Annotated in this window: 56 protein-coding genes (2 of these 56 running past the window's edge); 1 reads left to right on the top strand and 55 read right to left on the bottom strand. The window is 62.1% G+C overall.

Annotated features, from left to right (window positions below):
• A protein-coding gene (locus tag V7787_RS13925) for a dermonecrotic toxin domain-containing protein (RefSeq protein WP_064491799.1) crosses the window boundary here: on the top strand, positions 1–2,282 show its 3' portion. 430 nt of this gene lie to the left of the window's left edge; only the last 2,282 of its 2,712 coding nucleotides appear in the window; its start codon lies off the left edge, out of view; the stop codon is at positions 2,280–2,282.
• Between the two features lie 106 nt (positions 2,283–2,388).
• Here V7787_RS13925 and V7787_RS13920 read toward each other — a convergent pair whose 3' ends face one another.
• The 55 genes from V7787_RS13920 to V7787_RS13650 form a co-directional block, all read right to left on the bottom strand.
• Entirely contained in the window at positions 2,389–2,784 is a 396-nt protein-coding gene (locus V7787_RS13920; protein ID WP_010955062.1) for a DUF2802 domain-containing protein, read from the bottom strand.
• 1 nt (position 2,785) lies between these two features.
• Positions 2,786–3,265, bottom strand: a complete 480-nt coding sequence (locus V7787_RS13915) for a chemotaxis protein CheW (protein ID WP_003254393.1) — start codon at positions 3,263–3,265, stop codon at positions 2,786–2,788.
• Positions 3,266–3,306: 41 nt separating this feature from the next.
• On the bottom strand, positions 3,307–4,200 hold the full coding sequence (locus V7787_RS13910; protein WP_064491800.1) for a CheW domain-containing protein: 894 nt from the start codon (positions 4,198–4,200) through the stop codon (positions 3,307–3,309).
• Positions 4,200–4,988, bottom strand: coding sequence for a ParA family protein (locus V7787_RS13905; protein WP_010955064.1), 789 nt, complete (start codon positions 4,986–4,988; stop codon positions 4,200–4,202). The genes V7787_RS13910 and V7787_RS13905 overlap by 1 nt, the downstream gene beginning before the upstream one ends.
• Before the next feature lie 223 nt (positions 4,989–5,211).
• Positions 5,212–6,069, bottom strand: a complete 858-nt coding sequence (gene motD / locus V7787_RS13900) for a flagellar motor protein MotD (RefSeq protein WP_010955065.1) — start codon at positions 6,067–6,069, stop codon at positions 5,212–5,214.
• 3 nt (positions 6,070–6,072) lie between these two features.
• Entirely contained in the window at positions 6,073–6,813 is a 741-nt protein-coding gene (locus V7787_RS13895) for a flagellar motor protein (RefSeq protein ID WP_014590163.1), read from the bottom strand.
• A complete protein-coding gene (locus V7787_RS13890) occupies positions 6,813–7,925 on the bottom strand; it encodes a protein-glutamate methylesterase/protein-glutamine glutaminase (protein ID WP_010955067.1) in 1,113 nt (370 codons plus the stop codon). The genes V7787_RS13895 and V7787_RS13890 overlap by 1 nt, the downstream gene beginning before the upstream one ends.
• 46 nt (positions 7,926–7,971) lie before the next feature.
• Positions 7,972–10,215, bottom strand: a complete 2,244-nt coding sequence (locus V7787_RS13885; RefSeq protein WP_336088543.1) for a chemotaxis protein CheA — start codon at positions 10,213–10,215, stop codon at positions 7,972–7,974.
• A gap of 12 nt (positions 10,216–10,227) precedes the next feature.
• On the bottom strand, positions 10,228–11,016 hold the full coding sequence (locus V7787_RS13880) for a protein phosphatase CheZ (RefSeq protein ID WP_010955069.1): 789 nt from the start codon (positions 11,014–11,016) through the stop codon (positions 10,228–10,230).
• A gap of 21 nt (positions 11,017–11,037) precedes the next feature.
• The gene (locus tag V7787_RS13875) at positions 11,038–11,412 is read right to left on the bottom strand and encodes a chemotaxis response regulator CheY (protein ID WP_010955070.1); all 375 of its coding nucleotides are present in this window, start codon (positions 11,410–11,412) and stop codon (positions 11,038–11,040) included.
• 107 nt (positions 11,413–11,519) lie between these two features.
• The gene (gene fliA, locus V7787_RS13870) at positions 11,520–12,260 is read right to left on the bottom strand and encodes an RNA polymerase sigma factor FliA (RefSeq protein ID WP_003254406.1); all 741 of its coding nucleotides are present in this window, start codon (positions 12,258–12,260) and stop codon (positions 11,520–11,522) included.
• Positions 12,257–13,090: a flagellar synthesis regulator FleN gene (gene fleN / locus V7787_RS13865; RefSeq protein ID WP_003254408.1), complete on the bottom strand. Its 834-nt coding sequence runs from the start codon at positions 13,088–13,090 to the stop codon at positions 12,257–12,259. The genes fliA and fleN overlap by 4 nt, the downstream gene beginning before the upstream one ends.
• Positions 13,091–13,183: 93 nt before the next feature.
• Complete coding sequence (flhF, locus tag V7787_RS13860; RefSeq protein WP_014590160.1) at positions 13,184–14,491, bottom strand: flagellar biosynthesis protein FlhF; 1,308 nt, start codon at positions 14,489–14,491, stop codon at positions 13,184–13,186.
• Between the two features lie 11 nt (positions 14,492–14,502).
• Positions 14,503–16,632, bottom strand: a complete 2,130-nt coding sequence (flhA, locus tag V7787_RS13855) for a flagellar biosynthesis protein FlhA (protein WP_003254410.1) — start codon at positions 16,630–16,632, stop codon at positions 14,503–14,505.
• Positions 16,633–17,001: 369 nt separating this feature from the next.
• Complete coding sequence (gene flhB / locus V7787_RS13850; protein WP_104886512.1) at positions 17,002–18,144, bottom strand: flagellar biosynthesis protein FlhB; 1,143 nt, start codon at positions 18,142–18,144, stop codon at positions 17,002–17,004.
• 2 nt (positions 18,145–18,146) lie between these two features.
• Positions 18,147–18,923, bottom strand: coding sequence for a flagellar biosynthetic protein FliR (fliR, locus tag V7787_RS13845; RefSeq protein ID WP_104886513.1), 777 nt, complete (start codon positions 18,921–18,923; stop codon positions 18,147–18,149).
• A gap of 7 nt (positions 18,924–18,930) precedes the next feature.
• Entirely contained in the window at positions 18,931–19,200 is a 270-nt protein-coding gene (gene fliQ / locus V7787_RS13840) for a flagellar biosynthesis protein FliQ (RefSeq protein WP_014590156.1), read from the bottom strand.
• 21 nt (positions 19,201–19,221) lie between these two features.
• Positions 19,222–19,977, bottom strand: coding sequence for a flagellar type III secretion system pore protein FliP (gene fliP, locus V7787_RS13835; protein WP_104886514.1), 756 nt, complete (start codon positions 19,975–19,977; stop codon positions 19,222–19,224).
• A complete protein-coding gene (fliO, locus tag V7787_RS13830) occupies positions 19,977–20,411 on the bottom strand; it encodes a flagellar biosynthetic protein FliO (protein WP_050545952.1) in 435 nt (144 codons plus the stop codon). Before fliO ends, fliP begins: the two co-directional genes overlap by 1 nt.
• A 12-nt stretch (positions 20,412–20,423) precedes the next feature.
• Positions 20,424–20,891, bottom strand: a complete 468-nt coding sequence (gene fliN, locus V7787_RS13825) for a flagellar motor switch protein FliN (protein WP_104887843.1) — start codon at positions 20,889–20,891, stop codon at positions 20,424–20,426.
• Positions 20,892–20,938: 47 nt separating this feature from the next.
• Positions 20,939–21,907: a flagellar motor switch protein FliM gene (fliM, locus tag V7787_RS13820; protein ID WP_003254418.1), complete on the bottom strand. Its 969-nt coding sequence runs from the start codon at positions 21,905–21,907 to the stop codon at positions 20,939–20,941.
• Between the two features lie 9 nt (positions 21,908–21,916).
• Positions 21,917–22,414, bottom strand: a complete 498-nt coding sequence (gene fliL / locus V7787_RS13815; protein WP_064491804.1) for a flagellar basal body-associated protein FliL — start codon at positions 22,412–22,414, stop codon at positions 21,917–21,919.
• Between the two features lie 218 nt (positions 22,415–22,632).
• Positions 22,633–23,898, bottom strand: a complete 1,266-nt coding sequence (locus V7787_RS13810) for a flagellar hook-length control protein FliK (RefSeq protein WP_104886516.1) — start codon at positions 23,896–23,898, stop codon at positions 22,633–22,635.
• A gap of 71 nt (positions 23,899–23,969) precedes the next feature.
• Complete coding sequence (locus V7787_RS13805) at positions 23,970–24,317, bottom strand: Hpt domain-containing protein (RefSeq protein WP_004577674.1); 348 nt, start codon at positions 24,315–24,317, stop codon at positions 23,970–23,972.
• 48 nt (positions 24,318–24,365) lie between these two features.
• On the bottom strand, positions 24,366–26,057 hold the full coding sequence (locus tag V7787_RS13800) for a fused response regulator/phosphatase (RefSeq protein ID WP_010955086.1): 1,692 nt from the start codon (positions 26,055–26,057) through the stop codon (positions 24,366–24,368).
• A gap of 8 nt (positions 26,058–26,065) precedes the next feature.
• Positions 26,066–26,371, bottom strand: a complete 306-nt coding sequence (locus V7787_RS13795) for an STAS domain-containing protein (protein ID WP_003254426.1) — start codon at positions 26,369–26,371, stop codon at positions 26,066–26,068.
• A gap of 309 nt (positions 26,372–26,680) precedes the next feature.
• Positions 26,681–27,133 (bottom strand): flagellar export protein FliJ, encoded by a 453-nt coding sequence (gene fliJ, locus V7787_RS13790; protein ID WP_003254427.1) that lies wholly within the window; start codon positions 27,131–27,133, stop codon positions 26,681–26,683.
• Between the two features lie 6 nt (positions 27,134–27,139).
• Positions 27,140–28,495 carry a flagellar protein export ATPase FliI gene (gene fliI / locus V7787_RS13785; protein WP_010955088.1) on the bottom strand — a complete coding sequence of 452 codons (1,356 nt, stop codon included), beginning with the start codon at positions 28,493–28,495 and terminating at the stop codon, positions 27,140–27,142.
• Positions 28,485–29,282, bottom strand: coding sequence for a flagellar assembly protein FliH (fliH, locus tag V7787_RS13780; RefSeq protein WP_104886517.1), 798 nt, complete (start codon positions 29,280–29,282; stop codon positions 28,485–28,487). Before fliH ends, fliI begins: the two co-directional genes overlap by 11 nt.
• Before the next feature lie 162 nt (positions 29,283–29,444).
• Complete coding sequence (gene fliG / locus V7787_RS13775) at positions 29,445–30,464, bottom strand: flagellar motor switch protein FliG (protein ID WP_003254434.1); 1,020 nt, start codon at positions 30,462–30,464, stop codon at positions 29,445–29,447.
• Positions 30,457–32,235: a flagellar basal-body MS-ring/collar protein FliF gene (fliF, locus tag V7787_RS13770; protein WP_064491808.1), complete on the bottom strand. Its 1,779-nt coding sequence runs from the start codon at positions 32,233–32,235 to the stop codon at positions 30,457–30,459. Before fliF ends, fliG begins: the two co-directional genes overlap by 8 nt.
• A gap of 15 nt (positions 32,236–32,250) precedes the next feature.
• Positions 32,251–32,583 carry a flagellar hook-basal body complex protein FliE gene (gene fliE / locus V7787_RS13765; protein ID WP_003254438.1) on the bottom strand — a complete coding sequence of 111 codons (333 nt, stop codon included), beginning with the start codon at positions 32,581–32,583 and terminating at the stop codon, positions 32,251–32,253.
• Positions 32,584–32,846: 263 nt separating this feature from the next.
• Complete coding sequence (locus V7787_RS13760; RefSeq protein ID WP_104886518.1) at positions 32,847–34,202, bottom strand: sigma-54-dependent transcriptional regulator; 1,356 nt, start codon at positions 34,200–34,202, stop codon at positions 32,847–32,849.
• A complete protein-coding gene (locus V7787_RS13755; protein WP_104886519.1) occupies positions 34,202–35,419 on the bottom strand; it encodes a sensor histidine kinase in 1,218 nt (405 codons plus the stop codon). Before V7787_RS13755 ends, V7787_RS13760 begins: the two co-directional genes overlap by 1 nt.
• Before the next feature lie 202 nt (positions 35,420–35,621).
• Positions 35,622–37,097 (bottom strand): transcriptional regulator FleQ, encoded by a 1,476-nt coding sequence (fleQ, locus tag V7787_RS13750; RefSeq protein ID WP_020191674.1) that lies wholly within the window; start codon positions 37,095–37,097, stop codon positions 35,622–35,624.
• A 170-nt stretch (positions 37,098–37,267) separates the two neighbouring features.
• Positions 37,268–37,561, bottom strand: coding sequence for a flagellar protein FliT (locus V7787_RS13745; RefSeq protein ID WP_104886520.1), 294 nt, complete (start codon positions 37,559–37,561; stop codon positions 37,268–37,270).
• Between the two features lie 18 nt (positions 37,562–37,579).
• Positions 37,580–37,975 (bottom strand): flagellar export chaperone FliS, encoded by a 396-nt coding sequence (gene fliS, locus V7787_RS13740; RefSeq protein ID WP_104886521.1) that lies wholly within the window; start codon positions 37,973–37,975, stop codon positions 37,580–37,582.
• 79 nt (positions 37,976–38,054) lie between these two features.
• Complete coding sequence (gene fliD / locus V7787_RS13735) at positions 38,055–39,410, bottom strand: flagellar filament capping protein FliD (protein ID WP_104886522.1); 1,356 nt, start codon at positions 39,408–39,410, stop codon at positions 38,055–38,057.
• An 80-nt stretch (positions 39,411–39,490) separates the two neighbouring features.
• Positions 39,491–39,841 carry a flagellar protein FlaG gene (locus tag V7787_RS13730; protein ID WP_104886523.1) on the bottom strand — a complete coding sequence of 117 codons (351 nt, stop codon included), beginning with the start codon at positions 39,839–39,841 and terminating at the stop codon, positions 39,491–39,493.
• Positions 39,842–39,916: 75 nt separating this feature from the next.
• A complete protein-coding gene (locus tag V7787_RS13725; protein WP_104886524.1) occupies positions 39,917–41,620 on the bottom strand; it encodes a flagellin N-terminal helical domain-containing protein in 1,704 nt (567 codons plus the stop codon).
• 393 nt (positions 41,621–42,013) lie between these two features.
• The gene (locus V7787_RS13720) at positions 42,014–42,943 is read right to left on the bottom strand and encodes a ketoacyl-ACP synthase III (RefSeq protein WP_336088542.1); all 930 of its coding nucleotides are present in this window, start codon (positions 42,941–42,943) and stop codon (positions 42,014–42,016) included.
• A gap of 498 nt (positions 42,944–43,441) precedes the next feature.
• Positions 43,442–45,007: a flagellar hook-associated protein 3 gene (locus V7787_RS13715; protein WP_003254454.1), complete on the bottom strand. Its 1,566-nt coding sequence runs from the start codon at positions 45,005–45,007 to the stop codon at positions 43,442–43,444.
• A gap of 13 nt (positions 45,008–45,020) precedes the next feature.
• Positions 45,021–47,063, bottom strand: coding sequence for a flagellar hook-associated protein FlgK (gene flgK / locus V7787_RS13710; RefSeq protein ID WP_104886527.1), 2,043 nt, complete (start codon positions 47,061–47,063; stop codon positions 45,021–45,023).
• 12 nt (positions 47,064–47,075) lie between these two features.
• Positions 47,076–48,230 carry a flagellar assembly peptidoglycan hydrolase FlgJ gene (gene flgJ / locus V7787_RS13705; RefSeq protein ID WP_064491817.1) on the bottom strand — a complete coding sequence of 385 codons (1,155 nt, stop codon included), beginning with the start codon at positions 48,228–48,230 and terminating at the stop codon, positions 47,076–47,078.
• An 11-nt stretch (positions 48,231–48,241) separates the two neighbouring features.
• Positions 48,242–49,351 (bottom strand): flagellar basal body P-ring protein FlgI, encoded by a 1,110-nt coding sequence (locus tag V7787_RS13700; protein ID WP_004575771.1) that lies wholly within the window; start codon positions 49,349–49,351, stop codon positions 48,242–48,244.
• Between the two features lie 12 nt (positions 49,352–49,363).
• Positions 49,364–50,059, bottom strand: a complete 696-nt coding sequence (flgH, locus tag V7787_RS13695) for a flagellar basal body L-ring protein FlgH (protein WP_003254461.1) — start codon at positions 50,057–50,059, stop codon at positions 49,364–49,366.
• 36 nt (positions 50,060–50,095) lie between these two features.
• The gene (gene flgG, locus V7787_RS13690) at positions 50,096–50,881 is read right to left on the bottom strand and encodes a flagellar basal-body rod protein FlgG (protein ID WP_003254462.1); all 786 of its coding nucleotides are present in this window, start codon (positions 50,879–50,881) and stop codon (positions 50,096–50,098) included.
• Between the two features lie 47 nt (positions 50,882–50,928).
• Positions 50,929–51,669: a flagellar basal-body rod protein FlgF gene (gene flgF, locus V7787_RS13685; protein WP_010955101.1), complete on the bottom strand. Its 741-nt coding sequence runs from the start codon at positions 51,667–51,669 to the stop codon at positions 50,929–50,931.
• Between the two features lie 160 nt (positions 51,670–51,829).
• Positions 51,830–52,021: a hypothetical protein gene (locus V7787_RS13680; RefSeq protein ID WP_003254464.1), complete on the bottom strand. Its 192-nt coding sequence runs from the start codon at positions 52,019–52,021 to the stop codon at positions 51,830–51,832.
• A 70-nt stretch (positions 52,022–52,091) separates the two neighbouring features.
• Complete coding sequence (gene flgE, locus V7787_RS13675; protein WP_020189992.1) at positions 52,092–53,414, bottom strand: flagellar hook protein FlgE; 1,323 nt, start codon at positions 53,412–53,414, stop codon at positions 52,092–52,094.
• A 28-nt stretch (positions 53,415–53,442) separates the two neighbouring features.
• Positions 53,443–54,144, bottom strand: a complete 702-nt coding sequence (flgD, locus tag V7787_RS13670) for a flagellar hook assembly protein FlgD (protein WP_003254468.1) — start codon at positions 54,142–54,144, stop codon at positions 53,443–53,445.
• A gap of 12 nt (positions 54,145–54,156) precedes the next feature.
• Complete coding sequence (flgC, locus tag V7787_RS13665; RefSeq protein ID WP_003254469.1) at positions 54,157–54,600, bottom strand: flagellar basal body rod protein FlgC; 444 nt, start codon at positions 54,598–54,600, stop codon at positions 54,157–54,159.
• Positions 54,601–54,602: 2 nt separating this feature from the next.
• Positions 54,603–55,013 carry a flagellar basal body rod protein FlgB gene (gene flgB / locus V7787_RS13660; protein WP_010955103.1) on the bottom strand — a complete coding sequence of 137 codons (411 nt, stop codon included), beginning with the start codon at positions 55,011–55,013 and terminating at the stop codon, positions 54,603–54,605.
• Positions 55,014–55,482: 469 nt separating this feature from the next.
• The gene (gene cheR, locus V7787_RS13655) at positions 55,483–56,310 is read right to left on the bottom strand and encodes a protein-glutamate O-methyltransferase CheR (protein ID WP_004575768.1); all 828 of its coding nucleotides are present in this window, start codon (positions 56,308–56,310) and stop codon (positions 55,483–55,485) included.
• Between the two features lie 52 nt (positions 56,311–56,362).
• Positions 56,363–56,879 carry the 3' portion of a chemotaxis protein CheV gene (locus V7787_RS13650; protein WP_010955104.1) on the bottom strand. Its footprint extends 413 nt past the window's final position, so 517 of the gene's 930 nt are visible here — the last part of the coding sequence; its start codon lies off the right edge, out of view; it ends in the stop codon at positions 56,363–56,365.

Below are 56,879 nucleotides of genomic sequence, written 5' to 3'. Positions count from 1 at the left end.
ACATTCAGGTTCCGGCTGAAGCCTTCCAGCGGTTCATCGAAGCGCTGGACTTTCACCAGCCGTTCAAAGCCATGCTCGACGCTTACTGGCAGGAGCATCAGGACACTCACCGCCTGGCCAGCAAGCTCAATTTCATCGCCGCCTGCAACGCCCAGGTCAACCAGGGGCGCCTGAGCGATGCCGCCAGGGAACTGGCATGGCAAGCCGCCGGCATGATGCCGCAGCGCTTCAAGATACGGGTCAGCACGCTGAGCATCTATGGCTATGCGGCCACCGACCTGCTGTACATCAACGCCCCCCACAGCGATCTGACCCTGCTGTACATGCCAGGTAACAGCTCGCCCTTGCTCGAATTCGCCAGCGAGAACCAGCTCAAGGACTGGGTGGGCGATCAGTGCAAGGACCCCGCCCGACGCGAAGCGCTAACGCAACACTTCAGGCTCGCCGACCGCCCCCAGGGCCTGGATTTCAGTGGCCTGGACACCGCGCTCGAGGGCCTTGGCGACTATCCGGACCGGCACCGGCTGCCGCCTGAACACGGTTATTTCAACGATGATGGCGTCTGGCCCCCCCGAACCTACGTGAACTACAAACCTGGCAAATACAACCCCAAACTGACCGGGGATATGTTCGCAGCCCTGACCGAGCGCCAGCGCCAGCGCAGCTATGACGATGCCGATTTTGTCATCACCACCGATAGTCAGGTTACCAAAGCCAAATGGCGTGGCTACCTCACCAACACGCTCAACCTGCTGGCGCCACTGTGCCTGGTGGTGCCGGGGCTGGCGCCACTGCTGGCGGTCGGTGGCATTGCCCAGTTGGGCCTGGGCCTGGATCAGGTGATCAACGGCCACAGCCTGAAAGCCAAACAGGACGGGGTTGGCGACATCGCCTGGGGGTTGTTCAACGCCATACCGCTGGCAACGGAGGGCAGCGCAGGCATCAAGGCCCTGTTCGAGTTCAAAAGCGATGGTTTTGTCATGCCGCGCGAGGTCAACGAGCAGCTCGGCTATCCGTTGAGCCCGACCAGCCCACCGCGGCTTCCAGAGCCAGAAGGCGCGGAGTACTTCCACCACCACGAGCCGATTACACCGCTTGACGAAGGCGACCCGGCTGTTGCCGGCGCGGTGATACGCTTGCCACACTACGATGGCGAACTGGACGACCTGGAATGCAGCATCGAAACCTACAATGCACGCGTGGTCTATGACCTGGAGCACGACGCATTCATCATCAAGGAAACCGTCAACGAGGTCGAGCCGCAAGCCTACATCGCAGTGCCTGGCAGCCGTGACCTTGTGGCGCTCGACAGGCAGCGCCCAGTCACCGACGCCATGCGCACCCGCACCTTGCGCGCGCTGGGTGTCGACCTGCCACTGCCAGTCACCATTCCGACACCGGCCCCGGACAGCGCCCCCATCCCCAAACTCATCTCCAGCCTCTGGGTCGGCGACAAAGTCATAAGCGAGCCATTGCTGGCCAACCTTGCCGCCAACGCCGCGCGCCTGAGCGACAGTGAATACAGCATGCGCCTGTTTCTGTCGAAGGCTTCGCCTACCGCTTACGAACAGAACGCAAGGCTATTGGCAGCCCGGGCGCCAGGGCTGCAGGTATTGCCGCTTGAAGAGCAACGCTTCTTCCGGGCCTTCCGCCAGAGCCGCTATTACGCGCAGTACGAGGCAGCGCTGGATGGCAACGGTGGCATCGCCACCAATTACGCGTCTGCGACCGATGTGCTGCGCTACCGGATGCTGCACCATGAGGGTGGGCTGTACATGGACGTGGACGACTTCCTGCTGCCGGACGGCAAGGGCGAAACGATCGATCAGGTCGAGCTGCGCACCCCACCCGATGGGTTGCTGCTGCCACCGCCGATGTCCAACGAGAAAATGAGCATGAATTGCCTGTACAACACCAGCCTCATTGGTAGCCACCCAGGCAACCCACTGCTGGATGCGATCTCCGATGAAATGCTCGCACGTTTCCAGACCCATGCAGACTTCTACGAAAGCCGACCGAGCCTGGAACAGGACCCGAGCGGTTTCTACCGCTATGCCAACACGCTCAGCTACCTCACCGGGCCGGCACTGCTCACTGAAGTGGTCGATCGCCATCTACCCGGGTTGCGGACCCTGCGCCAGATCATCAACCTGCACACCATGCCACGCGTCAACACCTATCCATTCATCAACCCTTCGCAAGCCAATACAGCCCTGAAGCAACTGCTGCCCCTGAACCGGTTCGCCGGCGTGGGCGGCAATCACTCCTGGGTTCGCAATTGAAATGAACAGCGGGTACTGAACGAGCCAGGCGACAGCTTTCAGATCGAGCGGAGCATGGGCGCCGCTCGATTTCCCAGGCGGCGAACCTGCTGCCGAGGGTACCCCGTCAAGGAGCCCGGTACACCTTGCTCATCAACTCCGCCTCGGCCTGGGTCAAGCCGCAGCTCTGGGTCAACTCATCGATACTCGCCCCCATCCCCACCAGCTTGGCCGCCTGGCTGAAAGTAACGTTGCTGGGGTCGCGCTGCTCGAGGCGCTCCAGCCGGTCCGGCAGGGTGGCCACCGCCGCACGCAGCTCATGGATGGCCTCACCCATGCGCACCGTGCCGTTCTGGTAGTCATCCAGACGCTTGGCCAAGTCCTTGATGCGCTGGTCACGCAGCGCATCGCCCTCGGCCTGCTGCGCAGCCAGCTCGCGCTGGCGCTTGCTGTAGTTGAGGAAAAACCACAGGCTCAGCGCCCAGGCCAGCGCCAGGAAGATGACAGCAACCTCTAGGATCAACTCAGATGTTCTCCAGCTCGGACCACTCTTCCTCGGTCATCATCTTGTCCAGTTCGACCAGGATCAGCAGTTCGCCATTCTTGTTGCACACGCCCTGAATGAACTTGGCCGACTCTTCGTTACCCACGTTCGGCGCGGTTTCGATTTCGGACTGGCGCAGGTAAACCACTTCGGCCACGCTGTCGACCAGAATGCCGACCACTTGCTTGTCGGCTTCGATGATGACGATACGGGTGTTGTCGGTCACTTCGGTCGGCATCAGGCCAAAACGCTGACGCGTGTCGATCACCGTCACCACGTTGCCGCGCAAGTTGATGATGCCCAGCACGTAGCTCGGCGCACCCGGCACCGGGGCAATCTCGGTGTAGCGCAGGACTTCCTGCACCTGCATCACATTGATGCCGTAGGACTCGTTGTCCAGACGGAAGGTAACCCACTGCAGGATCGGATCTTCGGAACCTTGTGCAGACGACTTTTTCATTCCCCTACCCTCAAAATCCGCCGTTGGCGGTATGTTCTGTGTCATTTCTGTTTGGCGTGCATCTGCTTGACCGCACCGCTGGCGATCAGCTCGGCCAGTGCGGCGACGTCGAGCAGTGCGCACATGTGTTCGATTACGGTGCCGGCCAGCCACGGGCGCTGGCCACGCTGGCTGCGCCACTTGATCTCCGACGGGTCCAGGCGCAGCGAGCGGCTGACCTGATGCACCGCCAGCCCCCATTCATAGCCCTGCACCGAAATCACGTATTGCAGGCCCTGGCGAAAATCATCGCGGTAGCGGTCGGGCATTACCCAACGCGCAGTGTCCAGCACCTTCAGGTTGCCGGCCTGGCAGGTCAGGATGCCGAGGAACCAGTCGGGCTGGCCGAACAGTGGTGTCAGCTCCTGGCCAGCCAGGGTGTAGATCGAGCCCAGGCACACCAGCGGCACCGCCAGGGTCAGGCCGGCAACGTCGAACAGCAGGCATTCGAACGGCTCGGCCGCCCACACCGGACGACCGTCGACAGTGGCCGGGGGCACGGGCAGGTTGGGCGCCGGCAGATGCACATCGACCAGCGGCACAGCCGGTTCCACGGTTTGTTCTTCGATCAGTACCGGGATGCTGGCTTCGGCCACGATCTCCTGCTCGACCACCGTCACCACCGGGGCTTCCACCGGCATCACGCTGGGCAGTACCGCCAGCCGGGGTTCGGCGAATGGCCGCGGGGCAAAGCTGGCGGCGGCTTCGGCGGGCTCAGGCCGGGCTGGCTGTCGGGCATCGCGTGCCTGCTCCTCGCGCACCGCCTCGGCGAATTCATCCGCCACTGCCGGCTGCTCGCTCAGGTCTTCGGCCTCGGTGGCCTCCTGCAGCAAGCCGTCCAGGTACGATTGCAGGGCCATCTGGGGCCGGGTGCCGGTTTGCCGGGTTTGAGTCATCAGGCCACCTGCACTGCGTTCTTGTAGGTGAGCAGGTGCTTGAGCAGCGCCCTGTAGGCGATCAACCCACGGCTCTTGCTGTCGAACTGCGAAGGCGTGACGCCCTTGCGACTGGCATCGCGCAGGCGCGTATCCACCGGGATGTAGCCCTGCCACACATGCTGCCCGTAGGTGTCACGCAGCAACTTGAGGGTGCCCAGCGACGCCTGGGTACGACGGTCGAACAGGGTCGGCACGATCTGGTACGGCAGCGCCTGCTTGCGCGAACGGTTGACCATGGCCAGGGTGCCGACCATGCGTTCCAGGCCCTTCACGGCAAGGAATTCGGTTTGCACGGGGATCACCAGCTGCTGGCTGGCGGCCAGGGCATTGACCATCAGCACACCCAGCAAGGGTGGGCTGTCGATCAGGGCATAGTCGAAATCCTGCCACAGCTGCGCCAGACTCTTGGCGATTACCAGGCCCAGGCCATTCTGCCCTGGCGACTGGCGCTCCAGCACCGCCAGCGCGGTACTCGACGGCAACAGCGAAATGCGCTCATCGCTGGTGGGCAGCAGCAGTTGCCCGGGCAAGCCTTCGGGCACCGTGCCCTTGTGCAGGAACAGGTCGTAGCAGCTGTGCTCCAGGGCATCCGGGTTGTGCCCGAAGTAGCTGGTCATCGAGCCGTGCGGGTCGAGGTCGACGACGACCACGCGCTTGCCGGCCTCGGCCAGCAGGCCGGCCAGGGCAATGGTAGTGGTGGTCTTGCCGACGCCACCTTTTTGATTGGCTACTGCCCAGACTCTCATCAAGCAAACTCTATCTATTGATTTGGCAGGGACACTGTAGAAACAACCGTCATGCGCAAAACTTCAAAGCTCGCACGCCCCTCTGTGGGAGCGGGCAAGCCCGCGAACACCGGCGTAGCCGGTGCCATTCACCGAGTCGCTGGCTTCGCGGGCATGCCCGCTGCCACAGAGGACGGCGGCACATTCAAAATCGTGTTCGTATCAGCGACGGGGAATTGACGTATCACGGCCTCGCTACCGTTGCTTGTATTGCCGGTGCACTTTGTGTGCCAGCCCGGCGCAATGCGGCATCCGGTGTGGCATTGGCGCTGCCCGAGCCGGTCAGGCTGCGGCGCACTTCCAGGTTACGGGAAATCACCAGCACCACCCGGCGGTTGCGTGCGCGCCCTTCGGCGGTATCGTTGCTGGCCACCGGCTGGTACTCGCCATAGCCCACCGAAGCCATGCGTGCCGGGTTGACGCCCTCCATGGCCAGCAGCCGCACGATGCTGGCCGCGCGCGCCGAGGACAACTCCCAGTTGGTAGGGTACTGCGCGGTGCGGATCGGCAGGTTGTCGGTGAAGCCTTCGACGTGCACCGGGTTGGCGAACGGCTTGAGGATGCTGGCCACCTTCTCGATGATCGCAAACGCCTTGTCACTGGGCATCGCGTCACCACTGCCAAACAGCAGCGACGAGTTGAGCTCGATCTCGATCCATAGCTCGTTGCCGCGCACGGTCATCTGGTCGCTGTTGATCAGGTCGCCGAAGGCATCGCGCACGTCATCGCTGATGGTTTTCAACGGGTCGACATTGGTCGCCGCCAGGCCCGCTTCGGTCTGCTCGCTGTCTTTGACCAGCGGTTCGGCCGGGCGCACGCTCAGCGGCTGCTCATCGCCAATCGGGATCGGCTTCATGCTGCGCTCGGGGTCGTTGAATACCCCGAGCAAGGCCTGGGAAATAACCTTGTACTTGCCCTCGTTGATCGAGGAAATGGAATACATCACCACGAAGAAGGCGAACAGCAACGTGATGAAGTCGGCGTACGACACCAGCCAGCGCTCGTGGTTTTCGTGTTCCTCGGTATGACGACGGCGACGCATGGGTTACTCCATGAAGCCTTGCAGCTTCAGCTCGATCGAGCGCGGGTTCTCACCTTCGGCAATCGACAGCAGGCCTTCGAGCAGCATTTCGCGGTAGCGCGACTGGCGCATGACGATGGCCTTGAGCTTGCTGGCGACCGGCAATAGCACAAGGTTGGCACTGGCCACACCGTAAATGGTCGCGACAAAAGCCACGGCAATGCCATTGCCCAGTTGCGACGGGTCGGCCAGATTGCCCATCACATGGATAAGGCCCATGACCGCACCGATGATGCCGATGGTCGGCGCATAGCCGCCCATGCTTTCGAATACCTTGGCTGCCTGGATGTCACGGCCCTCCTGGGTAAGGAGGTCGACCTCGAGGATGCTGCGGATGGCTTCCGGCTCGGCGCCATCCACCAGCAGTTGCAGGCCCTTGCGCGCATAGGGGTCGGGCTCGCTGTCCGCTACCCCTTCCAGGCCCAGCAGGCCTTCTTTGCGAGCGGTCAGGCTCCAGTTCACCACGCGGTCGATACCGCCCGCCAGGTCGACCCGCGGAGGAAACAGGATCCAACGCAAAATCTGCAAGGCGCGCTTGAACGACGACAGCGGCGACTGCAACAACGCCGCCGCCAGGGTGCCTCCCAGCACGATCAGAGCCGCCGGGCCATTGACCAGTGCACCGACATGACCGCCTTCAAGGAAGTTGCCACCGACAATGGCAACGAAAGCCAGGATCAGACCGATCAGGCTGAGGACGTCCATCAGACGCACGCCTCCACCAGGTGCTTGCCGATTTCGTCCAGGCTGTACACGGCATCCGCCAGGTTGGCCTTGACGATGGCCATGGGCATGCCATAAATCACGCAGCTGGCTTCATCCTGGGCCCACACCGTGCTGCCCCCCTGCTTGAGCAGGCGCGCGCCTTCGCGGCCATCGGCGCCCATGCCGGTGAGCACCACCGACAACACCTTGTCACCGTACGACTTGGCCGCCGAACCGAAGGTGATGTCCACGCACGGTTTGTAGTTCAGGCGCTCGTCGCCGGGCAGGATCTTCACCGTGCCACGGCCATCGATCATCATCTGCTTGCCACCGGGGGCCAGCAGGGCCAGGCCCGGGCGCAGCATGTCGCCGTCTTCGGCTTCCTTGACGCTGATGCGGCACAGCTTGTCCAGGCGTTCGGCAAACGCTTTGGTGAAGGCCGCCGGCATGTGCTGGATCAACACGATCGGTGCCGGGAAATTGGCCGGCAGCTGGGTCAGTACCCGCTGCAGCGCCACCGGCCCCCCCGTGGAGGTACCGATAGCCACCAGTTTGTAGGGTTTGCGCTTGGGTGCCGGCGACTGCGAGGCCGCCGGCGTCGGGGCCGCTGCACGGGCAGGCGCTGCCGGGCGCGTCTGCGCCTGGCTGGTAAAGGTGCTGGCCGGCGCTGGCGCGGCGACCGGCGCCGTTCTGGCATAGCTGCCGATCCGGCGGTTGCTGCGCGAAATGGTGTGCACCTTCTCGCACAGCAACTGCTTGACCTTGTCAGGGTTGCGCGAGATGTCCTCGAAGTTTTTCGGCAGGTAGTCCACTGCGCCGGCATCCAGCGCGTCGAGGGTGACGCGGGCGCCTTCATGGGTCAGCGACGAGAACATCAACACGGGCGTCGGGCAGCGCTGCATGATGTGCCGCACGGCGGTAATGCCATCCATCATGGGCATTTCGTAGTCCATGGTGATCACATCGGGCTTGAGCGCCAGCGCCTGGTCGATTGCTTCCTTGCCGTTGGTCGCGGTACCCACTACCTGGATCGTTGGATCCGCCGAGAGGATTTCCGAGACACGGCGGCGGAAGAAACCAGAATCATCCACCACCAGGACCTTGACTGCCATAAACACTCCATTAGGCGGCGCAACCCGCCAGGGCGCGCCACCGAAATCAAATACGCCGCGCGGCGTAACGCTTGAGCATGCTCGGGACGTCGAGAATCAACGCGATGCGACCGTCGCCGGTAATGGTGGCCCCGGACATGCCCGGGGTGCCTTGCAGCATCTTGCCCAGCGGCTTGATGACCACTTCTTCCTGGCCCACCAGTTGGTCAACGACAAAACCGATGCGCTGGGTGCCGACCGACAGAATCACCACGTGGCCCTCGTGCTGCTCTTCGTGCACCTGGCCCTGGACCAGCCAGCGCTTGAGGTAGAACAGCGGCAGCGCCTTGTCACGTACGATCACCACTTCCTGGCCGTCGACCACGTTGGTGCGCGACAGGTCGAGGTGGAAGATCTCGTTGACGTTGACCAGCGGGAAGGCAAACGCCTGGTTGCCCAGCATCACCATCAGGGTGGGCATGATCGCCAGGGTCAGCGGCACCTTGATGACGATCTTGGAGCCTTGGCCCTTGGCCGAGAAAATGTTGATCGAGCCGTTGAGCTGGGAGATCTTGGTTTTCACCACGTCCATGCCCACGCCACGCCCGGACACATCGGAAATCTCGGTCTTGGTCGAGAAGCCAGGGGCGAAGATCAGGTTGTAGCAGTCCGACTCGCTCAGGCGCTCGGCGGCGTCTTTGTCCATCAGGCCCTTTTCTACGGCCTTGGCACGCAGGATGTTCGGGTCCATGCCCTTGCCGTCGTCCGAGATCGACAGCAGGATGTGGTCGCCTTCCTGTTCGGCCGACAGCACTACACGGCCAGTACGCGCCTTGCCAGACGTTTCACGCTCGTCGGGCATCTCGATACCGTGGTCGACCGCATTGCGCACCAAGTGCACCAGCGGGTCGGCCAAGGCTTCGACGAGGTTCTTGTCAAGGTCGGTCTCTTCGCCGACCAGCTCCAGATTGATCTCTTTCTTCAACTGGCGCGCCAGGTCGCGGACCAGGCGCGGGAAGCGGCCGAAGACCTTCTTGATCGGCTGCATACGGGTTTTCATCACCGCGGTCTGCAGGTCGGCGGTGACCACGTCAAGGTTGGACACGGCCTTGGACATGGCCTCGTCGCCGCTGTTCAGGCCCAGGCGCACCAGGCGGTTACGCACCAGCACCAGTTCGCCGACCATGTTCATGATCTCGTCCAGGCGCGCGGTGTCGACGCGCACGGTGGTTTCCGCTTCGCTGGCGGCGTGCTTCTCGGCGGCCGGGGCCGGCGCGCGAGGCGCCGCGGCAGGTTTGCTGGCCGGCGAAGGCGCTGGCGCGGCAGCGGGCTTGGCCACCGGCTGGCTTTCGGCCTTGGCGGCAGCCGGCGCTTGCGCCTGGACAGCAGCCGGGGCTTCTACAGCGGCAACATCGCCACCGAACTTGCCCTTGCCGTGCAACTGGTCCAGCAGGGCTTCGAACTCGTGCTCGCTGATTTCATCGCTGGCTGCGCTGTTGTCTGGCGCGGCAGGTGCTGGTGCCTGGGCGGCTGGCAAGGCGCCAGCCTGGAAGGTGCCCTTGCCATGCAACTGGTCGAGCAGCGATTCGAATTCGGCGTCGGTGATCTCATCACTGACCGCTTCGCTGCTGACGGCAACCGGCGGCGCGGCGACCTCGGCATTGAACTGACCCTTGCCGTGCAACTGGTCGAGCAGCGATTCGAACTCGGCGTCGGTGATTTCATCACCAGCACCGCTGACAGTCTCGCCCTGCATCTGCTCGTCGGCCGCCGCTTGCGCCTTGATCGCATCGAGCGAATCGAGCAACTGCTCGAACTCACTGTCAGTGATGTCCTGGTGTTGCTCCTCGGCCTCGCCCGGCGCTGCAGCCACCACGTCGGCAACCGGTGCCGGTGCGGGCGCTGCAACAGCTTCGGCTGCGCCAGGTTCGGCCAGGCGCGACAGCGCTGCCAGCAGTGCGGGGGTGGCCGGTGTCACTTCGGCACGCTCGCGCACCTGGCCGAACATGCTGTTGACCGTATCCAGTGCCTCGAGCACCACATCCATCAGTTCCGCATCGACCCGGCGCTCACCTTTGCGCAGGACGTCGAACACGTTCTCGGCGATATGGCAGCACTCCACCAGCTCGTTCAGCTGAAGGAAGCCGGCGCCCCCTTTTACAGTGTGGAAACCGCGAAAGATCGCATTGAGCAGGTCGGCATCGTCAGGTCGGCTTTCCAGCTCGACCAGTTGCTCGGACAATTGCTCAAGTATTTCGCCGGCCTCTACCAGGAAATCCTGGAGGATTTCTTCATCGGCGCCGAAGCTCATCAAACGTGCTCCTTAAAAACCAAGGCTGGACAGCAGATCATCGACATCGTCCTGACCGGACACGACGTCTTCACGCTTATCGGCATGAATCTGCGGACCTTCACCCCGAGTCGGATGTTTTTCTCGATCTTTTTCTGCACGCAATTGATCGTGGTCATGTTTTATACCGGCAAAGCGGTCGACCTGGCTGGCCATCAGCACCAGCTTGAGCAGGTTGCTTTCCACCTCGGTCACCAGTGTGGTGACGCGTTTGATCACCTGGCCGGTCAGGTCCTGATAGTCCTGGGCCAGCAAAATGTCGTTGAGGTGCCCGGAAACCTTGCGGTTGCCCTCGGCGCTGTGCGTCAGGAAACTGTCGACTCGCTTGACCAGATCACGAAATTCCGGCGCAGCCACTTCGCGGCGCATGAAGCGCTGCCAGTCGGTGCTCAGGGCCTTGGCCTCGTTGGCCAGCTCATTGAGCACCGGTGTGCTTTCCTCGACCAGGTCCATGGTGCGGTTGGCCGCGCCCTCGGTGAGCTTGACCACATACGACAGGCGCTCGGTGGCGTCGGTAATCTGCGACACCTCTTCTGCCTGCGGCATGGTGGGGTCGATCTGGAAACTGACGATGGCACTGTGCAGCTCGCGAGTCAGCTTGCCGACTTCCTGGTACAGGCCGCGGTCGCGGGTCTGGTTCAGTTCGTGAATCAACTGCACCGCCTCGCCGAAACGGCCCCGCTCCAGGCTTTCGACCAACTCCTGGGCATGCTTCTTCAGGGTCGACTCGAACTCGCCCAAAGACGTTTGTGATGAATCCATGACGCGCCCCCCTGACGTGACTCAGCCGTTGACGCGTTCGAAGATCTTCTCGATCTTCTCTTTGAGCACCTGAGCGGTGAACGGCTTGACCACGTAACCATTGACGCCGGCCTGGGCCGCTTCAATGATCTGGTCGCGCTTGGCTTCAGCGGTCACCATCAAGACCGGCATGCTTTTCAGCTTGTCGCTGGCACGCACTTTACGCAGCAGGTCGATGCCGGACATGCCCGGCATGTTCCAGTCGGTCACCAGGAAGTCGTAGTGACCGTTTTCCAGCATCGGCAACGCCGTGGTGCCGTCATCGGCTTCGTCGGTGTTGGTGAAACCCAGGTCACGCAACAGGTTCTTGATGATCCGCCGCATCGTCGAAAAGTCGTCAACGATGAGGATTTTCATGTTCTTGTCCAATTAGACCTCCAAGCAGTCTCAAACGCGCTCGGCCTACCGAGCACGCACTCATTCAATTCGGTACAACGTGGAAAACGACTGCAACGACAGTGGGCTCAACGCGCCCGCCATTCCCCCAGGCGGCTGCGCAGGCGCGCGGCACATTGGCTGTGCAACTGGCTGACCCGCGACTCGCTGACACCCAGCACCTCACCGATCTCCTTGAGGTTCAGCTCTTCGTCGTAGTACAGCGCCAGCACTAGGCGCTCACGCTCCGGCAGGTTGGCGATAGCCTCGGTCAGGGCAGCCTGGAAGCGCTCCTCCTCCAGGCCGCGCGCAGGTTCGACCTGGCCACTGGCGCCATCCTCATGCAGCCCTTCGTGCTCGCCGTCCTGCAACAGGTCGTCGAAGCTGAACAGGCGGCTGCCCAGGGTATCGTTCAAGATCCCGTAGTAATCATCGAGACTCAATTGGAGTTCGGCAGCAACTTCATGATCTTTAGCGTCACGGCCTGTTCTGGCTTCAACCGCACGCATGGCATCACTGACCATACGGGTGTTGCGGTGTACCGAACGCGGCGCCCAATCGCCTTTGCGCACTTCGTCCAGCATGGCCCCGCGGATGCGGATGCCGGCGTAGGTCTCAAAGCTGGCGCCCTTGCTGGCGTCGTATTTGTTGGCCACTTCCAGCAGGCCAATCATGCCGGCCTGGATCAGGTCCTCGACTTGCACATTGGCCGGCAAGCGCGCCAACAGGTGGTAGGCGATGCGCTTGACCAGCGGCGCGTAGCGTTCGATCAGCTCGTACTGGGCGTCCTTCGCCGCCCGGCTGTACATCTTGAAGCCGCTGGCGTTCATAGTACGGGTCCCGCGCTGGTGGGTTGCACCAAGCGCTCGACAAAGAACTCCAGATGGCCGCGCGGATTGGCCGGCAGCGGCCAGCTGTCGACCTTCTGGGCAATCGCCTTGAAGGCCAGCGCGCACTTGGAGCGAGGGAAGGCTTCGTAGACGGCACGCTGCTTCTGCACCGCCTTGCGCACGCACTCGTCGTACGGCACGGCACCCACGTACTGCAGGGCAACGTCAAGGAAGCGGTCGGTGACCTTGGTCAGCTTGGCAAACAGGTTGCGCCCTTCCTGCGGGCTCTGCGCCATGTTGGCCAACACACGGAAACGGTTCATGCCATAGTCGCGATTGAGCAGCTTGATCAACGCGTAGGCGTCGGTAATCGAGGTAGGTTCATCACACACCACCAGCAGCACTTCCTGGGCGGCGCGAACGAAGCTGACCACCGAGTCACCGATACCCGCAGCGGTATCGATCACCAACACATCGAGGTTGTCGCCGATCTCGCTGAACGCCTGGATCAACCCGGCATGCTGGGCCGGGGCCAGATGCACCATGCTCTGGGTGCCCGAGGCTGCCGGTACGATACGCACACCGCCGGGGCCCTGCAGCATCACGTCACGCAGCTCGCAACGCCCTTCAATCACATCGGCGAGGGTACGTTTGGGGGTAAGGCCCAGCAACACGTCGACATTGGCCAGGCCCAGGTCGGCGTCCAGCAGCATGACCCTGCGGCCAAGCTCGGCCAGCGCCAGGGACAAGTTCACTGAAACGTTAGTCTTGCCGACGCCACCTTTGCCACCGGTCACGGCGATCACCTGTACGGGATGCATGCTACCCATGTCTGTTCTTTACCTTGTCTCGCTGGGACTCAGGCCACACGTAGGGCAATTCTGCGTGCCCCTTGGCATAGCGACTTTGCACACGCTTCATGGTCAACCCGCTCGCCGTGGGTTGTGATAGAGATCAGCGAACATGTCGGCCATGGCCTCTTCGCTGGGCTCGTCCTGCTGCTGCACATTCACCGCCCGCGTGACCAACTGGTGGCCCCTTGGCAGGTGCAGGTCGTCAGGAATGCGTGGGCCATCGGTAAGATAGGCCACTGGCAGTTCATGACTGATGGCAAGGCTCAACACATCGCCAAGGCTTGCCGTTTCATCGAGTTTGGTCAGGATGCAGCCGGCCAGGCCACAGCGCTTGTAGCTGTGGTAGGCGGCGGTCAGCACCTGCTTCTGGCTGGTGGTGGCCAGCACCAGGTAGTTCTTCGCGGCAATGCCACGCCCGGCCAAGGTTTCCAGCTGCATGCGCAGCGCAGGGTCGCTGGCCTGCAGGCCGGCAGTATCGATCAGCACCACGCGCTTGCGCAGCAGTGGCTCCAGCGCTGCTGCCAGCGACTGGCCCGGGTCGACGTAAGTCACCGGCACGTTGAGGATGCGGCCCAGGGTCTTGAGCTGCTCCTGGGCGCCGATACGGAAGCTGTCCATGCTCACCAGCGCCAGGTTCTGCGCGCCGTACTTGAGCACGTAGCGCGCGGCCAGCTTGGCCAGGGTGGTGGTCTTGCCCATGCCCGCCGGGCCGACCATGGCGATCACCCCGCCCTCTTCGATCGGCTCGATTTCAGGTACTTCGATCATCCGCGCCAAGTGAGCCAGCAGCATGCGCCAGGCCTGGCGCGGTTCCTCGATCTCGGCGGTCAGGTCCAGCAGCTCGCGGGCGATCGGCCCGGACAGGCCAATACGCTGCAGGCGGCGCCAAAGGTTGGCCTGCTGCGGCTTGCTGCCCTGCAGCTGATTCCAGGCCAGCGAACCGAGTTGCACTTCCAGCAGCTCGCGCAGGCCCGACAGCTCGGAGCGCATGGCATCGAACAGGCGTGGGTCAACCGGCGCAGCAGCCGGTACGGCGGCGGCCTCCGGGGCCTCGACGTGCGGCTCGATCAACGGTTCGGCAGCGGTCAAAGATTGCCCGGCGAACAATTGGCGGTTGTTGTCGCTGCTGTCCTGACGCTGGTCCAGCTCGGCCTGGGCAGTGGCAATGCGCGTATGGGTCTTGCGCAGCTCTTCTTCCAGCTCGGCGTTGGGCACACGCGGGGCCAGGGCGGACAGCTTGTAGTCCAGCGCGGCCGTCAGCTCGACACCACCGGCAATGCGGCGGTTGCCAATGATCGCGGCATCGGCGCCCAGCTCGTCACGGACCAGTTTCATGGCCTGACGCATATCGGCGGCGAAAAATCGCTTAACTTGCATTATCCCCTACCTCAGCCGTTAGGGCCCACGGTGGCAACGATGGTGACTTGCTTGTTGTCAGGTATTTCCTGATACGCCAGAACATGCAAATTCGGTACAGCCAGGCGACCGAAACGCGACAACATGGCGCGGATCGGGCCGGCGACCAGCAGAATGGCCGGCTGACCCTGCATTTCCTGGCGCTGGGCCGCCTCGATCAGCGAACGTTGCAGCTTCTCGGCCATGCTAGGTTCCAGAAGAACACCGTCTTCCTGACCCTGCCCGGCCCTTTGCAGACTATTCAGCAAAATCTGTTCCAACCTTGGCTCCAGGGTAATCACTGGTAGCTCCGACTCAACGCCGACAATGCTTTGCACGATGGCGCGACACAATCCGACGCGCACCACCGCCACCAGCGCGGCGGTATCTTGACTCTTGCCCGCGTTGTTCGCGATGGCCTCGGCAATACTGCGAATATCGCGCACTGGCACCTGTTCCGACAACAGGGCTTGCAGCACCTTGAGCAGCCCCGACAAGGAAATGACGCCCGGGACCAGCTCTTCTGCAAGTTTAGGCGATGCCTTGGCCAGCACCTGCAGCAGCTGCTGAACCTCTTCGTGGCCGATCAGCTCGTGGCAGTGCTTCTGCAGGATCTGGTTGAGGTGGGTGGCCACCACGGTGCTGGCATCGACCACGGTGTAACCCAGCGACTGCGCCTGTGAGCGCTGGCCGACGTCGATCCACACCGCCTCCAGGCCAAACGCCGGGTCGCGCGCGGCAATACCGTTGAGGGTGCCAAACACCTGCCCAGGGTTGATCGCCAGTTCGCGGTCCGGATAGATCTCCGCCTCGGCCAGAATCACCCCCATCAGGGTCAGGCGGTACGCGCTGGGTTGCAGGTCGAGGTTGTCACGAATGTGCACGGTGGGCATCAGGAAGCCCAGGTCCTGCGACAGCTTCTTGCGCACGCCCTTGATCCGCGCCAGCAGCTGGCCGCCCTGGTTGCGATCGACCAGCGGGATCAGCCGATAGCCGACCTCCAGGCCGATCATGTCGATAGGGGTGACGTCGTCCCAACCCAGCTCCTTGGTTTCCAGCGCGCGCTGTGGCGAGGGCAGCAGGTCCTGCTGGCGCTGCGCCTCTTGCTGGGCTTTGACCTTGGCCTGCTGCTGCTTCTTCCACACCAGGTAGGCGCCGCCGGCCGCCATCAGGCCAAGGCTGAGGAAGGCAATGTGCGGCATGCCCGGCACCAGGCCCATGACGATCATCAGCCCCGCCGACACCGCCAGCGCCTTGGGCGAATCGAACATCTGCCGGTTGATCAGCTTGCCCATGTCTTCAGAGCCTGAAGCACGGGTGACCATGATCGCGGCGGCGGTGGACAGCAGCAGTGATGGCAATTGCGCCACCAAACCGTCACCGATGGTCAGCAGGGCATAGACCTTGCCGGCCTCGCTGAACGACATATTGTGCTGCAGCATGCCGATGAGCATGCCACCGATCAGGTTGATGAACAGGATCAGCAAGCCAGCGATGGCGTCGCCGCGCACGAACTTGCTGGCACCGTCCATCGAACCGTAGAACTCGGCCTCCTGCGCCACCTCGGCACGGCGGTGCTTAGCCTGGGCCTGGTCGATCAGCCCGGCATTGAGGTCGGCGTCGATGGCCATCTGCTTGCCAGGCATGGCGTCGAGGGTGAAACGCGCACTCACTTCCGAGATACGCCCGGCACCCTTGGTCACCACCACGAAGTTGATGATCATGAGGATGGCGAATACCACGGCACCGACCACGTAGTTACCGCCGATCACCACCTCACCGAAGGCCTGGATCACTTTACCGGCAGCGCCATGGCCCTCCTGGCCATGCAGCATGACCACACGGGTGGACGCGACGTTCAGGGCCAGGCGCAACAACGTGGCCACCAGCAGGATGGTCGGGAACGCGGCAAAGTCGAGCGGGCGCAGGGCGTATACACAGACCAGCAGCACCACGATCGACAGGGCGATGTTGAAGGTGAAGAACACGTCGAGCAGGAACGGCGGTATCGGCAACATCATCATTGCCAACATCACCAGCAGCAACAGCGGCACACCCAGGTTGCCCCGGCCGAGCCCGGCCAGGTTGTTGCGGGCGTTGCTGATTAACTGAGTGCGATCCACCGCGAGTCCTCTTGATGCAAAACTTTGACGCCCAGGGGGCGCCTGGGCGTGGCTTTGCAAGAAGCTTTCCAACTTTGCTCGAAGGGAGATTTATGTTGCCGGCGCCGGCCCTTTCGCGGGTGAACCCGCTCCTACACGACGGCCCGCGCCCAATCACCGATGTGTGTCCATCCCCGATCAGGTGTAGGAGCGGGTTTACCCGCGAATACGGTAGCGGCGGCAACGGTGAACGGCGGGTGGAGATTGGCCAGCAGGCCCGGCCCTTTCGCGGGTGAACCCGCTCCTACAGCGCGCCAACCGCCGACATGTGCCCACCACCGTGGTAGGAGCGGGTTTACCCGCGAAAGGGCCAGAAGCCGTGACACAAGATCAACTGTCGCGGCGCAGGTCCGGCGGGATCGGCAGGTCGTCCTTCAGCGGCTCTGGGCGCTTGCCCTTGCCGGCGCGGTATTGGCGAATCTGGAACACATACGCCAGCACCTGCGCCACCGCCAGGTACAGCCCCGCCGGGATCTCCTGCTCAAGTTCGGTGGAGTAATAAATCGCCCGCGCCAGCGCCGGCGATTCGAGGATCTGGATGTTGTGCTCCACGCCAATTTCACGAATCTTCAACGCCATGAAATCGCTACCCTTGGCCAGCAGCAACGGTGCCGCACCGCCTTTCTCCGGGTCGTACTGCAAAGCCACCGCATAATGCGTCGGGTTGGTGATGATCACGTCTGCATCCGGCACCGCCGCCATCATGCGCCGCTGCGACACCTCGCGCTGCAGTTGGCGAATACGTTGCTTGACTTCGGGCTTGCCCTCGCTGTCCTTGTACTCGTCGCGCACTTCCTGCTTGGTCATCTTCATTTTCTTGTGCGTCTGGTACAGCTGGAACGGCACATCTGCCGCGGCAATCAGCAACAGCCCGGCTGACATCCACAAGGCACTCCAGCCCACCACCTGCAAGCTATGGATGATCGCCTGCTCCAGCGGCTCATTGGCAATCGACAGCAAGGCCTGGCGATCACCGGAGAGCACCACCACCGCCACCACCAGAATCACGAAGAACTTGGCCAGCGCCTTGAGCAATTCAGTCAGGGCCTGCATCGAGAACATGCGCTTGATCCCCGCCAGCGGGTTCATGCGGCTGAATTTGGGCTGCAGCAAGCTGCCCGAGAACAGGAAGCCGCTAAGCGCGATGGGCGCCACGAAGGAAACCACGAACAGCAGGATCAGCACCGGCTGCACCGCCCATATGGCCATCTTGCCCGAGGCCAGCAGGAAGGCACCCATGGCCCGTTCATCGACGATGATGTCGCGGGTCAAACTGAAGTTCATGCGCATCAACGCAAGCAATGTCTCGGCCACGTGGCCGCCGAACGCCAGGAGGCCACCGGCACCCGCCAGGGTCACCGCCACCGTGTTCAGCTCCTTGGAGCGGGCGACCTCGCCCTTCTCGCGGGCGTCGCGCTTGCGCTTTTCGGTGGGGTCTTCTGTCTTGTCCTGACCGCTCTCGCTTTCTGCCATGCTCAGCGCACCCTCGCCAGCTCACGCAGCCATTGCAGCGTTTCGCTGGCCAATGCCTGATAGTGGGACAGGACATCGGCCAGGCCGACCCAGAAGATGAACATGCCCATGACCAAGGTCAGCGGGAAGCCGATGGAGAAAATGTTCAGCTGCGGCGCGGCGCGGGTCATTACGCCAAAGGCAATGTTCACCACCAGCAGCGCAGCGATCACCGGCAGAATCAACAGCAGGCCGGCACCGAACACCCAGCCCATGCGCCCGGCCAGCTCCCAGAAGTGGTTGACCACCAGCGCACTCCCCACCGGCAAGGTGGTAAAACTTTCGGTCAGTACCTCGAACACCACTAGGTGGCCGTTCATCAACAGGAACAACACACTCACCAGCATGGTCATGAACTGGCTGATTACCGTGACGTTGACACCGTTGGCGGGGTCGACCATCGAGGCGAACGCCATACCCATCTGTACCGCGACGATTTGCCCGGCAACCACGAAAGCCTGAAACAGCAACTGCAAGGCCAGGCCAAACAGCGCACCGACGATGATCTGCTCGGCGCACAGCAGCATACCGCGCAGGCTCAACGGGTCGAACTCGGGCAGCGGCGGCAATGCCGGCACGATCACCACGGTCACCGCCACCCCCACGTACAGGCGAATCCGCGCCGGCAACATGCGGGTACCGAAGATTGGCATGGTCATCAGCACCGCAGTCACCCTGAACAACGGCAGGATGAAGGTGGCGACCCAGGTGCCAATCTGCGTGTCGGTCAGCTCCAGCATCGCCGCGTCAACCAATGAGCTGCGGGATGTTGGTGTAAAGGGTGGTGAAGTACTCCATGAACTTCTGCACCAGCCACGGCCCGGCGATGATCAGCGTGATCAGCATCACCAGCAGGCGCGGCAAAAAGCTCAAGGTCTGTTCGTTGATCTGCGTGGCAGCCTGGAACATCGCCACCACCAGGCCCACCAACAGGCTCGGCACCACCAGCACGGCGACCATGAGGGTGGTCAGCCACAGGGCATCACGAAACAGGTCGACAGCGACTTCAGGTGTCATCGGCGGCTCTCCTTGACGGCGTCAGACGCCGCCGAAACTGCTGGCCAGGGTGCCCATGATCAACGCCCAACCATCGACCAGCACGAACAGCATGATCTTGAAAGGTAGCGAGATGATCAGCGGCGACAGCATCATCATACCCATCGCCATCAGCACACTGGCCACGACCATGTCGATGATCAGGAACGGGATGAAGATCATGAAACCGATCTGGAACGCCGTCTTCAACTCGGAAGTGACGAACGCCGGCACCAGGATCGTCAGCGGCACCTGGTCGGGGCCGGCGATGTCGGTACGCTTGGACAAGCGTATGAACAGGTCAAGGTCGCTTTGCCGGGTTTGCGCCAGCATGAAGTCCTTGAGCGGCCCCTGGGCCTTGTCGATCGCCTGCTGGGCAGTCATCTGCTCCTTCAGGTAAGGCTGCAGCGCGTCCTGGTTCACCCGATCGAACACCGGCGCCATGATGAACATGGTCAGGAACAGCGCCATGCCGGTCAGCAACTGGTTGGACGGCGTCTGCTGCAGGCCCAGGGCCTGGCGCAGGATCGAGAACACGATGATGATGCGGGTAAAGCTGGTCATCAGGATGACGAACGCCGGGATGAAGCTCAGCGCGGTCATGATCAGCAGGATTTGCAGACTGACCGAATATTCCTGTTGCCCGTCCGGGGTGCTGGACAGGGTGATGGCCGGGATCGACAGCGGGTCGGCGGCCAGGGCCAGCGGCGCAGCCAGCAGCAGCGCCAGAGTCAACAACGTACGCAGCGCGCCGCTCATCACTTGTTGTCCTTAGGGTCCTTGCCCATCAGCTCCATCAGCCGCTGGGCAAACTCCGGCGTCGCCTGACGGACGCTTGCCGGCACTTCCACGGGTTCGGCCAGTACGTGCAGCGCCTCGATACTGCCGGGGGTATGGCCGATCAGGATCTGCTCCTTGCCCACCTGCACCAGCAGCAGGCGGTCACGCGGGCCGATGGCACGGCTGCCGACAATCTCGATCACCTGCCCACCCTTCACTGCGGTGCTCTGCAGGCGCCGCAGCAGCCAGGCCAGAAAGAAGATCAGGCCCACCACCAGCAGCAGGCCCAAGACCATCTGCGCCAGCTGCCCGCCAAGACTGCCAGGTTGAGCCGCCGGGGTGGCTGCTGGCGTGGCCGCAGCCAGGCAGGCGTGGCTGGCGAACAGCACCGCTGCCGCAGCGATGGCGCGCATCGTGCCCTTCACTCAGCGCAGCTTCTTGATACGTTCGCTGGGGCTGATCACGTCGGTCAGGCGGATGCCGAACTTTTCGTTGACCACGACCACTTCGCCATGGGCGATCAGCGTGCCGTTGACCAGCACGTCGAGCGGCTCGCCGGCCAGGCGGTCGAGCTCGATCACCGACCCCTGGTTGAGCTGCAGCAGGTTGCGGATGTTGATCTCGGTGCTGCCCACTTCCATGGAAATGTTCACCGGGATATCCAGGATCACGTCCAGGTTCGGGCCTTCGAGGCTGACATTTTCGTTCGGCTTCGGCGAGCTGGCGAATTCTTCCATCGGCAGGCGGCCCGGGCCGCTGCTGCTGCCGGAGTCCCCGCCCAGCAGTGCATCGATGTCGGCCTGGCCGGCAGAACCGGTTTCTTCCAACGCTGCGGCCCACTCATCGGCCAGTGCCTGGTCCTCTGGGGAGGTGATCTCGTTTTCGTTAGCCATGATTTCCTCGACAGGCATTCAATTCGTTGTAAGCGACCGGCACACCGTCAGCGGCGTTCGATCGGGTCGATGATCTGCAGGGCCAGGTTGCCCTTGTGCGAGCCCAGCCGCGCCTTGAACGCTGGCACCCCGTTAGCGCGCAGCACCAGGTGCTCGGGCAGCTCCACCGGGATCACGTCACCCGGCTGCATGTGCAGGATATCGCGCAGCTTCAGCTGGCGTCGGGCGACCGTGGCGGTCATTGGCACGGCCACGTCCAGCACGTCCTCGCGCAGGGCCTTGACCCAGCGCTCGTCCTGGTCGTCCAGGTCCGACTGGAAACCGGCATCGAGCATTTCTCGCACCGGCTCGATCATCGAGTACGGCATGGTCACGTGCAGATCGCCGCCGCCACCGTCCAGTTCGATGTGGAAGGTGGACACCACCACCGCCTCGCTGGGGCCGACAATGTTGGCCATGGCCGGGTTGACCTCGGAGTTCATGTACTCGAAGCTGACCGGCATGATCGCCTGCCAGGCTTCCTTGAGGTCGACGAAACACTGGTCCAGCACCATGCGCACCACACGCAGTTCGGTCGGGGTGAACTCACGCCCTTCGATCTTGGCGTGGCGGCCATCGCCGCCAAAGAAGTTGTCCACCAGCTTGAACACCAGCTTGGCGTCGAGGATGAACAGCGAAGTGCCGCGCAGCGGCTTGATCTTGACCAGGTTGAGGCTGGTGGGCACGTACAGCGAGTGCACGTATTCGCCGAACTTCATTACCTGCACGCCACCCACGGCCACGTCTGCGGAGCGGCGCAGCAGGTTGAACATGCTGATACGGGTATAGCGGGCGAAGCGCTCGTTGATCATTTCCAGGGTCGGCATGCGACCCCGCACGATACGGTCCTGACTGGTCAGGTCGTAGCTTTTGATACTGCCAGGCTCGGATGCACTCTCGGTCTGCACCAGCCCGTCGTCGACACCGTGCAACAGGGCATCGATTTCATCCTGGGACAGCAGGTCCTGTACGGCCATTGCGGACTCCTACTGCAATACGAAATTGGTGAACAGCAACTGGTCGATGACCGGCTTGCCGACTTCCTTCTGCGCCACTTCCTGGACCACCGCGGTGGCCTTCTGGCGCAGCATCTCCTGCCCTACCGGGCTGCTGGCGAGGGTGTCGAACCCTTGCCCGGAGAACATCATCACCAGGTTGTTGCGGATCACCGGCATGTGCACCTTGAGGGCATCCAGGTCGGCCTGGTTACGCGCCTGCAGGGTGATGCTCAGCTGCATGTAGCGCTGGCGGCCGTTCTGGTTGAAGTTGACCACGAAGGCGGGGGTCAGCGCCTCGTATATCGCCGCTGGCTTGACGTTGCTGGCAGTGGCCTCGGCGGCCGGAGCCGGCTCGCTCTTGTGCATGATGAACCAGGTAGCGCCCACCGAAAGGCCGATCGCCAGCAACAGGCCGACGACAGCCAGCAGGATCAGCTTGAGTTTGCCTTTAGTGGCGGGGTCTTTGACTGCTTCGCTCTTCGCCATGCCAATAATCCGTCGTCCATCGGGGGTTCAAAGGAGAATGGCTTGGCTTGAGCAAGTGTTATGCCAGATTTTGCAGGGGATGGATTCCAGCAGGTTTTGCGGTGCTGGCTTCTTCGCGGGCACGCCCGCTCCCACAGGTACTGCACAGGGTTCGAAATCAACGAAATTCCTGTGGGAGCGGGCTCGCCCGCGAAGAAGCCAGCCCAGGCCAACAGTTATCAGGCGTAGTAATCGACCGCACTGTCGCCGACAACCACCTGCTGCTCCAAAGGCCGGGCGCTATCGACCGCTTCGGCCCCACCCTGCTCGGCCCGGCGCGCCGCCACCCCGGAAAGGTTGCTGCCCTGGGCCTGCCCCTGCTGTTGTTGCTGCCCGCGCGACTGGTCAGCCACGTTGACATCCGGCTGCGCCAACCCCTGCTGGGCAAACAGTTCGCGCAGGCGGTGCACCTGGCTGTCGAGGGCGTCACGTACGCCGGCGTGGCCGCTGATGAAGGTGACTTGGGTGGCCTGGTCCGCCGCAACATTGACGCGAATGTCGAGGCGACCGAGTTCTGCCGGCTCCAGCTGGATATCAGCCGACTTGAGGTTCTGGCTGGACAGGTACATGACCCGGTTGACCAGGCCCTCGGCCCAAGCGTTCTGGTTCATCGGCAATGGCTGATGCAGCGGGTTCGCAGTGGCCGGCACGGCGTTGGCGGTCTTGGCCGTGGCCGCCTGGGTCAGGCTGGCCAGGCGGTTGGCAAAATCATCGATGCGGGTGTCGCCGCTGGCGCTCTTGGTGTCTTTCAGGCCGTCTTCAAGCAAGGCGCCAAAGGCCTTGCCACCGGATTCGGCGCTTTCGCCATCGGTATTCTCGACCAGATTCGCCAAGGTATTGACGGCTGCCTGCCCTTCCTCGCCCTGAGCCTGGGCAGCATCAAGGGCATGTGCCGAGGTGCCCCCCTTGGCCTGGGCACTGTGCTCCAGCGCCAGGCGCAGGGTCGGCAGGTTGGCCAGGGGGTCAGCATCTGGATCGAAGGCCTCCTCGGCGGACGGCTCTTCAGGCAGTGCCGCGGCAGCCTGGGTTTGCGCCGTGGCCGCCTGCAGCACGGGCGCCACTGCCTCGGCCTGCGCCTGGATCAGCTGTGCGCCAGGCTGGGCATCAGTGACCTGACCGGCCACCAGGCTGGCATCACGCACACCCGTCTCGGCCTGGGCCGAATCCTCTTCTGGCAACTTGTTGCCGTCATCGGCAACTGCAGCTTTGCCAGCCGGGTCTTTCTTGCCGCCAGCTGCCGCATCAGGTTTGTCCTTGGGCTTGGCCTGAGCGACCTTGTCGTCCTGCCCGGCAACCTTGTCGCGGCCCTGCCTGGCCATCACCTGGCCAAAGGCATCGCCCTTGTCACCCAGCGCCTGCAGCGGTTTGTCCGCCTGCACGGTGGCCGAACGCGAGGTTTTGGCAATGGCACTGGCTTGCAGCAAAGGGTTGGGTGCGACAGGCATCGAGCGGTCTCCGCGCCAGAAACAAAAAATCATTCAGGCAGAGACAGGCAAGACTCGCGCCAACTCGCGTATCAGCCTGCGGAAATACGTTGCTGCTCACCACGGTAAAAGTGCTGCACTACGACGAATTCCATGTCGATGCGGCTGATCAAGTCTTCAATACCGTACAACGGGGGCCGCCGCGCGCGCTCTTCGAGCTGCTGACACAGGCTGGCCAAGGCCACCGCGCCCATATTGCTGCTGCTGCCCTTGAAACTGTGGGCTGCTGCGCCAAGCTCCTCGGCGCTTTTGGCCGCGTGCAACTGCCCAAGACGCCGCTCCGAGTCGTCCAGAAAAGTCTGCACCAACTGCAGGTAGCCATCTTCCATGACCTCACGCAGGTCACTGAGTACCTTGTGGTCAATATGCATGTCAGTCACTTGTTCACTCCTTGATCAAGCCAGATTATGCCCGAGCCAACCCGTGGCTCACCATACGAACTCCACATGCGCGCAACGCCCGCCCTCACTCCAGCGAGCGTCACTGGCCAACTGCCGCACCAGATTCAGACCGCGGCCGCTCAGCCCCTGGTCCGGCGAAGGCCGCGCAAGCACGCGCTGCACGTCGAAGCCGGCACCGCTGTCGCGCACTTCGATCATCAGACGCCCACCGCCGCCATGCGGTTCAACCTTGAAATCGATGCTTACAAAGCCTTCGGTCAGCGAGCCCAGGCGCCGGGCACGCTCCTGGTAATAGTCGGTAAAGCCTTGCACATCGCGTTTGAGCTGCGAGTCCAGGCCCAGCACACCATGCTCCAGCGCATTGGAATACAACTCGCTAAGCACACTGTGCAGGTTGCCGGTACGTGCGCGCAGGCCATGAATTTCCTGCAACAACTGCACCAGGTACGGCACAGGGTTGAAGCGTTTCAGGCTTTCGCCACGCACCTCGAAGCTCAGCGACCAGTCCAGCGGGCTGGAGCGGCCACTATCAGAGTAGATCATCGGGGCCGCCACCCGCTCCTCGGCAGTGAACATGCGAATATCGCACAAGCTGATGTCATCGCGTGGCTGCCCACCAAAACGCTCCAGGGCCAGCATCAGCTCATCGAACAACTTCACCGGGTCGCGGTTGTCGGCCAGCACCGCGCGCAGGCGCTGTACGCCAAACAGGCATTCCTGGTCGTCGGCGGTATCGATCACACCGTCTGACAGCAGCAACAGGCGCTCGCCCGGTGCCAGCGGCAACACCTCCGTGCTGTCATCGAAACGCTCAGCGGCCAGAATGCCCAGCGGCAGGTGCCGCGAACTCAGTGCCGACAGCACTTGGCCATCCACCGACAGGCGATAGCCATCAGGCATACCGCCATTCCACACCTCCACCGAGCCGCGCTGCATGCTGAGGTTGAGCAGCAGCGCACAGCAGAACATATCCACCGGCAGGATGCGCTTGAGCTTGGCATTCATCTCGCGCAGGATCTGCGCCATACCGTAGCCCTTGGCGGTCATGCCGTAGAACACCTCAGCCATCGGCATGGCGCCGACCGCCGCCGGCAGGCCGTGACCGGTGAAATCGCCAAGCAGCACACGCATGTCGCCGGCCGGGGTAAATGCCGCCAGCATCAGGTCGCCATTGAACAGCGCGTAAGGCGATTGCAGGTAGCGAATGTTGGGTGCAGAAAGGCAACCAGAGTGGGCTACCTTGTCGAACACCGCCTTGGCGACCCGCTGCTCGTTAAGCAGGTGATGGTGATGCCGGGTGATCTGGTCACGCTGTTCCAGTACCGTTGCCTGCAAGCGACGCAGGCGGTCCATGGCGCGAATCTTGGCAGCCAGGATCACCGCGCTGTAGGGCTTGGCCATGAAATCATCGCCCCCCGCCTCCAGGCAACGCACCAGGCCTTCTTCTTCATTCAGCGACGTCAGAAAAATGATCGGCACCAGCGCTTCGCCAGCCAATGCCTTGATCTGCCGCGCCGCCTCGAAGCCATCCATGACCGGCATCAGGGCGTCCAGCAGCACCAGTTGCGGGCGCCGCTCGAGGTACAGCGCTACCGCCTGCTCGCCGTTTTCAGCGGTGAATACCTGATGCCCCTGGCGGCGCACGATCTGCGCAAGCAGAAGGCGATCGACAGCACTGTCTTCGGCGACCAGCACGGTTAACGCCTGTTCGGCCGGCATGTCGGCGCTCAACTGATATCGAAGAGTTTTTCGAAATTGGAGATGGCGAGGATCTTGCGCACGTCGGAGCTGGCATGCACCACCCGCACATCCGACTCGTCGCCGCCCGCGTGGTCGCGCAGCAACAGCAGCATGCCGAGCGCGGAGCTGTCGAGGTAGGTGGTGTCCTTCAGGTCGACGACCACCGAATCCGGCCGCCTGGGCTGGCGTTCGTAGGCGTCGCGAAACTCCTGATGCTTGCCGAAATCGAAGCGCCCCTTGATCTTGATGGTCAGCTTTTTCCCGTCCTGCGAAAAATCAGTCTCGACTGCCATGCTAGCGATTCCTTCGATGATGGCGGATGCAACTGCTTTAAGGTTTAGCAGGCGATGGTGGGGGAGGCAAGCGGATGCAGGCTCACGGCTTTGATGGCCTGTACCGGCCTCTTCGCGGGTGAACCCGCTCCTACAATCAATCGGTGGTGTCGCCCCATACCGTGGTAGGAGCGGGTTCACCCGCTAAGAGGCCGGACCTGCCAGCCAACATACCCGGTCATACACCGTCGCAGCCGCCACCGCATTCGCGGGCAAGACCTCTCATTTGTTTCGGGCCAATTATTCCGCTGCAAGGCCTGCGGAGAACACCTATAGATGGTTTTGCCGCGGCAGGCGCTGCGACAGCTCATCCAGCAAGCGCTGCTCGCGCTTGTCTTCAGCGCGCCGGGCCTCGTCCTGGTAGCGCTGTACCAGCTTGCGCAAACCTTCCACCCGGGCATAGGCCTGCTGCCAGGTACCACGGGCGTTGTTGAGGTTGTTCTGGTGCCAGACCAGGCTCTGGCGCTGCTGGGTCATGGCCGTTTCCAGCTGCCCCAGAAAGCGCTGGTAATTGACCAGCCAGCTGCCATTGACCCCTTGCCCGCCGCGGTTGATCCACTGCAGCTGGTAATCCTCGCGAAAGCGCTCCAGCTCGGCCAGCTTGGCCTGGGCCGTGGCCACCTGCTGCTGGAAATGGCCAAGGCGCTGAGCCGCCTTGCGCTCGGCCTCTTCGGCCATGTCCACCACCGGCGCCAGGCGCGCGGCACGTCCGGGCAGCGCCATGGCTTATCAACCTGCCGGGGGCGTGAAAATCGCCCCCAGCTGTTCGCGGCTCTGCGCCATGCCCACGTTCTCGCGCAGGCCCTGGCGCAGAAACTCAACCAGCTTCGATTGCAAGGCAATGGCCAGGTCAGTCTCCGGATCACCGCCGGCTACATAGGCACCCACGCTGATCAGGTCGCGGCTTTGCGACAGGCGCGACCACAGTTGCTTGAACTTCTGCGCCTGGCGCAAGTGGTCGGCATCGACCACTTGGGGCATGACCCGGCTGATCGACGCTTCGATGTCGATGGCCGGGTAATGGCCTTCCTCAGCCAGCCGACGCGACAGTACAAAGTGGCCGTCAAGCACGCCCCGCGCCGAGTCGGCGATCGGGTCTTGCTGATCGTCGCCTTCAGACAGCACGGTATAGAACGCAGTGATCGAACCACCGCCTGGTTCGCCATTGCCTGCCCGCTCCACCAGCTTGGGCAGCTTGGCGAACACAGAGGGCGGGTAACCCCGGGTGGCTGGCGGCTCGCCGATGGCCAGGGCAATTTCCCGCTGGGCCTGGGCGAAACGGGTCAACGAGTCCATCAGCAACAGCACATTCTTGCCTTTGTCGCGGAAGTACTCGGCAATGCGCGTGCAATACATGGCGGCGCGCAGGCGCATCAGCGGCGCATCGTCGGCCGGCGAAGCCACCACCACCGAGCGCTTGAGGCCCTCTTCACCAAGGATGTGCTCGATGAATTCCTTCACCTCGCGCCCCCGCTCCCCGATCAGGCCGACCACGATGATTTCGGCTTCGGTGAAACGGGTCATCATGCCCAGCAATACCGATTTACCCACACCGGTACCGGCGAACAGGCCTAACCGCTGGCCACGGCCGACGGTAAGCAGGCCGTTGATACTGCGAATGCCCACATCCAACGGCTTGCTGATAGGGTCGCGGTTGAGCGGGTTGATCACCGGGCCGTCCATCGGCACCCAGTCCTCGGCCTTCATCCCGCCCTTGCCATCCAGCGCACGGCCGGCGCCGTCGAGCACCCGGCCCAGCATGCTCATGCCCATGGGCAGGCGGCCGCCGTCATCCAGCGGGACGACCCGGGCCCCCGGGGCAATCCCGACGATGCTGCCCACCGGCATCAGAAACACCTTCGGCCCGGCAAAGCCCATGACTTCGGCCTCGACCTGCACGGGGTGATAACTGTCATCGTTGATCACCAGACAGCGGCTGCCCACTGCAGCGCGCAGGCCTTCGGCTTCCAGGGTGAGGCCGACCATACGCAGCAAACGGCCTTCGACGATGGGCTGGGCCGGCAGCTCGATGGCCTCAGCGTAAGTGCCCAGGCGCTTGCCGAAGCTGGTGCGTTCAAGGCGCATCTGGGCTGTCCACGGTACGCTCGACCGGCGCGTCCAGGTCTATCGACATGTCTGGCGCCGCCGGGTGCAGGGAATGATCGTGCAACTGGTCGAACAGCTGCGCCACCGCTTTTTCGATACGCGTTTCCATGGTGGCATCGATACGGCTGTGGGCCGTCTCGATGCGGCAACCACCCGGTAGCAGCGCGCTGTCTTCCAGCAGCCGCCAGTTCTCCTCATGGCGTTCGCGCAGGGCCTTGGCCAGCTCGAAATCCTGCGGGTTGAGGTGGATGCGGATATTGTCCGCACCCATGGGCAGCAGCTTGAGCGCTTCGCGCAGCACTTGGGTGATCTGGCTGGAATCGTTGCGCAGCTCGCGGCCGATCACCTGGCGGCTCATGTGCGCGATAAGGTGCACCAGGCTTTTCTCGATCTGCGTGTCCTGCTCGGCAATCGGCTCCATCAGGTTGGCCATCAGCCGCTCGAGGCTGTCGAGTTTGGTTTTCAGGGCCTCTTCGGCCTCCTGGCGAACCTTGAGCTGGGTGCTGTGGAAGCCCTCGCGCTCACCGGTTGCGAAGCCCTCGTTGTAAGCCTCCTGACGGATGGCTTCGAGCTCTTCCAGGGTCAACGGCTGGACTTCTTCCAGCGGCACTTCCTCGACTTCCTCGATGACCTCGGGCTCAGGCTCAGGCTCCGGTTCGGGCTCCGGTTCCGGTTCCGGGTCGAAGCTTGGCAGCGTCCACACATCCACGCCCTCGAGGTCGCGGGCACGGATCAGGTCGCTGGGGTGGTGTTCTTTGGTGGGCATGCTGTCATGTTCTCAAACCATGTTCGGCCGACACGGTCCCTTGTAGGAGCGGGTTCACCCGCGAATGCGTCGGCAGCGACAACCTCGATTGCCAGGACCGACGCCTTCGCGGGTAAACCCGCTCCAACAAAAGGCGGCGTCGGCTATGGGATCGCGAATACCTTAGATCATTTCCTCGGCGCCCTTGCCGCCGAGCACGATCTCGCCGGCCTCGGCCATGCGCCGGGCAATGGTGAGGATTTCTTTCTGCGCGGTTTCCACGTCGCTGACCCGTACCGGCCCTTTGGCCTCCAGATCGTCACGCAGCAGTTCCGAAGCACGTTTGGACATGTTCTTGAAGATCTTGTCCTTGACCCGCTCGTCGGCACCCTTGAGCGACACCACCAACACGTCGGAGGACACTTCGCGCAACAGCGCCTGGATGCCCCGGTCGTCGACGTCGGCCAGGTTGTTGAAGACGAACATCAGGTCTTCGATCTGCTCCGACAGGTCGCTGTCGATTTCGCGGATCGCGTCCATCAGTGCGCCTTCCACCGAGCTGTCGAGGAAGTTCATGATGTCGGCAGCACGCTTGATACCACCCAGGGTGGTGCGCGCGGCGTTGGAGTTGCCCGAGAACTGCTTCTCGAGGATCTGGTTCAGCTCCTTCAGCGCCGCGGGTTGCACGGTGTTCAGCGATGACACGCGCAGGACGATGTCCAGGCGCACCTTGTGGTCGAAGTTGCTCAGCACTTCACCGGCCTGGTCCGGGTCGAGGTAGGCGACCACGATGGCCTGGATCTGCGGGTGCTCGTAGCGGATCACGTCGGCCACGGCACGCGGCTCCATCCACTTGAGGCTGTCCAGGCCGCTGGTATTGCCGCCGAGCAGGATGCGGTCGACCAGGCCGTTGGCCTTGTCCTCGCCCAGGGCCTGGTTGAGCATCTTGCGGATGTACGCATCAGAACCGACGCCCAGGCTGGTCTGGTCGCCGACGATGTCGACGAACTCGCTCATCACCTGTTCGACCTGGTCACGGTGCACATTGCCCATCTGCGCCATGGCCACACCCACCCGCTGCACTTCCTTCGGGCCCATGTGCCGCAGCACCTGGGCCGCATCGGTCTCGCCCAGCGAGAGCAGGAGGATCGCCGCCTTGTCGACGCGGCTCAGCTTGGCGGTAACGGCTCGGTTATCACTCATCGGCGTTGATCCAGTCTTTCACGACCTGAGCCACACGGCCCGGGTCTTCGGCCACCAGGCCTTTGATTGCGTTGAGCTGTGCCTCGTAACCCTCGCTCGGGCTAGGCAGCAGAATGCTTGTCGGGCCACCCAGGCTGACGCGGTCGTTGGCCAGTTCGCCATCCAGACCCATCATGCCGCCCAGCTCCATGTCACTGTCCGGGGCAGCCTGCTTGCCGCCCCCGGTAATGTTGTTCAGCACTGGCCGCAGCACGCCGAACACCAGCACCAGGATGAACACCACGCCCAGCACCTGCTTGACGATATCCCAGAACCACGGCTGCTGGTAGAAGGCGATGTCGGCGATTTCCTCGCCACGGTCGGCGGCGAACGGCACGTTGATCACCGTCACGCTGTCGCCACGACTGGCATCGAAGCCAACTGCGTCCTGCACCAGGCGGGTAAAGCGCGCCAGGTCCTCGGCGCCCCATGGCGCACGCGTGGTATCGCCAGTGGCCGGGTCGATCTTGACCTGGTCGTCCACCACCACCGCTACCGACAGACGGGTCATGCGCCCCTGCTGCTGGCGAGTGTGGCTGATGGAACGGTCCAGCTCAAAGTTCTTGGTGCTCTGCTGACGTTTGTCTGACGGGTACGGCGCGAGCATCGGCTGACCGGTGGCCGGGTCCATGATCTGCTGGCCGTTGGCATCCACCAGCGGTTGGCCAGGCTGAATGGCGGCAGCCGGGGTAGCCGCGCCACCGGTGGTCTGCGGTGCCGAAGCGGCGCCTGGCGGCTGGTTGCTCAGCGCGCCAGGCACGCCTTGAGGGCCTTGGCTGCTGGCACGTTGTTCGTCAACCGACTGCTCGCTGCGCAACGCCGGCTGGTCGGGGTTGAACTGTTCGGAGGTGGACTCGACCGCGCTGAAGTCGAGGTCGGCGGACACTTCGGCCTTGTAGCGGTCGTTGCCCAACACCGGCTGCAGAATGTTGTGCACACGCTGGGTGAGCATGCTTTCCACCCGGCGGCTGTAGTCGAACTGCTTGCCGGCCTGGGTCAGCGCGGAATCCTGAATCTGCTCGGACAGCAGGTTGCCTTTCTGGTCGACGACGGTGACCTGGGATTTGTCCAGTTCCGGCACGCTGGTGGCGACCAGGTTGACGATGGCCATCACCTGCCCGGCTTCCAGTGCACGGCCTGGGTACAGCTCGACCAGTACCGAGGCGCTGGGCTTGCGTTCATCACGCACGAACACCGAACTTTTCGGGATGGCCAGGTGCACGCGCGCGGCCTTGACGTTGTTGAGGCTGGAAACGGTACGGGCCAGTTCGCCTTCCAGGCTGCGGCGGTAGCGGGTGGCTTCCATGAACTGGCTGGTGCCCAGGCCCTGCTCCTTGTCGAGCAGTTCGAAGCCGACATTGCCGTCGCTCGGCGCCACGCCGGCGGCTGCCAGTTTCAGGCGCGCACGGGAGAGGTCGTCGGCCTTGACCAGCAGGGCCCCCGAGTTGGGCTCCACGTTATAGGGGATGTCAGCAGCGGCCAGGGTGTCCATGACCTGCTTGGTGTCCATGCCCGACAGGCTGCCGTACAACGGACGGTAATCGGGTTGTTGCGACCACAGCACCACGGCAAAGCCGATGGCCACGCTGGCCGCCAGGCCGACCATGAGGCCGATCTGGCGCAGCATGGGCATCTGCGAGATGTTTTCCAGAAACGCCATGCCAAACAGCGGCGGCTTGGCCGCTGGCGAGCCAGCTTTGGCGGGGGCGTTTTCGACGACTGCTTCAGCCATGGGTTACATCCGTCCTCAAACCGGCATCTGCATGATGTCCTGGTACGCCTGGACCAGCTTGTTGCGTACCTGGGTCATGGCTTGCATCGACACGCTGGCCTTTTGCGAAGCGATCATCACGTCAGTCAGGTCGACGCCGCTTTTGCCGATTTCGAACGCGTTGGCCAGTTGGGTCGAGGCCTGCTGCGTCTCATGCACCTTGCCGATGGCCTGGCCGAGCATGTCGGCGAAGGTGCTTTGCCCTGGCGCCAGCTCGGGGGCGGCAGTTACCTTGGGCAGCGACATGGCATCGGCCTGCATGGCCCGCATGTCCAACATCAGACGATTGAATTCAACACCTTGGCTCATGACCCTTCTCTCTCCTGCGGCCGCATTTTTTTGACACTCATGCGGCGAATGACCTACCTAAAGCAACAAAGGTGCCAGCCTTCGCGACTAATTTCCCTGGGATCACACAATTCCTGTGGGAGCGGCCTTGCGTCGCGATAGGGACGCAAAGCGGCCCCAGGACTTCAGCTCCGCCGCAAAGATCGCCGGGGCCGCTTTGCGGCCCTATCGCGACGCAAGACCGCTCCCACAGAGGTCCGCGCCAGTTGCAGATGATTTGCCAGTCAGCCGAACAGACTGGCCTCGACGTCAAACCCGGCATCGCGCATCTGCGCCAGCTTGTAGCGCAACGTCCGCGGACTGATCCCCAGGCGTTCGGCCGCCTCTTTGCGGCGGCCGCGCTCGGCGCGCAGGGTGTCGATGATCATCTGGTACTCGTGGCGACGCATGTCATCCCCCAGGCCGCCGGCATCAGCAGCCACCTCGAGAGATGGCTCGGTGCCAGCCGACAATGGAATGGCGCCTGCCAGACAAAAATCCGCCGCCTCGATCACGCCACCCTGCTGCAGAATCAACGCCCGCTGCAGGGCGTTGTCCAGTTCGCGCACGTTGCCCGGCCAGGCATATGCCTGCAGGCAGGCCCGAGCCGCTGGCGAGAGGCGCACCGGGGCATGCTTCATCTTGGTCACATGGCGCGCCAGCAGGCGCTCGGCCAGCTGCAGGATATCGCCCGGCCGCTCACGCAGCGGGCGCCAGGCCAGCGGGAACACCGACAGGCGGTAGTACAGGTCTTCGCGGAAGCGCCCGGCCGCCACTTCGCCGGCCAGGTCGCGGTTGGTGGTGGCCAGCACCCGAATGTCCAGGCTGATCGGCTTGCGCCCGCCTACCCGCTCCACCTCGCGCTCCTGCAGCACACGCAGCAGCTTGGCTTGCAAGGCCATGGGCATTTCCGAGATTTCGTCGAGCAGCAGGGTGCCGCCTTCGGCCTGCTCGAACTTGCCCGCCTGAGCCGCGATAGCACCGGTGAAGGCACCCTTCTCGTGGCCAAAGAGGGTGGCCTCGAGCATGTTGTCGGGGATCGCCGCGCAGTTGATCGCCACGAAGGGCTGCGCCGCACGCGGGGACTGCTGGTGAATGTAGCGCGCCAGCACTTCCTTGCCAGTACCGGACTCGCCGGAAATCAGCACGGTCGAGTCACTGCGCGCCACACGGGCCGCCAGCTCCAGCAATTGGCGGCTGGCCGGCTCGCAGGCCACCGGCCCTTCTTCGCCGGTCACACGTCCGGCGGCATGCCGCTCCACGAGGTTGAGCAGCGCCTTGGGCTCGAACGGTTTGACCAGGTAGTCGGCGGCGCCTTGGCGCATGGCCTCGACCGCACGCTCGACGGCGGCATGCGCCGTCATCAACAACACCGGCAACTGTGGCTGCTGGCGGCGCAGCTGGCTCAGCAACTGGTGCCCATCCATACCGGGCATGTTGACGTCACTGACCACCAGGCTGAACGCGTCTTCGAGTACGGCCTCCAGCGCTTCTTCGGCACTGCCCACTGCCTGATAGGCGAAACCGCCGATTTCCAGGGTATCGCCCAGCGCCTGGCGCAATACGCGGTCATCCTCGACCAGCAGCACCTTGATTGCCATTACACCCCCTCCGCCAATTGCCCGTCGATCAACGGCAGCTCTACCCGCACGCAGGTACCACGGCCGACTTTCGAGCGCAGGTTGATCGTGCCCTGATGCGCACGCACCACCGCCTTGACCACGGCCAGGCCCAGGCCGGTACCGGTGGCCTTGGTGGTAAGGAACGGCTCGCCCAAACGGCCGAGCAAGCCTGCATCGATGCCGCTGCCGGCATCGCTGACGCACAGGTGCAAGCTACGTTCGCGGCGGTACAGGTGCACCTTCAGCCGCGCCGGGCCATCGCTGGCCTGCAGGGCATTTTCAATCAGGTTGAGCAAGGCGCCGACCAGCGTGTCGCGGTTGCACAGCAGCTCACCCAGATGACTGTCGCACTGCCAGCGCACGGCGTGCCCCTGCACATGCGCCTGGGCCGCCTGCTGCAGGGCCTGGAACAGCGCTTTCGGGGTCACCCGATCCCCCAGCGGCAACTCGCCACGGGCAAACACCAGCATGTCGCGCACCTGGTGTTCCAGCTCGTGCAGGCGTTCCTTCAAGGTTGCGGCGAAACGCAGGCGGGTTTCCGCGCTCAGCGTTTGCTCGCTATCGGCCAGGTGGCTGGCATACAGCATGGCTGCGGACAGCGGCGTACGGATCTGGTGAGCCAGCGAGGCAACCATGCGCCCCAACGACGACAGGCGCTCGTGGCGAGCCAGCTGGTCCTGGAGGCGACGGGTTTCAGTCAGGTCGTTGAGCAGCACCAATTGGCCAGGCTCGGCATCCAGCGAGCGGGTGGCGATCGACAGGCGGCGACCGTCGCGCAGCGAGACTTCGTGGCCGTCGTCCTTGCGCGGGGCAAAGCTACGGGCGATCACCTGGCGCCACAATTGGCCGATCAGAGGCTCACCGAGCAACTCGCAGGCGGCCGGGTTGGCTTCGCGCACCAGGCCCTGGCCGTCGATCACGATCACCCCGCCGGGTAGCAAGTCCAGCAGGTTCTGCAGGCGGTTGGCCAGGCGTTCCTTTTCACTCAGTTCGTCGATGCGCTGGGCGCTGACCACGGCCAGCTCACCTTTGAGCTCACTGACCCGGGCTTCAAGCAGGCTGTAGGACTGGCTCAGCTGGCTGGACACCTGATTGAACAGGGCGAAGGCTTGCGCGATACCCTGGCCGCTGTCCTGCGCGACCGGGGTTTGCCCCTGCTGATCGGGGGCTCGGGATACGTGGGCGGCCTGGGGCATCGTGCTCTCTCGCGTGGCTGACCGTCATAAAAACGGTGTGTTGCCAGCGGTGTAGCAATAGCCGTGCCGGAGATAGGGATTTGTGCCGGCCTCTTCGCGGGCAAGCCCGCTCCCACAGGGATATCACCGAATTGAAGATGTGCATCGATCCTGTGGGAGCGGGCGTGCCCGCGAAGAGCCCGGCACAGGCAACCGCCAGGCTTCAATCTTCCGCCTGTTCCTCGCCGCCTTGGCGGCTCATGCCGTACTTGCGCATTTTCTCGACCAGGGTAGTACGGCGAATACGCAAACGTTCAGCCGCGCGCGCAACGATACCGTTGGCATCGTCCAGCGCCTGCTGGATCAGGCCCTGCTCCAGGCTACCCAGGTAGTCCTTGAGGTCCAGGCCTTCGGGCGGCAGCATGGCGTGGTTGCTGAAGTTTGGTGTGTGGCCATTGATCGCCACGCGCTCTTCCAGATCGCTGCGCAGGCTGTCGACCATCTGCTCGTCTTCGTCATCGACATAGCGGAATTTCTTCGGCAGTTCCGACACGCCAATGACCCCGTACGGGTGCATGATCGCCATGCGCTCGACCAGGTTGGCCAGCTCGCGCACGTTGCCCGGCCAGCCGTGACGACACAGCGACATGATCGAGGCGGAATTGAAGCGAATGGAACCGCGCTTCTCGTGCTCCATGCGCGAAATCAGCTCGTTCATCAGCAACGGGATGTCTTCCACCCGCTCACGCAGCGGCGCCATTTCGATAGGGAACACGTTCAGGCGGTAGTACAGGTCTTCGCGGAAGGTGCCGTCCTCGATCATGGTTTCGAGGTTCTTGTGCGTCGCAGCGATGATGCGCACGTCGATGCTCTGGGTCTTGTTGCTGCCCACGCGCTCGAAGGTACGCTCCTGCAGCACACGCAGCAGCTTGACCTGCATCGGCAACGGCATGTCGCCAATTTCATCGAGGAACAGGGTACCGCCGTTGGCCAGTTCGAAACGCCCGGCACGGCTGGTGATGGCCCCGGTAAAGGCGCCCTTCTCGTGGCCGAACAGTTCGCTTTCCAGCAGCTCGGCCGGGATCGCGCCACAGTTGACCGGCACGAACGGCGCTTCGCGGCGCTTGGAATGGTAGTGCAGGTTGCGCGCTACCACTTCCTTGCCGGTGCCCGACTCACCCAGGATCAGCACGCTGGCGTCGGTATCCGCCACTTGCTGCATCATTTGCCGCACGTGCTGAATGGCACGACTGGTGCCAACCAGGCTGCGGAACAGATTGGGCTCGCGCTGGCGACCGCGCTCGCGCGCCTGGTCATACATTTCGCGGTAGACCTGGGCACGGTGCAGCGAATCCAGCAGCTGGCTGTAGCTTGGCGGCATTTCCAGGTTGGAAAGCACCCGGCGGCGAAGGTCTTCCGGCAGCTCGGCGGAAGAAATTTCACCTAAAAGCAAAACTGGAAGGAACTCATCCCACGCAGCCACTGTCTTAAGCAACCCAAGCAGATTGCCCGGAGCATTTACGGTGCCGATGAGCACGCACAGCACTTCGCGGCTCGAGGACAATGGCTCGACCGCCTGCTGCCAGTCATGGCTGGCACACGCGAGGTTTTCTTCGCCGAGGAAGTTCAGCACCACCGCAAGGTCGCGGCGGCGCGCGCTGTCGTCATCGATCAGCAGAATCTTGGTTTCACGCCACATGCAATAGCAACTTCCCTAGTCATATCGGCGCCCTGCAGGGGCGTGCTCGACATCATTCCGACTGAATGGTCAGTGTTCGGACGTCTGAAATTCGAAAACAGCCACTAGTAAAGTCAAAAACTTAAAGGCAGTCAAATTTATGGCGTCGAAGCGTTGCTCTCTGCCCAGCTTCAGCTGAACAGATGGTATACCTTTGTGGCGTGTTTCGCTTGGTTGATATTCGACATTTGTGCGACCAAGGATTGACGCTCGTCACTTGCAACGTCGATCAGCTGACGATAAACCGCCATCAACGCTTCCAGATTGGCCCGGATTGCGGCCTCATCATCCAGATTCTCTTGCAGTAATTCATCCATCAGCGTACGACAGGCCAAGTCCAACTCACCAATGGCCGCCCAGTCGCGCACTTGCAGGGCCTCGCTCAGGGCAAGGCGGGTGTCTTCGATTTGCTGCAGCGCGCTCATGGGGGGCTCCTTAGGGTGTTATTGCTCGGCGGAGGCGATGGCATCCCAGCCGCTTTTGACAGTGATCATCAATTGCGCGACTTCGTCGATAATAGCCGGATCACTGTGCAAGTTGGCCTGCATCAGGCGTGTGGTCATGTAGGCATATAACTCATCCAGGCGATCCAGTTCTTCGGGGTTTTCCGCCTTTTCCCGGTCCAACCCTTCACGCAAGCCACCAATAATGTCGATAGCCTTACCCAGCAAGATACCCTTTTGAGCAACGTCTCCACGACTGATTGCACCCTTTGCCTGAGCCATGCGGTCAAGCCCGCCCTCCATCAGCATTTGCACCAAACGATGAGGGGTTGCCTCGGAAATTTGGGCATGGGAATTGACCTTCTGGTACTGGCGAAGGGCTCTCATCGGGTGCATGGGAAATCCTCAGTGAACTTGGTGCAACAGTGGCAGCATACCTAGGTAATCGGCACTGCCCCGGCTTTCTTTAGGGTGATCAATCGTCGCTATTGGACTTGTTCAGTGCGTTCAGTGTAGCCATCACGCTGTCACTACTGGCTTTGAGCTGGGCGACTAGCGTATCCATAGCATTGTACTTTTTGGTCAAGGTTTCGGTCAGCGATTCGATGCGGCGATCGAGTGCCTCCTGGGAGGACTCGAGCTCCTTAAGCTGCGCAGTCAGGCTGGTCTGCCGCGAGGCAAGGATACCCCCCGTCTTGGCATAGCCCTCAGTCGCCGAGGTCATACGGGTCAACAAGCCTTCTTTGCCAGTGAACAGGTCACTGATATCGGCGGCATGGGTTTTTACCGCGTCGTTCCATTTAGTCTCATTCAGCTCCAGCAGCCCGGTTTTCTGGACCGTATTTACACCCAGTTGAGACAAGGTCTTCAAACCGCCCTCACCCACCGAACGTGTCAGCTCGCTGCGGATCGAGTTGACCATCGAACGCATCGTGGCATCCCCAGTCAGTGCGGCGCCGGTGGTGCTACTGCCATCAGCGCCTGCCGTTACCTTTGTTACGCTGTTGATAGACGTCATCAGCGCATTGTAGGCAGTGATGAACGACTGCACGGAGGTCTTGAGGGTATCGGTGTTATTGCTGACCGAGAGCGAAACCTTACCCTCTTTGACCAGCTCGATATTCACACCACTTACTGCATCAGTCACCGAATTGGAGGCTGATTCAAGCTCAAGACCATCGAGCTTGTACTTGGCATTCTGTGGAACGGCAATGGTCTTGGTATCGACTGCCAAGTCAGAGCCACCACCCAATGTCAGTTCGGTACCCGCCCCCATCTTGGTCGAAGAAAACACCAGACGCGAACCACTGGCATCGGTCACGATGTTGGCAGTGACACCCTTGGACTGCAACTGGCTATTGATACTATCCCGCGTCTGCTGCAACGTTGCCCCGTCCGCAATGTTGACGCTATAGGTGGTATCGCCCTGACCGATAGTCAGGGTCTGCGCCTGGCCGCTACTGTTGATCACCGCAGATGCGCCACTGTATACCTTGGTGGAAATCTTAGAAGCGGTAGCCAACTGGGTCACTTCTAACGAGTACGTTCCTGTCGACACACCATCGGCGATGGTGATATTGGCCACCGCCTTGTCAGAAGACGTCGCGCTCAAGCCGTTGAAGCTTGTAGCGGTATTGAGCTTGGCAATCGCGGACCGATAAGTGTCGAGTGCACTTTTGACAGTGCCAATGGCCGACAAGGACGTAGTCGCCTTCTGAGTCTGGGTATTGATCTGCGCCTGCTTAGGTGCTTTTTCGGCAGCCGTGAGGGCCGCGACGATTTCATCGATCTTAAGGCCAGAACCCAGGCCGGTAATGGTTGCACTCGCCATCTTTAACTTTCCTTTTCGGTGACCGTCGAACATTCGACGAAAACGCGTCCGTGCGGCTTTACAACAAAAGCCGTGCCAACTCAGGCCTGGGTGTCGAACAACAGGCTGCCGGCATCCTTGAGGTTTTCCGCCAGTTTCAGCGCCACTTCCGAAGGCAGCTGGCGGATGACTTCGCCACTTTGACGGGCTATGACTTTGACCACCACCAGACCGGAGGCTTCATCGATCGAAAAGTCGAGTTGTCGCTCTGAAGCCTTTACGAAGTCCTGGATCGCATTTACAGCGGTTTCCAGCTCTTTTCGAGCTACAGGCTTAGATTCTTTGGCGACAGGCTCGTCAGCTGCCTGTTCGCTTGCTTGCCGCTTGCTCGTCGACGTGTCGGGCGCAGCGGAGGCGGGATAGGACAGGCCCAGTTTCACGCTCATATCCATTTCTTACACCTCTTTTCTTGGAAAGACGAAAGGGTACGTCGCCGTACCCTTCGTCAAACTACTCAGCTTTTGAAATTAGCCCAGCAGTTTCAGTACCGACGACGGCAGCTGGTTGGCCTGAGACAGAATCGCAGTGGAAGCCTGTTGCAGGGTTTGCTGCTTGGTCAGCTCGGCAGTTTCCGAAGCGAAGTCGGCGTCCTGCACACGGCTGCGGGCCGCAGTGGAGTTTTCCGAGATGCTTTGCAGGTTAGAAACGGTGCTGTTGAAACGGTTTTGCACCGCACCCAGCTGGGCGCGCTGGCTGTCGACCTGCTGGATGGCGGAGTCCAGAGCTTGAACGGCTTGCTGCGACGCGTCGGCAGTCAGGATGCTCAAGTCGGACATGGTAGTATTTTGCACAGCCGCAGTGGTGGAACCAGCGGTCAGACCCAGCATGGTCAGGCCGGTACCAGCGCTACCTTCAGAGATCTTGATGTCGTTGTCGGAGAACAGCGAGATCTTGTCGGCGCCAGCAGTGGTCACCTTGGAAGCAGTCACGCCAGTGCTGGCGCTGTTGATGGACGAGATAATCTCGTCCATGGTCGAGCCTTGGTTGAACTTGACTTCTACGCCGTTGATGTTCAGCGAGGTGTTGGCGGTCAGTTTGGTTTCGGTAGTGCCGGCCGACAGACCCAGCGCAGCGAGAGTACCCGCGCCATCTGCACCCGAACCATCAGCCAGGGTGATTGCCTTACCAGTTGGAACACCGGCGTCAGTGGAATCCAGCTGCAAACGGCCATCACTGGTCAGGCTGGCAGTAACACCAGTGTTCGCGGTTTCAGCATTGATCTTCGAAACCACGCTTGCCGCGCCACCCAGAGGATCGGCAGCAGCCAGGGCAATCGACACGCCATTGATGTTGATTTCTGCATCGTTGTTCAGCGCAGTGGTTTTGGCAGCAGTGCTCTCAGTGGTACCTACACCAGCGATCAGCCCGCCCGCAGTCGCAGAAGTAGTGAACGCCTTCTTCGAGCTCATGATGATGCCAGTACCGGCATCATCCAGCTTGGCGGTTACGCCAGTGTCAGCAGTTTTGGCGTTGATGGCCGAAACTGCCTGAGCAATAGACGAACCTGAAGCGATGGTGATATCAGTGCCAGCCAAAGTCAGCGTTTGATCATTGGTTGCGTCAGCGGTGTAGAGACCACCCGCCTGGTAGTTCAGCGAACCAGTAACCGAAGCCTTCATCTGGGTAGCGACACCAGCAACGTTGGCCTCGCTGTAGGTACCTTTCAGACCGGTAGCGCTCAGGTTGCTCATGCCGAACGAGATGGTTTCGTTAGCGTTGGCGCCAACCTGGAATGAAGTGCTGCCGAACGAGCCGTCCAGGAGGTTACGGCCACCAAAGGTGGTGGTGCTGGCGATACGGTTCAGTTCGCCGGTCAGGGCAGTGAATTCTTGCTGCAGGGAAGCACGGTCGTCATCGCTGTTCGAGCCGTTGGCGGATTGCAGGGCCAGTTCGCGCATACGCTGCAAAATGTTGGTGGATTCCTGCATCGCGCCTTCAGCGGTCTGGGCGATGGAGATACCGTCGTTGGCGTTTTTCACGCCGACGGCCAGGCCTTTGACCTGACTGGTCAGACGGTTGGCGATCTGCAGGCCAGCGGCGTCGTCTTTGGCGCTGTTGATTTTCAGGCCAGAGGACAGGCGGGACATGGAGGTGCCCAGCGCGTCGGAAGCACGGTTCAGGTTCTTCTGAACGCCCAAGGAGGTGATGTTAGTGTTAACGGTCAAAGCCATGACGAATTCCTCGTTGTATGGATACTGCGGCTTCCGGCCCTGGCGACAGCCGGGTGTGGCCTAGAGAACCTTCGTAATGGTTATCGTCGGGTGTGCGGGTTGCTTGAGGGTTTTTTCAAAAAAAAAATACTGGCATGGGGCCAGCCCTGAGAAATCAAGGGGTTAAGGGCGGTTTATTGGCGTCAAAAACTGTTTGGAATGGGCTGAATGCCTCATCCCGTCTGTAGGGGCGGGTTCACCCGCGAACACCGGCGAAGCCGGTGCCATAGACCGAGCTGCCTTCTTCGCGGGTGAACCCGCTCCTACAATGGGCTGCGTCAGGCAGACATTTATTTTCGGCAGAAAAAAAGCGCCGGGCGGTGGCCGCCGGGCGCTTTTGGGGGCTGACTGGGGTCAGTCGCGGTACAGGATGGCCGAGCCCCACGACAGGCCCACGCCAAAGCCACTGATCGCCACGCGCTTCCAGCTGCCATCGAGCATGTGCTTCTGCAGCAGCAGCGGAACACTGGAGGACACCGTATTGCCGGTTTCCAGCATGTCCTTGACGAACTTCTCCGGGTGTTGCTCTTCAAAGCGTCGCGCCACGGCGTCGACAATCGCCGCACTGCCCTGGTGGATGCAGAAGGCGTCGATATCCGACGACTTCAGGCCGCTGGCATCCAGCAGCTCGTGCAGGTGCGCTGGCACTTTGATCAGGGCGAAGTTGAATACCTGGCGGCCATTCATGAAGAATTTGCCGTCACTGACTTTCAGGTGCTCGGCACCGGAACCGTCAGTGCCGAAACGCGCCTGGCCCAGGTTCCAAACCGCGTCTTCACCCATCCAGGTTGCCGTGGCGGCGTCGCCGAACAGCATGGTGGTGTTGCGGTCTTCCGGGTCGACGATCTTCGAATACGGGTCGGCGGTGATCAGCAGGCCGTTCTTCAGGCCTGCCGCCTCCATGAAGCCTTTGATCGCATACAGGCCATACACATAGCCGGAGCAGCCCAGCGACACGTCGAACGCCGCCACGCGGGTAGACAGGCCAAGTTTGCTCTGGACGATGGCTGCGGTGTGCGGCAGGCCTTCTTCGTCGCCGTTCTGGGTGACCACGATCAACGCATCGATCGATTGCGGATCAAGGTCGGGGTTGCTGGCGAACAGCGCCTGGGCGGCTTCTACGCACAAGTCGGAGGTTTCTTGCTCTTCGGCCTTGCGCGGCAGGAACGACGCACCGATCTTGCCGAACATGAACTCTTCGTCCTTGCCGAACTTCGCACCCTGAACGTAGTTGTCCAGGCCAGCGGTGGGCACGTAACTCGCAATGCTTTTGATGCCAATCATTCTGGCTTCCCAATGAAAACAGCCAAAGACCACCACTCGATGAATTGAGGGCGCCAAATACCGGAGCGGTCACCGCCAGGGGTTGTAGCCAGGGCTCGCCTGCGCACCGGTAACAAAATGCTGCAACAGCTGCTGCATAGAATACAGGGAAGATGAGCGTTTTGACTCATTGGTCACATTGAAATGCTACGAAAGCCGTGGCGAGGGTGTGGGGACTGGGGAATTTTTGGAATGACCGGGCGGGCACTGGACCCCGAATGATCAGCTTCGCAACCGATATCGATGGGGCCGCTTCGCGGCCCTTTCGCGACGCAAGGCCGCTCCCACAAATACGCCACCTTCAGGAGAGAGGACGACCTGGACTGCCCCCAAGAAGCTGGACACCAATCCAACCCTGGGGAGCAGCCCAAATACGCCACCCTCAGGAGAGAGGAGGACCTGTGGGGGGCCTTGTGTCGCGATAGGGCTGTGCAGCAGCCCCAGGATCAGGCAGGCAGATTAGATCTTGTCGAACAGGCTTAGCTGAGAAATGCGCGCAAACGCCAACTGCGAAGCTTCAAGCATGGCCTGCTGCAGGGTCAGCTGAATGGTGGCCGAGGCCATGTCAGTATCGCCAATGGCACTTTGTGTGCTTTGGTTGGCCAGCCCCAGGCTTTCGTTTTCCTGCGCCTGAATATCCAGCGAGTTGCCCCGCGCACCGATCGAACCACGGGTAATGTCGATACGATCCCGGGCACTGGCCAGGTTGGAAATCGCCGAGTCGGTGGCGGTTTTCAGTGCAGCCTGCGCCTCGGGTGTGTCCAGTGGCTTTTCGAGAGCGCTGCGTAGCTGCCCCAGGGTGTCCAGTACGTTCTGCGTGCGATGGGTATTGGCATTGACCGAGAACTGGTCGCCTTGCTTCGGCGCGCTGTCGAACTGGTAGGTAACGCCTGCCACCGTCACTGCGTTGCCCGCCCCTACTGTACCCGAGCCAATCGGCTTACTGTCGGCACTGTACGGCTGCGCATACAGAGAATACTCGGTGTCGCTGGTGAAGCGGATCACCGCGCCGTTGCTTGGGAAGGTGCTACGGTAAGCTTCCGGGTCGGTAACGCTGGTGCCGGTCACCTGCGCCGTCGACGGGTTGCCCGCGCTACGCGTCGCCGTGAGGGTATCGGGCTTGGCTTCGAGGGTGAACACATGGCCGGCAACGACGGCGTCAGCATCGTCACCTTCCGCCAGGTTCAGGTTGATCTCGAAGTCGACACCGCGCAGCGAGATCATCTTGCCGCCTTCGGTATTGACGTCGAACTTGCCCTTGCCGGCGGTTTCATTGGTGATGTCATTGCCGGCGGCATCCCTCACGCTGTACTCGGTGGCACTGGTGAAGGTGACAGAATACGGCTGACCAGCGGCAAACTGATTGCCGTAGGTGGTGGCCGAGGTCAACAGGCCGCCAGACAGCAATACCTTGCCGTCATCCGGCGACGGTGCTACCAGGCTCGACTGGGTGCGGCTGTTATTGGTGGCCTGGTCGAAAATGCTGTAGCCGGTGTCGTTGGTCGCCAGGCGCAAGGTGTCGGACACCTGCAGGCTCAGCTGGGTCTGGTCGCCCTGGTAGCTGTAGGTGCCGTCGGCGTTGCGCACATAGGGCGGGGTCGACGACTTGGAGCCGCCAAACATGTAGTCGCCGTTGGCATCGCGCGAGTTCAGCAGACCGAACACGTTGGCTTCGATTTCCTTGATCTCGCTGGCGATCGAGGTACGGTCGGCATCGCTCAGGCCCCCGTTACCCGCCTGGATCGCCAGCTCGCTGGCACGCTGCAGGGCATCGTTGATGGTCGATAGCACGCTCTCTTCCTGCAGCAGGGCGTTCTTGACCGTGGTCATGTTTCCGCTGTACTGCTCCAACAAGGCGCTCTGTTGCTGCAGCACAAGCAAGCGCGCAGCGCCGACCGGGTCGTCACCGGCCGACTGGATGCGCGATTTGGAGGTGACCTGTTCGGTAATCTTGGCCAAGTTGGAGTAGTTCTGGGAGTAGCTAGTGGCGCTGGTCTCATAGAACTGAGCAGTTGAAATACGCACGGTCCGCTACTCCTTACAGGGCGTTGATCAGGGTGGAGAAGGTTTCTTGCGCCGCCTTGATGATCTGCGACGACGCTGTGTAGTAGTGCTGGAACTTCACCAGGCTGGCCGCTTCGTCATCGAGGTTGACGCCCGACACCGCGCTGCGGCTCTCGGTCGCAGACTTGAGCACTGCCTGGGTCGCCGTGGTGTCAATGGTGGCCTGGCTGGCCTTGGCCCCTACCCGCTCGACCAGCGAGGCGTAGGCCGAGGTGAAGCTGGTCCCGGTGCCAGAATTGGTGCCCACGGTCGACTTGGTCTGCAGGTCCAGCAGCGCGTTGGCATTGCGGTTGTCCGCCTTGCCGTCGGCATTGAACGACAGGGTAAAGCTGTCATTGGCCGCAGGGCTGCCACCGATTGTGGTCTCGACGGCAAAGGTACGCGGGTTACCGCTACCATCCAGAATCGGGTCGCCGGCCGCATCCAGCATCGGCACGGCGATGGACAACTTGTTGTCCTGCCCAGGCACCACGCTGCCGGTACCAATCTGGGTGCCCTTGGCATCGAACAGCTTGTAGCCCTGGGAGCCGCCACTGGCAGCATCGAACACCACGCGCACCGGCATCGAATCGCGAATCGACTGCTGGATCAGCGCGGTATCGGCACCGCCGTAGATGTCCAGCGACTCGCTCAGGGTCGGCTGGGTGATGGTGCCAGTACCGCTGTTGCCACTGCCCGAGGTCGCGCTGACAGGGCCGGCGAAGGCCAGCTTGTTGGCATCGGTCAAAGTCGTGGTAATGCTCCCGGCAGCTGCACGGGTGGGGATGACCTTGAAGCTGTCGCCGGCCGCCAGGCCGCCGCCTTTCAACGCCAGGCTGAAACCATCGATCACCGGTGCCGGGTCGGCATTCAGGTCGAAGCTGCCCATGTCGGTGCCGTCTGAGCGGCGCACACTGTACTGGTTGGCGCTGGTGAACTTCACCTCGTAGTCGTAGGTGGTCAGCGCACCGCTGTTGGCGATGGTGACATCCAGATTGCCGGAGCCTGCACCGTTGTTCGACGAGGCCAGGCTGCGCTGGGCAATGGCGGTGGCGCTGTTGATGCTGGAGAACAGCGAGCTGCCGAACTGGCCGTTGGCATCCAGGCCCTGCCCCAGCTGGCTATTGATGCTGTCGGCGACGACCAGGGCAACGCGACCAAGCTCGTTCATCGACGGCGTCAGCACGTCCTGGCGATAACGCAACAGGCCGCCAATGGCGCCACCGGACACCACCGAGGTCACGTCCGAGCTGAACGAGTCATAGTTGATGCGCAGGGCAACCTGGCTCTTGTCGGCCACACCCGGCTCCACCGACAAGGTGTTGGCCTTGGTTCCGGTGACCAGCGATTGGCCACTGCCCAGGTACACGTCGTAGTTGCCATCACGCTCCTGTACCGTCACCCCTACCAGCTCGTTGAGCTGGCGCACGGCTTCGCTGCGCGCATCCAGCAGGCTGTTAGGGCTGTTGCCGGAGGCGCTGGCGGCGGTGATCTGCTTGTTGTACTCGGCAATGTTGGCGGTGAGCTTGTTCACCTGGCCGGCCATGGTGTCGAGCTGGGAGTTGATCGTGGCGTTCTGCTGGGTCAGCTGGGTGCTCACCGCGTTGAAACGGTTGCTCAGGGTTTGCGCCTGGGTCAGCAGCAGCTGACGCGAGGCAACGTCACCCGGTTTCGCCGCTGCAGTCTGCAGCGCCGAAAAGAAGGCGGTAAGGACCGAACTGATACCGGTGTCACGGTCGGCCAGCAGCTTGTCGACGCTGGTGATCTGATCCTGGAACGTCAGCGAGTCTGCCTGCAACGAGGTGGCCGTCTGCAACTGGTTGTCCAGGTAGGAGCTGTAGATGCGACGCACATCCGCCAGCGTGGTCCCGGTACCCAGGAACCCTGCGCCTATGTTGTGCGAAGGCCCCGCCGCCTGAACCGTCTGCTGGCGCGAGTAGCCACTGGTCGCGGCGTTGGCGATGTTGTTACTGGTTACCGACAAGGCCGCCTGGCTGGCACTCAGGCCACTCAGGCCGATGGAAATCAGGCTCGACATGATTTAGTCCTTTTATAAGTTCGTGGTTCTGCCAGCCATGGCGTATTGCGGGGTTGACTGCATTTGCTGGGCGATGCTGATGATCTTCTTCGCATAGCCCGGGTCGGTCGCATAACCTGCTTTTTGCAGCTCTCTTGCAAACTGCTCAGGGTTATCGGCCGCATCCAGCGCACCTTGATAGCGAGCATTGCTCTGCAGCAAGGTAACGAGATCGTGGAAGCTGTCCTGGTAGGAGTCGTAGCTGCGGAACGCCGCGGTTTCCTTGACGAACTGGCCATCGCGGAATTCGCTGGTGATCGCCCGCGCCTGCTCGCCTTGCCAGTTGCCGGTGGCTTTGATGCCGAACAGGTTGTGGCTGCTGCTGCCGTCGCTGTTGCGCATCACCGACTTGCCCCAACCGGTTTCCAGCGCGGCCTGGGCCACCAGGTAGCGCGGGTCGACACCAATGCGCCTGGCGGCCTGCTCGGCCATTGGCAGCATGGTGGCGACGAAGGCGTCGCTGTCGGTGAAAGCCTTGTTCGGTGCCAGCGGTGGCTGGGCCACGGCACGGCCGACAATGCGCAGGCCGTTGTCCGGCACGGCGAAGGCCTTGGCGACTGGCTGACCGTCACGGGCAGGCACGGCGGCGTTATTGGCAGTTTCCGCCGACGGCACGATACCGGCCAACAGGCGGTCGGTGAGTTTGCTGGGCAGGGCCAGGCGCCGCGCGTTGAGTGCAGCAACGTCATTTCGCGTAGTGGACGAGGCCATGGCATGCGCCGGCTCCGCCACCTTGTTGCCCCACAATGCCGGGCCACTGCTATCGACGCGCGGGAACGGGCTGGTATTGATCGACGCACTGCGGCCCTTGGTCAGCTGGCGCACCAGCACGTCCTGCAAGCCGATGCCGCCACCTTCGCGGGACATGCTCACGGCCAACTGCTGGTCGTACATGTCGCGGTACTGCTTGACCGTTTCGGTGTTCATCGGGTTGTCGTCGGCCAGCACGTCACTGGCCTTGCGCGAGGCCTTGAGCATTTCGCTGATGAACAGCGACTCGAATTCCTGGGCCACCTTGCGCACATTGGCTTCGCTGTCGCGGTCGCCGTGCTTGAGGGCACTCAGGCGGTTGAGGTCGGTATAGGCGCCGCTGTCGGCACTACCGGATACCTGGCTTTTGATATTCATCCGCGCCGTCCTCAGATCACGATCAGGTCGGCCTGCAAGGCGCCGGCCTGCTTCAAGGCTTCGAGGATCGCCATCAGGTCGCCGGGCGCTGCGCCCACCTGGTTCACCGCGCGGACGATTTCATCCAGCGTGGTGCCCGGGCCGAACTTGAACATCGGCTTGGCTTCCTGCTCGGCATTGACCCGCGAGCGTGGCACCACGGCAGTCTGACCATTGGAGAAGGCCCCCGGCTGGCTGACGATCGGGTCTTCGGTGATGGTCACGGTCAGGCTGCCGTGGGTAACCGCCGCCGGCGACACCTTGACGTTCTGGCCGATGACGATGGTGCCGGTACGCGAGTTGATGATGACCTTGGCCACCGCCTGGCCCGGGTCGATTTCGAGGTTTTCGAGGATCGACAGATAATCCACGCGCTGGCTTGGGTCCATCGGCGCGCTGACCCGTACCGAACCACCATCCACGGCCTGGGCCACGCCAGGGCCGAGCAGGTCGTTGACCTTGTCCACGATGCGCTTGGCGGTCGTGAAGTCGGGACGATTGAGGTTCAGGGTCAGGGTATTGCCCTGGTTGAAGCCGCTCGGCACCGCACGCTCGACACTGGCACCACCCGGGATACGGCCAGCCGACGGCACGTTGACAGTGATCTTGGAGCCGTCACGGCCCTCGGCGTCAAAGCCACCCACGACCAGGTTGCCCTGGGCAATGGCATAGACATTGCCGTCTATACCCTTGAGCGGGGTCATCAACAGGCTGCCGCCGCGCAGGCTCTTCGAGTTACCGATCGACGACACGGTGATGTCCACCACCTGGCCCGGCTTGGCGAACGGTGGCAGGTCGGCGTGCACCGACACTGCGGCAACGTTCTTCAGCTGCACGTTGCCGGAACCGGCCGGCACCTTGATGCCGAATTGCGACAGCATGTTGTTGAAGGTTTGCAGGGTGAACGGCGTCTGGGTGGTCTGGTCACCCGTGCCATTGAGGCCCACCACCAGGCCGTAACCAATCAACTGGTTGGAACGTACGCCAGAGATGCTGGCAATGTCCTTCAGGCGCTCGGCCTGGGCAGCGAAGGCGCAGGACAAAAGCAGGGTTGTGGCAATCAGCTGCCTCACGTTGAACATGGTCATCCGTACTCAGAAAGGCCAAAGCGGGCTGATGAAGAAGCGGTCCAGCCACCCGGGCTGGCTGGCATCGGCGAACGAACCGGTACCGGAGTAGGTGATGCGCGCGTCGGCCACACGGGTGGACGGCACGGTGTTGTCGGTGGCGATATCGTCAGCGCGAACCATGCCGGCAATGCGCACCAGCTCTTCGCCGGTGTTCAGGGTCAGCCACTTCTCGCCGCGCACGGCGATGATGCCGTTGGGCAGCACTTCGGCCACGGTGACGGTGATCGAACCGGTCAGCGTGTTGCCCTGGGTGGCCTTGCTGTCGCCCTTGGTCGCGCGATCGCCGCTATAACCGGCCTCCAGCGAAAGGTCGCCACCACCGAACGGATTATTGGTGTTGGGCGTGCTACCAAACAGCGAAGTCAGGCCGATGTCGGTCTTGCTGGTCTTGGCGATCTGCGAGCCCGCGTTCTTGCTGGCGGACGTGCGCTCATTGAGCGTGATGGTGATGATGTCACCCACCCGGAACGCCTTGCGGTCGCTGTACAGGTTCTGCTCGAAACCGGCCTGGTAGATTGAACCGTTGTTGGCCGCTGCCGGCAACGGGGTGCGCGGCAACACCGGCGCATAGTACGGGTCGTTGGGCTTGGGCGTCGGTGCGACGCAACCTGCCAGCAACACCGCCCCCCCCAGGGCGAAAACGGACAACAGACGATTCATGACACTTACCTCACGGGCGCAGCTGAGTGACAGGGCTTAGAGCTGTTGAGTAACGAACGACAGCATCTGGTCGGCCGTGGAAATGACTTTGGAGTTCATCTCGTAGGCACGCTGAGTGGTGATCATGTTCACCAGCTCTTCCACGGTACTGACGTTGGAGTTCTCCAGCGTCTGCTGCAAGGTGGTGCCAAAACCGTTCAGGCCTGGGGTGCCGACCTGCGGTGCACCACTGGCGGCGGTCTCGAGGAACAGGTTGTCGCCGATCGCCTGCAGGCCGGCCGGATTGATGAAGTCGGCGGTCTGGATGTTGCCGATCACCTGTGCAGCCGGGTTGCCGGCGGTGGTGATCGACACGGTGCCGTCCTGGCCAACGGTGAAGGTCTGGGCGTCGTTAGGCACGACAATGGCAGGTTCCAGGGCGTAGCCGTTGGCGGTGACGATCTGGCCATCGGAGTTCAGGTGGAAGGTGCCGTCACGGGTGTACGACACGGTGCCGTCCGGCTGCAGGACCTGGAAGAAACCGCGGCCGTTGACTGCCATGTCCAACGGGTTTTCGGTGGTTTGCAGGCTGCCGGCGACGAAGCTTTTCTGGGTGCCCACAATACGCACACCGGTACCGACCTGCAGGCCCGAGGGCAGCTCGCTGTCCTGGGTCGACTGGGCACCAGGCTGGCGCTTGATCTGGTAGAGCAGGTCTGCGAATTCGGCGCGATCACGCTTGAAGCCGGTGGTCGAGACGTTGGCCAGGTTGTTGGAAATGACCGTCAGGTTGGTGTCCTGAGCGGACAGGCCGGTTTTAGCGACCCAAAGAGCCGGAAGCATGTGAGTTCTCCTCGTGCGCCTGTTTTACGGCACCCGTTCAAAAGTGATTAGCCGATTTGCAAAACCCGAGCCATGGCTTCGTCGCCTTCCTTGGCCGTATTCATCATCTTGACGTGCAGTTCGAACTGGCGGGACAGCGCCAGCACCGAGGTCATTTCCTCGACAGCGTTGACATTGCTGCCTTCCAGGAAGCCAGCCACCACCCGCACGTTGACGTCGGCATCGGCCGGCTGGCCGGAAGTGGTGTGGATCAGACCGTCCAGGCCCTTCGTCAGGCCTTTGGTGTCCGGGTTGACCAGCTTGATGCGGTCGACCTCGGCCATCACCCGCGGGTCTTCACCCATGGAGCGGATGCTGATGGTGCCGTCGGCACCCACTTCCACTTTCTGCTCCGGCGGGATGGCGATCGGGCCACCGTTGCCGATCACCGGCATGCCATTGCCGGCACGCAGGACACCGAGGGCATCGATGTTCAGGCTACCGGTACGCACATAGGCTTCGCTGCCGTCCGGCGCCTGCACGGCGATAAAGCCTTTGCCGGTCACCGCCACGTCAAGGTCGCGGCCAGTTTCGACCAACGGGCCTTCACTGAAGTCGGTGGCCGGGCGCTCGGTCATGGCGAATGCACGCGCCGGAAAGCTGTCACCGAACACCGGCATCGAGCGGGCCTGCTCCAGGTCGCGCTGAAAACCGTTGGTGGAAATGTTCGCCAGGTTGTTGGCGTGGGCCTTCTGCGCCAGCGCGTTCTGGCTGGCGCCGGTCATGGCCACATAAAGCAACTTGTCCACAGTTTCTCCTCTGCGCGTAGCTGCCGCGCTGTCACTGGGCAGGTTCCAAGCAATAATTGAACCAAGTCTGAAACACCCGGTTTACGGGGCTTTCAGCGCGGCAAGGGGCAATAACCGTCAGTTTGTCGGCGGATGTTTGCCGCCTGCGGCAAGGGCTTGCTCAATGGGCGCGGCAGGCGGCGTTGTTGTAGGGGCCAGAGTGGCGCACCCAGCCTTTGCCCGGGTTGTGGGCCGAACACAGGTAGCGGCCGGTGACCAGGCTTTGCCATTGATAGAACGGGGCGGGGGCAGCGGGGGCCGGCAGAACCAGCACCAGCAGGGGGAACAAGGCCAGTAACGACAGCCGCTTCATTCGCATGAACCTTCACATTCTTGGGGCCGCTTTGCGGCCCCAATTACAAACACCACAGCAAAAACAATCATCAGGTCATCTGAATGATGGTCTGCATGATGGTGCTTTCAGTGGAAATGGTCTTGGCATTGGCCTGGTAGTTGCTCTGCGCCTTGATCAGGTTGACCAGCTCGCCGGTCAGGTCGACGTTGGAGTCCTCCAGGGCACCACCGGAAATCTGGCCGAGGGTACCGGTGTCCGGAGCGCCGATCACCGGCACGCCCGAGGCATAGGACTCTTTCCAGTTGGTACCGCCAATCGGCGTCAGGCCCTGCAGGTTGGCGAAGTTGGCAATTGCCACCTGGCCGATCACCTTGTCCTTGCCGTTGGTGAAGCTGGCAAACAGGTAGCCGTTCTGGTCGATGCTCAGCCCAGACAGCTCACCGGTGGCGAAGCCATCCTGGGTTTTGGCGATTTCTGCGGACGACGCGTTGTATTGGGTGGCACCCAGCATGTCCAGCTTCACACCGTCCGCGTTGGCGATGGCGCCATTGGCCGACCACTCTCCAGCGGCGTTTTTCTGCGCCGGGATCCAGTCGTTGAGCTGGAAGATCTTGTCTTCGCCAATGCTCAGGCCGCCCGCGACGTCACCCGCAGTCATTGCATCCTTGTCCAGCGTACCATCGGACTTGAACGGCACGGCGTTGACCAGCGGCGTGGTGGAAGCCGGATTGGCCGGGTTGCGGCCATCGATAGTGGTGTGCATGGACCAGGTATTGGTCGCGTCGTCCTTGATGAAGTACTGGTTCATCTGGTGTTCATTACCCTGGCTGTCGAACACCGGGGTATTGAACGTGAAGTTGTAGGAGCTGGCATTGGTGGGATCGAAGGGCGTCACCGACGGGGAGGTCGCGGCCGAGTTCAGGTTGATCTTCTCTGTGATGAGGCCGGTCGGCTTCGGCGTCAGGTTGGAAGTATCGATCTGCAGGTCAGTCAGGATACCCTGGATGATCTTGCCGTCCTCGCCGACCGCATAACCCTGCAGGTTGGCACCCGAAGCATTCACCACATAACCGGCCTTGTCGCTGTAGAAAGCGCCCGCACGGGTGTAGATCTTCGAGCCGTTGTCGTTCAGGGCAAAGAAGCCGTTGCCATCGATAGCCATGTCCAGCGCCTGGCCGGTGGCGTTGATATTGCCTGGCGTGAACAGCTGCGAAACCGCGGCAGTCTTTACCCCGGTGCCGATCACGGTCTTGCCCGCGCTGGTGCCGCGGATAGAGTTGGAGTACTGGTCGGCGAACTCGGCACGCGACGACTTGAAGCCGGTGGTGGCAACGTTGGCAATGTTGTTGCCGGTAACGTTCAGGGCCTTGTTTGCTGCATAGAGGCCGCTAAGGCCGATATTGAAAGACATGTGTAACTCCTGTCGTTTTGCTCAGGCCCTAGATGCCGATGCTTTGGATTTTGGAAAGCGCAACACTGCCCAGCCCGGCCAGGTTGAGCGTCATCTCCGAACCGTTGCTACCCATGGTCACACTGGTAACCGAGGCCGGCAGGTTGGTGGTCATGGCCGTGGCCTTGCCATCGATCGAGGCGGTGGCCTTGAAGGTGTAGGTCCCGGCGGCCGCGACTTCACCGTCATCGTTCAGGCCATCCCAGGTAAAGTCGATGCTGCCAGACTTCTGGGTACCGAGTTCGATGGTGCGCACCAGTTTGTCGTCCTTGTCGTAGATCCCCACCGAGGTGGAGGTACTGGACGACGTCAGGTTGACCGAGCCCTTCATGTCCTTGCTGGTATCGACCACAGCCTTGTCGGTCTGGACAATGACATTGCGCCCGACCAGCGAGGAGGCCTGCAAGGCCTGGGAAGATTGCAGCCCAGCCGCGATGTAGGTCACTGCGTCGTTCAGCGACTGCATGCTTTCCAGGCTGCTGAACTGCGCCAACTGGGCCACGAACTCGCCGTTTTCCTGCGGGTCGAGCGGGTTCTGGTTCTGCATCTGGGTGACCAGCAACTGCAGGAACGCGTCCTTGCCCAGCGCACTGCCGGCGGCGCCGGTAGAACTGTCAGTCTTGGACGTCTGCTTCTGCAGCGAGGTCAGGTATGCGCTGCCGACGTCTGTAGTGGAATTGGTGGTGGTCATGTCGGCTTCCTATCACTGCCCCAGGGTCAGCACTTTCTGCATCATGTTCTTGGCCGTGTTCATCAGTTCAGCGTTGGTCTGAAACGCGCGGCTGGCGGAGATCATGTCAGCCATCTCCTCGACCACATTGACGTTCGGGTAGTAGACGTAGCCGTCCTTGTTCGCCGCCGGGTGGTTCGGCTCGTAGCGTGCTTCAAGGGTACTCTGGTCTTCGACGATGCCTTTTACCTGCACGCCCTGCCCTGCCTCGCCCTGGTCTTCGAACAGCGACTGGCTGCTGCCGGCCTGCGCATTCTGGAAGGTGGTGGCGAACACCGGGTGGCGGGCGCGGTACGTCTGGTCGATGCTCGAAGACACGGTCTCGGCGTTGGCGATGTTGGACGCCACGGTGTTCAGACGCGTGTTCTGTGCGCTCATGCCGCTACCGGCAATGTTGAAGACACTGGAAAGGGACATGGTCATTCTCCCCGCAGGGCGGAAACCAGCCCTTTGAATTTACTGTTGAGCAAGGTGAAGCTGGCCTGGAAGCCAATCGCGTTTTCCGTGTAGTTCGATTGCTCGATCTGCGCATCCACGGTGTTCTGGTCGATCGACGGCTGCAGCGGCGTGCGGTACTTGAGGGTTTCATCGGCCATGGCCAGGCCCTCAGCTTCGATGTGCCGGCTGTTGGTCCGGTCAAGGTTGAAGCGGCCGCCGCTCTGCTGCTTGTCGCTTTCGGCTGCGAGCACCGAGGCGAAGTCCATGTCACGGGCCTTGTAGTTGGGCGTGTCGGCGTTGGCGATGTTGTTGGCCAGCACTTCAGCGCGCTGGGCGCGGAAGCCCAGTGCCTTTTCGTGAATACCAAGCGCCTTGTCGAAGCTGATGCTCATGTCAGGGAAACCTTCAGAGGTTGACCGGAATTTCGTTGAGCAAGGTATAGCAAGGGCTGTGCCAACCACTGAAAAGCCCGTGTTTATGGGGTTTTGCGGCGCAGTACTGTCAGATTGATGCCAGAAAAGCGGCAAAGGCCTTCCGCCTGAGGTGACAAAAGCGGCAATTGATGGGCGGCAAAAGCGGCAAAACAAAAAATTGACGTCAGTGTTTTCCTGGGCGGACCTCTTCGCGGGTAAACCCGCTCCTACGGCGGTCTGTGTCCAACCTCCGATGTATGTCCACCACCAATCTGCGTAGGAGCGGGTTTACCCGCGAATACGGTAGCGGCGGCAACGGTGAACGGCGGGTGGTAAATGGCCAGCAGGGCCGGCCTCTTCGCGGGTAAACCCGCTCCTACGGGGAGCTCGGCAGGAACAGCGGATAGGCAAACAAAAGGCCGGCATCTCTCGATACCGGCCTTCGTGCTTACTTGGCCTGGTAGATGATCCCCGGGCTGCACTGCACCATCTGGTAATGGTCCGGCAAGCCGTTCAGCGCTTCCGAGGCGCCGAGGAACAGGTAGCCACCGGGCTTGAGGGTACTGTGAATGCGCAGCAGGATGTCCTTCTTCACCTGCGCCGAGAAATAGATCAGCACATTGCGACAAAACACGATGTCGAACTTGCCCAGACTGGCATAACTGTCGAGCAGGTTGAACGAGCGGAACTCGACACGGCTGCGAATCGCCGGCTTGACCGCCCAACGCCCCGGCCCCTTGGGGTCGAAATAGCGCTGCAGGCGTTCCTGGGACAGGCCGCGGGCAATCGCCAGGCTGTCGTATTCGCCGGTCTTGCAGTTGGTCAGCATGGTGCCGGAGAGATCGGTGGCGACGATCTGCGCCCCCATCTTCAACTGGCCGAGGTTGCTGCGCTCGAACTCGTCGATCGCCATTGAAATGGAATACGGCTCCTGCCCCGACGAACAGGCCGCCGACCACATGCGCAGGCGCTGGCCGGGGTTGTTGCGGATGAACTCGGGGATCACCTTGTTCTTCAACACCTCGAACGGGTAGGTGTCGCGAAACCACAGGGTCTCGTTGGTGGTCATGGCATCGACCACCTGCTCGCGCAAACCGCCGCGCGGCTGGGCCTGGATGCGCTGCACCAGCTCACCCAGGCTCTTGATGCCCTGTTGTTCCATCAGCTTGTTGAGACGGCTGGAAACCAGGTACTGCTTATTCTCGCCCAGCAGGATGCCACAGGCTTTCTCCAGGAAGACCCGGAACTGTTCGAAATCCAAATTACCCGTAGACACTACTGCCGCCTCTTTTCAATCACTGGTGCCGGAGGGCATGCCCCCGGCTGCTTCAATGCGCTGCCTTGATCCGGTCGACCACCCGCTGGGCCAGGTCGTCCGGCTTGAACTTGGCCAGGAAGTCATCGGCGCCGACCTTCTTGACCATTGCCTGGTTGAACACCCCGGAAAGCGAAGTATGCAGGCAGATGTGCAATTTTTGCATGCGTGGATCGCTGCGAATCTCCGCGGTTAGCGTATATCCGTCCATTTCCGGCATTTCAATGTCCGAGATCATCATCAGGAACTCTTCTTCCGGCTTTTTGCCCTCATCCACCAGCTGACGCAGGTAGTTCAGCGCCTGACGGCCATCATTGAGCGCCACCACCTCGACCCCAACGGTCTGCAGGCAACGGCTGACCTGCTTGCGCGCCACTGACGAGTCGTCGACGGTCAGCACCCGCATCAACACCGCCTTGTCCTGCACTTCGGCATCGATCACACCGGCCGATACCGACTCGGACGACGGCGACACTTCGGCCAGCACCTTCTCCACGTCGATGATCTCGACCATGCGGTTGTCCACCCGA

It is taken from the genome of Pseudomonas sp. CGJS7, assembly GCF_036961695.1.
This window is presented reverse-complemented; position numbering and strand designations above follow the sequence as displayed.

What these genes read in the sequence shown, in the direction of transcription:
- V7787_RS13915 (WP_003254393.1), bottom strand. Translation starts at nt 3,265, where the DNA reads ATGAAAAAGTCGTCTGCACAAGGTTCCGAAGATCCGATCCTGCAGTGG.
- V7787_RS13910 (WP_064491800.1), bottom strand. Translation starts at nt 4,200, where the DNA reads ATGACTCAAACCCGGCAAACCGGCACCCGGCCCCAGATGGCCCTGCAA.
- V7787_RS13905 (WP_010955064.1), bottom strand. Translation starts at nt 4,988, where the DNA reads ATGAGAGTCTGGGCAGTAGCCAATCAAAAAGGTGGCGTCGGCAAGACC.
- motD (WP_010955065.1), bottom strand. Translation starts at nt 6,069, where the DNA reads ATGCGTCGCCGTCGTCATACCGAGGAACACGAAAACCACGAGCGCTGG.
- V7787_RS13895 (WP_014590163.1), bottom strand. Translation starts at nt 6,813, where the DNA reads ATGGACGTCCTCAGCCTGATCGGTCTGATCCTGGCTTTCGTTGCCATT.
- V7787_RS13890 (WP_010955067.1), bottom strand. Translation starts at nt 7,925, where the DNA reads ATGGCAGTCAAGGTCCTGGTGGTGGATGATTCTGGTTTCTTCCGCCGC.
- V7787_RS13885 (WP_336088543.1), bottom strand. Translation starts at nt 10,215, where the DNA reads ATGAGCTTCGGCGCCGATGAAGAAATCCTCCAGGATTTCCTGGTAGAG.
- V7787_RS13880 (WP_010955069.1), bottom strand. Translation starts at nt 11,016, where the DNA reads ATGGATTCATCACAAACGTCTTTGGGCGAGTTCGAGTCGACCCTGAAG.
- V7787_RS13875 (WP_010955070.1), bottom strand. Translation starts at nt 11,412, where the DNA reads ATGAAAATCCTCATCGTTGACGACTTTTCGACGATGCGGCGGATCATC.
- fliA (WP_003254406.1), bottom strand. Translation starts at nt 12,260, where the DNA reads ATGAACGCCAGCGGCTTCAAGATGTACAGCCGGGCGGCGAAGGACGCC.
- fleN (WP_003254408.1), bottom strand. Translation starts at nt 13,090, where the DNA reads ATGGGTAGCATGCATCCCGTACAGGTGATCGCCGTGACCGGTGGCAAA.
- flhF (WP_014590160.1), bottom strand. Translation starts at nt 14,491, where the DNA reads ATGCAAGTTAAGCGATTTTTCGCCGCCGATATGCGTCAGGCCATGAAA.
- flhB (WP_104886512.1), bottom strand. Translation starts at nt 18,144, where the DNA reads ATGGCAGAAAGCGAGAGCGGTCAGGACAAGACAGAAGACCCCACCGAA.
- fliR (WP_104886513.1), bottom strand. Translation starts at nt 18,923, where the DNA reads ATGCTGGAGCTGACCGACACGCAGATTGGCACCTGGGTCGCCACCTTC.
- fliQ (WP_014590156.1), bottom strand. Translation starts at nt 19,200, where the DNA reads ATGACACCTGAAGTCGCTGTCGACCTGTTTCGTGATGCCCTGTGGCTG.
- fliP (WP_104886514.1), bottom strand. Translation starts at nt 19,977, where the DNA reads ATGAGCGGCGCGCTGCGTACGTTGTTGACTCTGGCGCTGCTGCTGGCT.
- fliO (WP_050545952.1), bottom strand. Translation starts at nt 20,411, where the DNA reads ATGCGCGCCATCGCTGCGGCAGCGGTGCTGTTCGCCAGCCACGCCTGC.
- fliN (WP_104887843.1), bottom strand. Translation starts at nt 20,891, where the DNA reads ATGGCTAACGAAAACGAGATCACCTCCCCAGAGGACCAGGCACTGGCC.
- fliM (WP_003254418.1), bottom strand. Translation starts at nt 21,907, where the DNA reads ATGGCCGTACAGGACCTGCTGTCCCAGGATGAAATCGATGCCCTGTTG.
- fliL (WP_064491804.1), bottom strand. Translation starts at nt 22,414, where the DNA reads ATGGCGAAGAGCGAAGCAGTCAAAGACCCCGCCACTAAAGGCAAACTC.
- V7787_RS13810 (WP_104886516.1), bottom strand. Translation starts at nt 23,898, where the DNA reads ATGCCTGTCGCACCCAACCCTTTGCTGCAAGCCAGTGCCATTGCCAAA.
- V7787_RS13800 (WP_010955086.1), bottom strand. Translation starts at nt 26,057, where the DNA reads ATGCCGGCCGAACAGGCGTTAACCGTGCTGGTCGCCGAAGACAGTGCT.
- V7787_RS13795 (WP_003254426.1), bottom strand. Translation starts at nt 26,371, where the DNA reads ATGGCAGTCGAGACTGATTTTTCGCAGGACGGGAAAAAGCTGACCATC.
- fliJ (WP_003254427.1), bottom strand. Translation starts at nt 27,133, where the DNA reads ATGGCGCTGCCCGGACGTGCCGCGCGCCTGGCGCCGGTGGTGGACATG.
- fliI (WP_010955088.1), bottom strand. Translation starts at nt 28,495, where the DNA reads ATGCGCCTTGAACGCACCAGCTTCGGCAAGCGCCTGGGCACTTACGCT.
- fliH (WP_104886517.1), bottom strand. Translation starts at nt 29,282, where the DNA reads ATGCCCACCAAAGAACACCACCCCAGCGACCTGATCCGTGCCCGCGAC.
- fliG (WP_003254434.1), bottom strand. Translation starts at nt 30,464, where the DNA reads ATGAGTGATAACCGAGCCGTTACCGCCAAGCTGAGCCGCGTCGACAAG.
- fliF (WP_064491808.1), bottom strand. Translation starts at nt 32,235, where the DNA reads ATGGCTGAAGCAGTCGTCGAAAACGCCCCCGCCAAAGCTGGCTCGCCA.
- fliE (WP_003254438.1), bottom strand. Translation starts at nt 32,583, where the DNA reads ATGAGCCAAGGTGTTGAATTCAATCGTCTGATGTTGGACATGCGGGCC.
- V7787_RS13760 (WP_104886518.1), bottom strand. Translation starts at nt 34,202, where the DNA reads ATGGCAATCAAGGTGCTGCTGGTCGAGGATGACCGCGTATTGCGCCAG.
- V7787_RS13755 (WP_104886519.1), bottom strand. Translation starts at nt 35,419, where the DNA reads ATGCCCCAGGCCGCCCACGTATCCCGAGCCCCCGATCAGCAGGGGCAA.
- fleQ (WP_020191674.1), bottom strand. Translation starts at nt 37,097, where the DNA reads ATGTGGCGTGAAACCAAGATTCTGCTGATCGATGACGACAGCGCGCGC.
- V7787_RS13745 (WP_104886520.1), bottom strand. Translation starts at nt 37,561, where the DNA reads ATGAGCGCGCTGCAGCAAATCGAAGACACCCGCCTTGCCCTGAGCGAG.
- fliS (WP_104886521.1), bottom strand. Translation starts at nt 37,975, where the DNA reads ATGCACCCGATGAGAGCCCTTCGCCAGTACCAGAAGGTCAATTCCCAT.
- fliD (WP_104886522.1), bottom strand. Translation starts at nt 39,410, where the DNA reads ATGGCGAGTGCAACCATTACCGGCCTGGGTTCTGGCCTTAAGATCGAT.
- V7787_RS13730 (WP_104886523.1), bottom strand. Translation starts at nt 39,841, where the DNA reads ATGGATATGAGCGTGAAACTGGGCCTGTCCTATCCCGCCTCCGCTGCG.
- V7787_RS13725 (WP_104886524.1), bottom strand. Translation starts at nt 41,620, where the DNA reads ATGGCTTTGACCGTTAACACTAACATCACCTCCTTGGGCGTTCAGAAG.
- V7787_RS13720 (WP_336088542.1), bottom strand. Translation starts at nt 42,943, where the DNA reads ATGATTGGCATCAAAAGCATTGCGAGTTACGTGCCCACCGCTGGCCTG.
- flgK (WP_104886527.1), bottom strand. Translation starts at nt 47,063, where the DNA reads ATGTCGAGCCTGATTTCCATCGGCCTGAGTGGCCTGAGTGCCAGCCAG.
- flgJ (WP_064491817.1), bottom strand. Translation starts at nt 48,230, where the DNA reads ATGAATATCAAAAGCCAGGTATCCGGTAGTGCCGACAGCGGCGCCTAT.
- V7787_RS13700 (WP_004575771.1), bottom strand. Translation starts at nt 49,351, where the DNA reads ATGTTCAACGTGAGGCAGCTGATTGCCACAACCCTGCTTTTGTCCTGC.
- flgH (WP_003254461.1), bottom strand. Translation starts at nt 50,059, where the DNA reads ATGAATCGTCTGTTGTCCGTTTTCGCCCTGGGGGGGGCGGTGTTGCTG.
- flgG (WP_003254462.1), bottom strand. Translation starts at nt 50,881, where the DNA reads ATGCTTCCGGCTCTTTGGGTCGCTAAAACCGGCCTGTCCGCTCAGGAC.
- V7787_RS13680 (WP_003254464.1), bottom strand. Translation starts at nt 52,021, where the DNA reads ATGAAGCGGCTGTCGTTACTGGCCTTGTTCCCCCTGCTGGTGCTGGTT.
- flgE (WP_020189992.1), bottom strand. Translation starts at nt 53,414, where the DNA reads ATGTCTTTCAATATCGGCCTTAGCGGCCTCTATGCAGCAAACAAGGCC.
- flgD (WP_003254468.1), bottom strand. Translation starts at nt 54,144, where the DNA reads ATGACCACCACCAATTCCACTACAGACGTCGGCAGCGCATACCTGACC.
- flgC (WP_003254469.1), bottom strand. Translation starts at nt 54,600, where the DNA reads ATGTCCCTTTCCAGTGTCTTCAACATTGCCGGTAGCGGCATGAGCGCA.
- flgB (WP_010955103.1), bottom strand. Translation starts at nt 55,013, where the DNA reads ATGAGCATCAGCTTCGACAAGGCGCTTGGTATTCACGAAAAGGCACTG.